Below are 55,863 nucleotides of genomic sequence, written 5' to 3'. Positions count from 1 at the left end.
CAAGCACCCTGTTGAGTTCTCAAAGAACAACCGCACACCTTCGAACGATCCGCATTTCCGCGGCCCGTTCCCCGGGGCACTCGCTCTACTTTACTAGGTCTTCCTGGCGTTGTCAACCGGTTTCTCCCGGTTGGTGCCGATCTAACCCAGTACGCCCGCCACTGAGCGATCCCACAGCGATGCCATGGTCTCGTTATCAGAGGATTTAGCAGGACGGCCGGTGTGCGAATCTCTCCGCTTGCCTCGCCCGTTTCCCTGCTGGCTCGGAGAACATTACCCGCTGGTTTCCCGCTGCTCCAAATCGGGGCCTACTGTTGCGCGTTCTCGCAGCTCAGCGCCGTGATTGGGCCTGCGGCCGGTGCACCGCAGGCCCTCGAGCAGGCTCAGGCGAGCGCCTTGAGCGCGTCACCCAGACCGCGGTGGAACGTCGGGTACGCCCAGATGGTGCTGAGCAGCGTGCTGATCGGGACCTCGGCGTGGATCGCCACCGAGAGCGCGCCCAGCATCTCCCCACCGGACGGCCCCGCGGTGGTCCCGCCGACGAGCACCCCGCGATCCCGGTCGGCGATGAGCTTGATGTGGCCCTCGTTGCCGGGACCGTGCACGAATCCCCGGGACGTGTACGCCAGCGGTACCTGCCCGACCTGCACGGCGAGGCCGGCTTCCCGGGCCTGCCGCTCGGTCAGGCCGACCGCGCCGATCTCCGGGTCGAGGAAGGTGACCCGGGGACGCGCGCGGTAGTCGGCGCCCGGTCCGCCCTGCCCGAGGATGTCGCGTACCGCGATGTCGGCCTCGTACATCGCCATGTGGGTGAAGGCGCCGTTGCCGGTGACGTCACCGACCGCCCAGATGTTCTCGCCGGCGCGCATCCGGTCGTCGACGTCGAGGAAGCGGGCGCCGGAGTCGAGGCCGATCGTCTCCAGTCCCAGGTCCGTGAGGCGGGCCGCGCGGCCGGTGGCGACGAGGAGCCTCTCGCCGGCGAGCACCGAGCCGTCGGAGAGGGTCACCTGGAATCCGTCGGAGTACGAGACCCGGGAGGCGCGCACTCCCGTGCGGATCGTGACGCCGTCCGCGGTCAGCGCGGCCGCGGCCACCGCCGACGACTCCGGCTCCTCCATGGCGAGCAACCGGGCGGAGCCCTCGACGATCGTGACCCGGACACCGAAGCGGGCGTACACCTGGGCCAGCTCGCAGCCGATCGCGCCGCCGCCGAGCACCAGCATCGACGCGGGCAGGGTGGCGGCCTCGACCGCTTCCCGGTTGGTCCAGTACGGCGTACCGGCCAGACCCTCGATCGGCGGGATCACCGCGGCGGTCCCGGTGGCGATCACCAGACCGCGGGTGGCGGCGTACTCCTGATCGCCGACCCGGACCCGGCCCGGACCGGTGATGGTGGCCGTACCGCGGACGAAGGTGCCGCCCTTGCCGGTGAACCGGTCGACGGCGACCTTGTCGTTCCAGTCGTCGGTGGCCTCGTCGCGGATCCGTTTCGCGACCGGCGCCCAGTCCGGCTGCACGCTGGACGTTCCGGCGAGACCGGGGATCCGGCGCGCCTCGGCCAGCGCGTCACCGGCCCGGACCATGATCTTGGTGGGGATGCACCCCCAGTACGGGCACTCGCCGCCGACCAGGTTGTGCTCGACGCCGATCACCTGCAGCCCGGCCGCGGCCAGGCGCCCGGCGACCTCCTCGCCGCCGACACCGAGTCCGACGACCACCACGTCCACTTGCCGTGCTTCAGAAGCCATGAAAACCAGCTAAGCAGAACTTCTCAGGTACGGCCGGATGGCACCGATCCCTGACTGTCGCGGAAGCGGGAACACCGAGGAAAGGGCGGTCATGAGGGGGCGACGGCGGGCCATGGCTGGTGCTCGCCGTCCTCATGACCGCCCACTCGGACGGGTACCCCGGAGGGGCCTGCCGGCGAGAACGTTTTGACGGACGCGACCAACCGGCAGACCCCGGTCACGGCCGCAGCCAGACCGCCTCGTCCCGGTGTGACTCCAGCGGGCCGGGGTAGTCGAGACCGCGGCGTACCGCCTCGGGAAGGCGCCAGGGCTGGTGCACGGCGGCGCCGTCGATCGCCCGGAGTTCGGGTACGTAGCGACGAACGTACACGCCGTCCGGGTCGAAGCGCTGCGCCTGGCGAATCGGGTTGAAGCGGCGGTACGGGCGGGAGTCGTTCCCGGTTCCGGCCGTCCACTGCCAGTTGCCGGAGTTGTTCGGCACGTCGCCGTCGAGAAGCCAGCGGAAGAACCAGCGCAGCCCGAGCCGCCAGTCGACGCCGAGGTGCTTGGTGAGGAACGCGGCGGTGATCAGGCGCGCCCGGTTGTGCATGTACCCCTCGGCCCGGAGCTGGCGCATCCCGGCATCCACGACCGGCACCCCGGTGAGGCCGTCCTGCCAGTGCCGGAGCGCGTCCTCGTCGTGACGCCAGTCCTTGTCGCGGGCCGGCTGGATCGCGTCGGTCGAGATCCTCGGGAACTCGGCGACCACCTGGTAGTAGAAGTCGCGCCAGGCCAGCTGCCGGACGAACGCCTGCGCTCCGGCCGAACCCTCGCCGCGGGCCGCCTCGGCGAGTTCCAGCGGCGAGAGGCACCCGAACCTCAGGTACGCGCTGAGCCGGCTGGTCCCGTCGGCGGGCAGGTCGTCGTGCGCGTCGGCGTACCCGGAGAGGGAACGCGACCAGGAACGCAGCCGCCGGCGGGCCTCGGTCTCGCCGCCCGGCAGGAGGTCGGGCGACTCGCCGTCCGGGATCCGGGGCAGCCGGCCCACGGCGAGGCCGGACGGCAGCGTGATCGTGCGGGGCCGGTCGGCGAGCGGGCGGAGTCTCACGCCCTCCCAGGCCCGGTGGTACGGCGAGAACACCCGGTACGCCCGGCCCCCGGAGCTGGGCCGCACCTCACCGGGCGGCACCACGGTGACCCCCGGGGTGACCCGCAGCTCCAGGCGGTGTCGCTCGCACTCCTCGCGAAGCCGCTCCTCGCGCCGCCGGGCATAGGCGGTGACGTCGTGCGCCACGCTCACCGCGTCCGCACCGGTCTCCCGGGCCAGCCGGATGGTCTCCGCCACCGGGTCACCCTCGCGGATCACCAGGTCCCCGCCGAGGTCGCGAAGCGCGGAACGCAGATCGTCCAGTGACTCGTACAGGAAACGCAGGCGGTTTGAAGAGAGACCGGCGAGATGCGGATCGAGGACGAAGAGCGGGACGGCATCCTCCGTCAAAAGCGGATTATCCCGTACGCGCAGATCCCGGGTGAACAGCGCGATCCTCATGTCACGCCGCCAGTTGGACCGGTGTTCCCGGCCGGGTGAGCAGGCTGCGCACCGCGACCGCGGCACGGCGGTGGTGGGGAACCGTGGCACGGCGGGCGAAGACGTCGTGGTCGGCGGCCTCGATCTCGTCCAGGATGCCTCCGTAGAGCTGGAACGCCGTACGCATGCAGGCCTGCGACGCCGGCTCGAGCAGCGGGATGCCGGGCGCGGCCAGGGCGTAGTGCTCGCGTGCCCGGGCCACCTCGTCCCGGATCAGCGCCTTCACCTCGGGCGTGGCCACCCGGCGCTCCAGTGTCTCGCGGGTCACACCGAAGGCGGCCAGGTGCTCCTCGGGGAGGTAGACGCGGCCGCGGTCGAGGTCCTCGGCGACGTCCCGGACGAAGTTGGTCAGCTGGAACGCGAGGCCGAGCTGACGGGCCGGCTCCCGGGCGGCGACCGGATCGCTGGAGCCGAGGATCGGCAGCATCATCGTGCCGATCACCGCGGCCGAGCCGTCCATGTAATCCAGCAGGTCGGGGTAGGTCGCGTACCGGGTGACCGTGAGGTCCATCGCCATGCTGCGCAGGAACTTCTCGAAGTCGGCGACGTCCAGGTCGAAGACCGCGATGGTGTGCAGCACCGCGGGGAGCAGCGGGTCGTCGGCCTCGGCGCCGCGCAGCCCGGCGAGGAAACGGTCGGACCAGTCCCGCAACCGGGCGGCCCGCTCGGCGGGCGGCAACGACTCGGTGCGGTCGACGATCTCGTCAGCGAATCGGGTGAATCCGTACAGAGCATGCACATGGCGGCGCTTCCAGGCCGGTAGCAACCGGGTCGCCAGGTAATACGTTCGCCCGTGTTCCCGATGCAGCTCCCGGCATCGCGCATAGGCAGCTGCCAGATCGGTAGTCATCCCCGGGCCTCCCGGCTGAGTCTTTTGAATCGACGCACGAATCGACGCAACTTCACGAGTTAGGGTACGGTACCGATCGTGGCCCATGACACCCTCGACGGGAATCGCCTCGCGATACCCCGGCAACCGGCCTCGGACAGCGGGCTGATCGGCGCGGTCGAGGGGACTCTCGCCGGGTTCCTCTCCGCGCAGATCGGAATGCTCGACACCATCGACCCGGAGCTCGGCGGCTTCGCGCGAACGGCCCGGGACCTGGTCCTGGCGGGGGGCAAGCGACTGCGCCCCACATTCGCGTACTGGGGGTGGCGCGGGGTCGCCGGACCGGCCGAGCCCGCCGAGCCACTGCTGCCGGCGCTCGGCGCGCTGGAGCTCATGCACACGTTCGCCCTGGTCCACGACGACCTGATGGACGACTCGGCCACCCGCCGCGGCCGGCCCACCGCACACCGGATCTTCGCGGGCCGGCACGGGGAGCGCTTCGGCAACTCGGCCGCTGTGCTGATCGGGGACCTCTGCCTGGTCTGGGCCGACCAGCTGCTCGCCCGGACACCCGTCCCGCCGGCCACCCTGCTCGAGGTCCGTGCCCGCTACGACCGGATGCGCGTCGAGGCCGTCGCCGGGCAGTACCTGGACGTCCTCGGCGAGACCGCGCCCGGCGACTGGTCGCTGGAGCGCGCGCTGCTGGTGGCCCGGCACAAGACCGCGAGCTACACCGTGCAGTGGCCGCTCTCCTTCGGCCTGGCCCTCGCCGGCGGCTGCCACCCCTCGGTGGGCGAGGCGTACCGGGTCTACGGGCTCGCGGTCGGCGAGGCGTTCCAGCTCCGCGACGACCTGCTCGGCGTCTACGGCGACCCGGCGGTCACCGGGAAGCCGGCCGGGGACGATCTGCGTACCGGAAAGCCGACCGCGCTGCTCATGCTGGCCCGGCAGATGGCCCGCCCCGCGCAGCTCGACGAGCTGGCCACCGCCGGGCCCGAGCGGCAGGCGCAGATCATCGCCGAGACCGGCGCACCGGCCCGGGTCGAGGAGCTGATCCGGGCCCGGGTCGCCGAGGGGCTCACCGCACTGGCCGGGGCGCCGATCGAGCCGGAGGCCCGCGCGACGCTGATCGAGCTGGCCACCGTGGCGACACACCGACCGGCATGATGGCCCCGGCTTGACTCCCCCCTCCTTGGAGCTGTGACGTAGTGCGTACCGTTTCCGGGCCAACCGACCGGGTCATCGTGGTCGGCGCCGGGCTGGCCGGGCTGGCCACCGCCCTTCACCTGGCCGCCGCCGGCCGCCAGGTCACCGTCGTCGAACGCGAGCTGGTGCCGGGCGGCCGCGCCGGGCGCCTCGCGGTCGGCGGCTACGAATTCGACACCGGTCCGACCGTGCTGACCATGCCGGAGCTGATCGCCGAGCCGCTCGCCGCGGTCGGCGAGAACCTGAGCGACTGGCTGGAGCTGACCCCGCTGCACCCGGCGTACCGGGCGTACTACCCGGACGGCTCCACCCTGGACGTGAAGACCGACACCACCCGGATGGCCGCCGAGATCGCCCGGGTCTGCGGGCCCCGGGAGGCCGACGGCTACCTGCGGTTCGTCGACTTCGCCCGGCGGCTCTGGCAGCTGGAACGGCACCACTTCATCGACCGGAACCTGGACACCCCGGTCGATCTGGTCAACCTCAACCTGCTGCGGCTACTCGGGATGGGCGCGTTCCGCCGTCTCCAGCCGAAGATCAACGAATACTTCCGCGACCCGCGTACGCAGCGGATCTTCTCGTTCCAGGCGATGTACGCCGGTCTCGCACCGCACGACGCGCTCGCGGTCTACGCGGTGATCGCCTACCTCGACTCGGTGGCCGGCGTCTACTACCCGGCCGGCGGCATGCACGCGGTGCCGAAGGCGCTGGCCGGGGCGGCGGAGAAGCACGGCGTGGTCTTCCGGTACGACACCACGGTCGAGCGGGTCACCACCGCGCACGGGCGGGCGACCGGCGTGGTCACGGCGGGCGGGGAGCATCTCGCGGCGGACGTGGTCGTACTCAATCCGGATCTGCCGATCGCCTACCGCGACCTGCTCCCGGCTCGGCGCCGCACCCGCCGCCTGAGCTACTCCCCCTCCTGCGTGGTCCTGCACATCGGATCCCGCCAGGCATATTCCAAGATCGCACACCACAACATCCATTTCGGTACGGCCTGGCGCGGCACGTTCGACGAGGTGATCCGGAAGGGACTGCTGATGAGCGACCCCTCCCTGCTCGTCACCAACCCCACGCACACCGACCCGTCGGCGGCGCCCGAGGGACGGCAGGCGTACTACGTGCTCGCCCCGACGCCGAACCTGGAGGCCGGGCCGATGAACTGGCGCGGCGGGCTCGACCGGCGCTACGCCGACGAGATCATGCGGGTGCTGGAGCGGCGCGGCTACATCGGCTTCCGGGACGGCGTCGAGGTGGAGCGGATCATCACGCCGGCGGACTGGGCGGACGAGGGGATGGCGGCGGGTACGCCGTTCGCGGCCTCGCACACGTTCCGGCAGACCGGGCCGTTCCGACCGGGGAACCTGCACCCGACCCTGCCGAACGTGGTGTTCACCGGGTCGGGGACGCAGCCGGGCGTGGGCGTGCCGATGGTCCTGATCTCCGGGAAGCTGGCCGCCCAGCGGATCACCAAGGCCGTCTCGTGATCCATCCCGGTGCGTTCGCCACCCCGCTCGCCGCCTCGCTTGCCGCCTCGCTTGCCGCCTCGCTTGCCGCCTCGCTTGCCGCCTCGCTTGCCGCCTGGAGCGTCGCCTCGTTCGTCGCCTGTCGCGTCGTCTTTTCGGAGCGGCCGGGTGGGCGATGAGGCGCTGACCGCCGGGGCCGCCGCGCGGCGGCTCGGCGTCGCGGTGACCACCCTGCGGACCTGGCATCAGCGGTACGGGCTCGGCCCGAGCCGCCACGAGCCGGGACATCACCGGCGGTACACCCGCGAGGACATGGACCGGCTGCAGGTCATGCAGCGGCTCACCGCCCAGGGTGTGGCGCCGGCGGAGGCCGCGGCGTGGGCCCGGGGCGCTCCGTCGGGGCGGGTCTCCTCCCCGGACCCGGCACCCGGCCAGGGCGGCGGCCAGGTGATCGCTCTCGGTCAGGCCGACGCCTCGGCACGCGGGCTGGCCCGGGCCGCGATGCGGCTGGACGCACCGGCGATGCGCGGGCTCCTCGGCACCGCCGTCGCCGACCGTGGCGTGGTCGGGGCCTGGACCGAAGTGATCATGCCGGTGCTGATCGGCATCGGCGAGCGCTACGCGGCGACGGGGCGCTTCATCGAGGTGGAGCACCTGCTGTCCCGGACGGTGACCGAGGCGCTCGCCGCGGTGCCGGTGGCCGGCAGCGACTGGAACGGCCCGTCCTCCGGGGTCTTCGGCGGTCTCGGCTCATCGCCGCTGGTGCTCCTGGCCGCCGCCGACGAGGAGCAGCACACGCTGCCGCTGGAGGCGCTCGGCGCGGCCCTGGCCGAGGCCGGGGTGCCGAGCCGTCTCTTCGGGGCCCGCCTGCCACCGGAGGCCCTTCTGGACGCCGTGGACCGTACCGGCCCGGCCGTCGTGGTGGTCTGGTCCCAACTGCCCGCGACCGGTGCGGTGGATCAGCTGACCCGCCTGCGCGCCGTACCGCGCCCGCCCGTCGTGGTCGCCGCAGCCGGACCGGGCTGGCCGCCCGATGATCTGCCCCCCGGAGTCACCCGCCTGAGCTCCCTCCCGGAGGCCGCCCGGCTCGTCACCACGGCCGCCACCAGCCGATCGACCTGACGTTTCCCCTGGTCAGAGAGGAACGGAAGAAAAGAGGGATACCGATTTGGAGACCGCTCGGTGGATCACATATGCTTTGCAGGCCTCAACGGGGCGCGGTTGGGGCTAAGGCCACCAAACGTTGCTGATCGCGAAGCCAACGCGATGTGCAATGATGGCGGAGTTGCCCTCATCGTCTAGTGGCCTAGGACGCCGCCCTTTCAAGGCGGTAGCACGGGTTCGAATCCCGTTGGGGGTACTGGTAAGTTAGCAACGCGAGTTGCCGACAAGCCAAGCAAGGTAGTAAAAAGTACCACGGTAAGATCGCAGTACAGCAAGATGCAGCACAGCAAGGTCCTGTGGAGCAGTTGGAGTGCTCGCCGCCCTGTCAAGGCGGAGGTCGCGGGTTCAAGTCCCGTCAGGACCGCAAGTATCAGTCACGGCCAGGTAGCTCAGTTGGTACGAGCGTCCGACTGAAAATCGGAAGGTCGGCGGTTCGACCCCGCCCCTGGCCACTCTCGCGCGAAGACCCTCACTGCGGAAACGCATGTGGGGGTTTTTCTTTTTCCGATCAAACCGCTCCGCGTCCCCGAAAAATGAGCCCGAGTCCGGTGGACTCGGGCTCATGATCGACGTCACAGGAGGCGATCAGTTATCCCAGGGGTAGATCGGGATGAACGCCTCGCAGTTCGTCGCCGTGCTGGTGCCGAAGATGCCGCAGCGGTCCGATCCGGTGCCGCCGTCCAGCCGGTCGACCGCGGCGGGGTCACCCCACACGTACCCGTTGTCCTCGACGAGCCATTCGCCGACGATGACGTCGGCGCCGGCACCACCGGAGACCGTGTCGTCGCCGTCCCCGCCGTAGGCGGTGTCGTCGCCGTCATCGCCGTAGAGCACGTCCTTGCCGGCCCGACCGTAGAGGTCGTCCGCACCGCCACGGCCGTGGATGACGTCGTCGCCGTCGTCACCGATGATCTGGTCGCCGCCGGAACCACCGTCGAGCACGTCGTTGCCGGCGCCGCCCGCGAGCGAGTCCCGGCCATCGCGGCCCTTGATCGTGTCCGCTCCGGTGCCGCCCTTGAGCTGGTCCCTGCCGGAGCCGCCGATCAGCGTGTCGTCGCCCGACCCACCGTCGGCGTACAGGGGAACGGAGGTCTTGTCGGTGACCTTGTCCTTCCTGTCGCCGAGGGTCGCCTGAATCTTCGTGGTCTTCTTCGCGGTCGTGCACGTGACCCTGGTCTTGTCGACCCGCTTGCAGCCCTTGCCGGCCTTCAGCGCGACCCGGTCATCCAGCGTGACAGTGCGGCCCTTGATCGTGATGACCACGGAGTTCTGCCTACCGCTCGCGGCGGTGAACACGACCGTTCCGCTCCCGGTCACCTTCGCCACCCCGGTGGTGGCGGCCTGCGCGGGCGCAGCGGCGAGCACGACCAGCGCGGAAGCGGTCACCCCGATGGCGGCCAGTACCTTACGGCGAGATTTGTCCATCTGACGTTCCCCGTCTGCTCAAGTGGACTGAGCGACATCATCCCAGTCGATTCCGCAAATGAGCGAGGGCCCGGCAGAAGCCGGGCCCTCGCGGTGAAGACCAAGGATCACTTGACCAGAGCGGCCAGTTCCTTCTGAGCCGCGATGATCGACGCGAGAACGTCGTCGACGTGCGCGAGAGCACTCTTCGCCCCGGTCACAGCCGCGGCGCTGGAGACGCCGGACTGCACGATCTCCTCACAGTTGGAGATCTGTGCCGCGGCGTTCGCGATGCAGTAGTCGCCGGCCGTGTGGGTGCCACCGTCGAGGAGGTCGAGGGCGGTGTCGCTGCCCAGCGGCACGAAGGTCCCGTCCTCCTCGAGAGCGTCCTCGTCGAGGTACTCACCGATCAGGATGTCATCGCCGGTGCCGCCGGTGATGGTGTCGTCGCCCGCGTAGCCGGCCAGGAAGTCGTCGCCGTCGCCGCCGGAGATCTTGTCATTGCCGCCCGCACCGAAGATGTAGTCCGTGCCGGCGTCACCGGTGATGGTGTCGGCGCCGGTGTCGGTCTCCTCGTCGTCGCCCGCGATGATGTCGAAGCCGGCGTTGCCGGAGATCTTGTCGTTGCCGGTGCCACCGAACAGCACGTCGTCGCCGTTGCCACCGGTGATGGTGTCGTTGCCGGAACCGCCCCAGACCTCGGGGTCGCTGCCGTCGCCCGCGGAGATGGTGTCGTTGCCCCCGTCACCGTGGATCGTGTCGGCACCGGCCTCGCCGGAAAGGGTGTCGTTGCCGGAACCGCCGTACAGCTTGTCGTTGCCGGAGCCGCCGACGAGCTTGTCCGTGCCGTCCTGGCCGTACAGCCTGTCGTTGCCGGTGGAGCCGTAGACGGTGTCGTTGCCCGCGTCGCCCTGGACGTAGTCGTTGCCGGAGCCGGCCGAGATGTAGTCGTTGCCGGAACCGCCGTACAGCTTGTCGGCGCCGTTGTTGCCGTACAGCTTGTCGTTGCCGGAGCCGCCCTGGAGCTGGTCGGCGCCGGAGCCGCCCTTGAGGGTGTCGTTGCCGGAGCCGCCGTCGATCAGGGTGGCGACGGAGGTCTTGTTCGTGAAGGTGTCGTTCTTGTCGCCGAGCGCGACGTTGATCTTGGTCGTCTTCTTCGAGGTCGTGCACTTCACCTTGGTCTTGTCGACCTTCTTGCAGCCCTTGCCCGGCTTGATCGCAACCTTGTCGTCGAGGGTCACGACGCGACCCTTGATCGTGACGACCAGCGTGTTCGTCTTGCCCATCAGTGCGTTGAACTGAACGGTGCCCGAGCCGGTCACCTTCGCCAGGCCGGCCGAGGCCGCCTGCGCCGGCGAGCTGAACATCGTGGTCGTGGTGGCCACCGCGGCGGCGGTGACACCGATCGCGGCCAGCGCCTTGCGATTGAACAGGAACATGCGTTTCCCCCGGTGAGAACGGATCGGCGAGGATGATCATCGCCGAACACCGATGTTAGAACGGTACCGTTCCGACGCACCTCATCCGTTCGACCAACTTCACTGGAACAACAAGCCGACAACGCGATCCTCCAGAGTGGAGGTACGTGAACAACGGCAGGCCCGGCACTTGAACGCGGGGCTACTGTCGGTGAAAGTGTCTGGATCGGTCACCAGTGGTGAGGAGGCACGACACCGTGCAGAGCTTCACGAACGACGACGAGCAGGGCGCCTACAACCTGGCTGAGGCCTTCACCGAGAAGGCTCTCGCCTGCATGAAGAACGCCGAGGAGGCGAGCGAGGCCTTCCGCAAGGGCAGAATCGCGATGCACCGGCAGTTCAAGGCGCGTGGCCTGTCCGAGGTGGAGGCCGACATCCGCTGGTCCGGGTCGGCACCGGCCGCTCGCGCCATCGCCGACAACCAGTTCTTCATGACCCAGGCGTCCATGTACAACGTCGCCGCCGCGACCCAGTATGCGAAGGCCCTGTACCTCAAGAAGCAGTGACCTCGGAGTCGCCGCCGAGGTGGGCCGTCTGACCGGCCCGGTACCCCCGCAGACGGCCACTGCCCTGTAGCCGGCGAGGTGGCAGCTTCGCCAGTCGTGGGTACACCTCGTCCCGTTTCCGCTCGACCAGGTCGGTCCGGTCCACCAGCACGAGCTCCGCGCCGGGCGTCTCGGCCACGGCGGAACGCTCGGCCTCCCAGAGTCGCGCCCGGATCGCCTCGGTGTACCCGACCAGCCAGGACCGCCGGTAGGCCGCCGGGTGCTCGCCCCACGGCACCGGCGAGGTGGCGAGCGCGTGCGCGGCCTGCACCAGCAGTGAGGTGAAGAGCAGCTCGGCCCGGGCCAGGTCGGCCTCGTGACCGAAGAGGTGACTGCGCGCCGTCCCGCCGCGCTCCAGGTGCACCACGCGACAGCGCAGTGGTGCGGCCACCGCCGCGAGCAGCCCGGCCTTATCCCTCGCGTAGGGCGGCACGACGACGACGATCCGATCGCCCACCGGGTCCGCCGCCGGGTCCTCGGCGGCGAGCATCGCCTGGTCGACACCGTACTTGGCGATCAGCTCGGCGGCCTTGATAGTGAACGCCTCGGCTTCGCCCGGCGTACAGGCCGGATCCTCGGCCATGGCGAGCAGCTTGCGCACGCGGGCCAGCAGGCCGTCGGTTTTCATGTACGAGCTACGTGCTCTCAGGCTGCCCTGTGACGCAGGGTCGCGACGGTGGAACCCGCCAGCGCCAGGAGGCAGCTCGGCAGCTGACCGTCGGCGATGGCGGCACCGAAGAGGGCCTCGCCCGTCGGGAAGTCGCCGTTCACATAGGCACTGACGAAACGGGCGACCCAGCGCTTGTCGTATCGCGCCTCGTCGATGCCGGGGAACTCCAGCGTCCAGGCGCCGCGCCCGGGCACCTGCCCCACCATGGTGGCGGCGAGGCACCAGGCGACGTCCCAGGCGCCGATGACGCCCTCCCGGTCGACCAGGGCGTCGAAGGTGTCGGCCACAGCATCGCTGTCACCGCTGAGCGCGCACGTGAGGATCTGCGCCGCGTCGTCGAATGCGTGCTGTGGTACGTCGGTCACGGAGAAAACCGTACGCGGAAGCGTCAAGGAAAGCTCACCTACACGGCGATTTCAGGCACCACGCAGCAGACAGGTGATACGCGCCGTGCAGACCCGGTCACCGGACTCGTCCTCGATGACCACCTCGTATGTGGCGACCGCGCGCCCCCGGTGCACCGGCACCGCGATCCCGGTCACAAGCCCGGAGCGGGCCGCCTTGTGGTGGGTGGCGTTGATGTCCACGCCGACCGCGAACGGCCGGTCCACGGTCTGCCCGTGCAGCACCGCACCGACCGAGCCGAGCGTCTCGGCCAGAACGCAGGACGCGCCACCGTGCAGAAGACCGTACGGCTGGGTGTTGCCCTCGACCGGCATCGTGCCGACCACCCGCTCGGCCGTGGCCTCAGTGATCTTGATGCCCATCCGCTCGGCCGCCGCACCGCCGCCGTTCGAGGTGAACAGGTGCTGCGTGCCGTCTTCCGCTATATCCACGACGGCGTACGTTACCCCTGGCCGGAGGCACGACCAGCGATACCCGTCACAGCCCGCAGGACTGGCGCTTGCGCGGATCGGGTATGCATGTGGCCGTTGCGCCGGAAGATCCGGCTGAGGCAGCAAGGGGAGGAAACCCATGAGCGAGCCGCAGGAGAACGTGGAGACCCGGGGCGACGGCCGGGTCGACCTGATCACCAGCGACGCCAACGGCGATGGAAAGACCGACGTCTGGGTCTCCGACACCGACGGCGACGGCAAGCCCGACCTGTACCAGTTCGACACCGACGGCGACGGCAAGGTCGACATCACCATGGTCGACCTCGACGAGGACGGCACCCCGGACACCGTGGTCGACGGCGACGGTGGTCTGCCCCCGCAGGTCTGACCCGCGCTCAGCCTCCGCCGAGAGCGGAGAGAGCGACCCAGAGCACCGCGATCGCCACGGCGGTCGTCCCGACCGTGGAGGCGGTGTGCCGCCAGGAGTGGACACCCTCCACGGCCTCGGGGTGCCCGAGTGCCACCAGCGCCGCACGTTGCTCCCGGACGTCGTCGTGGTGCCGGCCGTCGGGCCGTTCGGTGGAGCCGGCGGACGCGCGGCTGAGCTCGACGGCGAGCCGGGCCTGGGCACGCTGGAGCCGCCGTACCCGAACCCGGGCCTGACGACCCGCCGAGGCCGCGGCATGCCGCCGGGCCGCCGCACGACGGGAGCCGGAGCCGAGCGCACGCAGCTCCCCGACGGTGATCAGCTCGGGATCGCGCAGCGATGCCAGTTGCGCGACGTAGTAGGCCGCCTCCCGGTCGTGCGCACGGCGCACCAGGTAGAGGATGAGCAGCAGCGGTGGCAGGCCCTTGAAGACCAGCACGGCCAGCAGCGCCACCGCGCCGTTGCCGAGGCCCTCGCGGAAGAGCGGCGAGTTCCAGAGCACGTGCGAGGCCCAGGCACCGAAGAGCGCCAGCCCGGCCATGATGATCCGGTGGGCGCGGCCGCGGTCGGTGGTGACCACCAGGTAGCCGATGCCGGCGCCGGCCAGCGCACCGAAGAGGGTGTGGCTCCAGACCCCGGCGAGGAAGCCGCGCACCAGGAACGTGGTGACCACCGGCTGAATCTGATCGCCCTGCCCGGCCAGCGCGACGGCGCCGATCGCGAAGACGACGTCCTCGACGATCTGGAAGCCGAGGCCGACCAGGGCGCCGTAGACGACACCGTCCAGCACGCTGTTCACCTGCGAGCGGGCGATCAGCACGATCGCCACCACGCCGAGGGTCTTGGCGATCTCCTCGACGCTGGGACCGGCGAGCGCGGCACCCCACTCGGCGGCCAGGCTGGGTGAGCCGATCTTGGCGATCAGGTTCTCCAGCGCGGTGCTGGCCGGAATGGAGACGCTGGTGGCAACCAGGCCGCCCCAGGCGAACGCGACCGACATCAGCCCGGCCGGCTCGCGCTCCAGGAAGTCGAGCTCGGAGACGAAGAGCCAGAACGGGATGGCGAGCAGCCCGAAGAGGCCGATGGCGGCGACCGTGGCGATCGGGAACGCCTCCAGGAACCGCGCGAGGATCTGCGACATCCGGACCGCACCGACCGCCAGCAGCAGGATCACCACCCAGAACGCGGGGTTGCGCGCGAAGGCCGCCGCCCGGGAGGCCCCGGGACGCACCGGATCACTCATCGGGTCCCCTCGTAGCGCAGGGTCTTGGTGCTGGCGTCGATGGTCGGGAGGCTGCGGCCCAGGTCGAGGTCGCCGCCGCTGACGGTGACCTCGATGGTCAGGCCGTGCGCGACGAAAACGGCGTACCGGCCACCGCGGTCGCCGGCGGTGTATCCACCCTGCAGGCCGGCCAGCCCGCCGGCGGTGGAGACGGCCAGCTGGGTGCCGGTCACCTGATACCCGGAGGTGCCGGTGATGCGCTGACGGAGCCGGACGGCGGCCGCGGTCAGGTCGCCGTCGAAGGGCTGGACGGCGATGGCGTACCGCACCGCGCCGATCCGGAAGAGAGCGGTGCCGCGATCGTCGCCCGGCCGCGTGCCGGTGACGTCCAGCGTGGCGCCGGGTGGTGGCACCACGGACACCCCGGCACCGACCCGGTACGGCTCGCCGGCGCGCACCGGTCGCTGGGCCGAGACAGCCCGGTCCACCGCCGGCAGGCCGAAGGAGAGCGCCGCGAGGATCGCGACGAGAACGAGCGCGATGATCAGTCCGGGTGTGCTGGGGAGATCGGTGAGTTGACGCCGCGTGACCGTCCCCATTCGTCCACGCTAACGAGGCATCGCGGGTGCCGTCCGGCGATCGAGGGGTAAGGCCACTGTGGATGGACGATCAACCTGGCAGATTACGGATTTGTCCGTTTTACCGAAAGACGCGCGGAGGGCACGACTGAGGTAAGCCAAACCCCATTCTCGCTCCGGTGGAAGACGTGGCCCTCGGCCGCCAGGGCTCCGGCCGCGACCGCGAGGACCACGACGTCGGCCGATCGCCGCCGGCCCACCCGGATCGCGGTGGGCACGTCGGCGGAGAGGTGTACGTGGTGCCGGCTGCGCGGTCGCAGTCCGTCGCGCAGGATCGACTCCAGGTTCTGCCGCGGGGTGCCGTGGTAGAGCTCCTCGGGCGGGGTGGCCGGCGGCAGATCCAGGTCGACCGCGACCCGCCGGGAGTGCCCCTGGCTGGCCCGGATCCGCTCCACGCCGTCCGGCCCGGCGGTGATCGCGAACCGGGACTTGTCGTTCTCCGCCACCACCACGTCAAGCTCGGCCCGGCCGATGCCGAGCGCCGCGAGGAGATCCGCGACCGGCACCCAGCCGTTCGCGTCGAGGGTCAGCCCGGCGGTCTCCGGGCGGTGCCGCAGCACCAGGGACATCCGGCGGCTGAGCCGGACCTGCCGTGAGGTGAGGGTCATCGCATCAACTCCATGACCGCAAGGTAGTAGGGGCGGTCCCGGTCGTCGATCGACGTGAGGCGCCAGGGCGTGCCCGCCACCAGCGTCTCCAACTCCTCGGCCGAGCAGTTCAGGTAGTCGAACCACTCGCTGGCGACCATCCGGTAGCGCAGCCGCAGCCGCAGCTGACCGCCGAAGCGCCCCCGGGCCCGGTTCCGCTCGTGATAGCCGACGTGCACCGGGTCGCTCGTCCCGTACGGGTCCGCGCCCTGGGCCAGGATCCGGGCGCCCGGGTTGGCCAGCCGGGCCAGCGCGTCCAGCATCACCGGCGCCCGCTCCCGGCTCTCCAGCAGGCCGAGGTTGTTGCCGAGCAGCAGGAACGTGTCGTACCGCGCGGCGGCCCGGGCGTACTCGTCCACGGTGGCGAGCACGGTGTCCCGCAGGCCGCGCCGGCGGGACACCTCGATGGCGCCCCGCGAGGTGTCCAGGCCGGTCACCGCCATCCCGCGGCTCTGCAGTTCGATCGCGATCCGGCCGGCGCCCACCCCGATGTCGAGCACGTGGCCCCGGCAGAGGCGCAGCGCGCGGTGGTCGTGCGGCTGCCAGGCGTCCGGCTCGTCCAGGTAGTGGTCCGCCGGGGCGCCGTTGATCAGCCCGTCGTCCCGCTCGATCACCTCGATCACCGGGCGGGGTAGTCGTCCTCCCGCCAGGGGCCGGGGACCGATGCCGGTCCGTACCGCGTACGCGTCTGTGATCATGTCGCCGAAGGCGTCGCCGATCGTCGGCTGTTCCATGGTCATTACTCTTGAGGCATGACCGCGCTGGAGCAACTGGGCTCGCAAAAGTATGTCCTGCTCACCACGTTCCGCCGGGACGGGCGCGCGGTCGCGACCCCGCTCTGGGTGGTGCCGGACGGCGACGGCCTGGCGTTCTGGACCGTGGCGGACAGCGGCAAGGTGAAGCGGATCCGCAACAGCGGCCGGGTCACCGTCGCCCCCTGCGACGTGCGCGGCACTCCCGCCGGCGAGGCGATGGAGGCCACCGCCCGGCTCGGCGACGCGGCCGATCTGCACCGGGTGGGCGCGACGCTCAAGCGGAAGTACGGCCTGATGGGCCGCCTGACCATGCTCGGCAGCCGGCTACGCCGGGGTGCCGACGGCACGGTCGCCGTACTCGTCAGCTGATGTGCGAACCGGCCGTGTCCCACCGGCCGGCCCGTCGTTGATCTAGGAAAAGAACGGGAAACGAAGAAGGGGCGATCGCCTTCCCCAGCGCTCGCCCCTTGCAACGATCTCAGTCGACTGTTCAGTCACCCTGACGCTGCGTGGGAATCTGCCCCTGCAGCAGGGCACGAACTTCCGACTCCCGGTAGCGACGGTGGCCACCCAACGTGCGGATAGCGCTGAGCTTGCCCGCCTTGGCCCACCGGGTGACGGTCTTCGGGTCGACACGGAACATCGACGCCACCTCGGCCGGCGTTAGTAGCGGCTCAGGATCGTGCGTACGCGATGCCATCGGTCACTCCTCCACAGGTACCTAAAAACATCGGCCGGGGTCCCGCCGGCCGGTGCGTCTCTCATGGTCCGGCTAGTCCCCGATGTCCGACATGGGCCGAACGGACGAACGTCCCCAGATAGACGGATGAAGCATGCCCGATTTTTGCGTGTTTTCTACGCCAGATAGTGCCGCGTTTAGTCCGATTATCACGCTTCGCGGATTGGCGATTACGAAGAGTATTCGCCTCGGGAGCGCTCTCATGTGAGTGTTCGTCGATGAATTACGTACGCGTCTGTCCTATTTTCGCAGCTCAGTTGCTTCGTTCGAGAAGAGCCACCGCGCGCCAGCGGGCGGTCAACTTCTCATAGGCCTCGCTCGCTGACTCAGCGTCACCGCGAGAAAGTGCCGAAAGTCCGGCAGCCACCAGTCCGGGGGAATCATCCGAAGTGAGGGTGTCCTCCGGAAGGAGGTTTACCAGGCCGCCGTAGTCGAGCTCGACCACCGACCGCGGATGGAACTCCTCCAGCCATCGGGTGCCCTCCTCGACCGCCTCGGTGATCGGCGCGTCGCCCAGCGCCTTGCGGAGCACCGACACCGCACGGTGCGCCCGGCGGCGGGCCTTGGAGATCTCGGTGCGGTACCGCAGCATCCGGCGGCGGCCGGTCAGCGCGATCTCCCGCTCGTCCAGGTCCACGAAGGCGAACCAGCGCAGCGGCACACCCCACGTGGCGATCTGCTCGTGCACCCGCGGCACGCCCTGCTCCAGCACCTTCGCGCCGCTGCGCCAGTCCTCCACCACGGCCTTCGCCTGGCCGGCCAGCACCGGCGGGACGAAGGCGTCGGCGAGCACGGCGGGCACGCCGTCCCGCGCGTTCAGAGCCGCCTCGGCCACCCGCAGGCGCAGGTTCCACGGGCAGATCAGCAGCGCGTTCTCCCACTCCAGGACGTACGCCTCATCGGGCAGGTCGGGCAGGCGGGTCCAGCCCGCGCCGAGCGCCTCCAGCACGGCGGTGCGCTGACGGACCGGCCCCTCGACCGGACCGAGATCGCGGCCCTCCTTCGCATACCGGCGCCAGAAGACCTGCCGGTCCCGGTCGAAGGCGGTCAGCGGCTCGTAAACCCGTAGGTACGACGCGAACAGTGACGGCACGGCGCGATCCTTTCACGAAATCGGCCGAGTGGAACTTCCCGCGCGGGCGTAATCGCCGTGCCATTCGCCCACCCGGACCGGGGCGGGGCCGGGCATAAGCTCGCATTGTCCGGCGTATCCCACCGGGGACGGGCCCCACGAAGGCCCACACAGGAGAATCAGGAGAACAGCGATGGGTGTGTTCGACACCGACGGCAACGAGGCCAGCGGACACGAACAGGTCGTCTTCTGCCAGGACCGGGTGACCGGCCTCAAGGCGATCATCGGCATCTACTCGACCGCGCTCGGGCCCGCGCTCGGCGGCACGCGCTTCTACCCGTACGAGAACGAGGAAGCCGCTCTCGCGGACGTGCTGAAGCTGTCCCGGGGGATGGCGTACAAGAACGCCCTCGCCGGGCTGGACCTGGGCGGCGGCAAGGCTGTCATCTGGGGCGACCCGGCCACCACCAAGTCCGAGGCCCTGCTGCGCGCCTACGGCCGCTTCGTGGAGTCGCTGAAGGGCCGCTACTACACCGCCTGCGACGTCGGCACCTACGTACCGGACATGGACGTGGTCGCCCGGGAGACCCGGTATGTGACCGGCCGCAGCATCGAGCACGGCGGCGCCGGCGACTCGTCGGTGCTCACCGCCTGGGGCGTCTTCCAGGGCATGCGGGCCGCGGCCGAGCACACCTGGGGCAGTCCCACCCTGAAGGGCCGCACGGTCGGCATCGCGGGCCTCGGCAAGGTCGGCAAGTACCTCGCCGGCCACCTGCTCGACGACGGCGCCACGGTGGTCGCCACCGACGTCAGCGCGACGGCGCTGGACTGGGCCCGCACCACCCACCCCGGTATCCACCTGGTCGCCGACACCAGCGCGCTGATCTCCGCCGACATCGACGTGTACGCGCCCTGCGCCCTCGGCGGCGCCCTGAACGACGAGACCGTCCCGGCGCTGCGGGCCAGGGTGGTGACCGGCGGCGCCAACAACCAGCTGGCCCACCCCGGCATCGGCAAGCTCCTCGACGACCGCGGCATCCTCTACACCCCGGACTACGTGGTGAACGCCGGCGGCGTCATCCAGGTGGCCGACGAGATCCAGGGCTTCAACTTCGAACGGGCCAAGCTCCGCGCCACCGGGATCCTGGAGACCACCCGGCGCATCCTCCAGCTCGCCGGCGACGAGGGGGTGCCGCCCGCCGTGGCCGCCGATCGGCTGGCCGAACGGAGGATGGCGGAGGTCGGCCGTTTGCGGGCGATCTACCTCGGCTGAGACCGATCAGTGACTGCCGCGCGACCCGTGGAGCAAGAGAACCGCGACGCGCGGCAGTGTCACACGCAACCCGAGGTGCCGAACACGGCGTCGTCCATGTACCGTAAGACCCACGAGAGATGCCTGACGTCATCGGGGCCCGCCTTCGGGCTGCCCCGAATTCTGTGCGAGGGGGTCGAGCCATGGGGCGCGGCCGTGCTAAGGCCAAGCAGACGAAGGTGGCCCGGGAGTTGAAGTATCACTCCCCGAACACCGACCTCACCGCCTTGCAGCGCGAACTGGCGGGTACACGCCAGTCCGACCGTCATTTCGACGACGACAACGAAGAGTTCGTCGACGATGACGAGGATGACGCTGACGACGACCAGGATTCCTGGTCGCCTCCAAGGCGGCTTTGACCCGTACTGCACAGGGCACGCGGACTGACCCCGCGTGCTCCCGTGTGTCGTGGTCACCAACTCCTAACGGTTACAACCGAAGCCCACGCGGGCCTCTGTCCGCGTGGGCTGGGACCAACCACCTCTCCGCCTCCGCTTCTCAGCGAGGCCGGTTGTTCCAGTTGTAGAACGTTGGGATGTTCTCGAAGTGGTTCCAGGCGCAGACCGCCGAGCCGCCGTTCTGCGGTGTCTCCTCGGCGCGCTGCCCACGGGCCGCTTCCGCCTCCGCGATGAGTGCGGCCAGGCCGTCCCGAGTGTCGTGCACGCGTGCCGTCACCGGGTCCGTCCCCACGTTCTCAGACGGCCGTGGCCTGGTGATCTCGGGCATGGTCCAACACTCCCTCCAGTAGGCGAATCTTGCTGTTGCGGCAGTGATCCGTCTCGGTGACGTCGAACCTGCCGTGCTCGAAGTAGCGGTTGGCCGCGTGCGCCCCGCCGCAGAAGCCGAAGTACGGGCACGAACGGCGGCAGCCCTCTATCCCGCGCAGGAACTCCCCTATCCACGGCGTCTCCGCGGCCGTGGAGAGGATTTCCCGCAGCGGCGCGGTCAGCACGTTGCCACTGGTGAAATCGCCGTACCGGGGGTCGTGGAAGCCGGCCAGTTCGGGCGAGAGCAGGACCACCGAGCCGTCCTGCGCGATGGTCGGGATCGGATCCAGCCGCCGGGGCAGCAGCCCGTCCGCCGTGCCGTCCAGGACGGCCGCGGCGTACCGCAGGGACCACTCGATCTCGCGCAGGTGGATCCGGGGGTCACGGCGCCAGGCGCCGACCAGCTCGGCCCAGAAGGCGGTCACCGCGGCCGGGTCGTGCCGGTTGGTCCGCAGGTTCACGCCCTCGAGCTCCTCCACGTTGATGCCGAGCACCTCGCAGCCGAGGCCGAGGAAGAACTCGTACAGCTCGGTGGCGACGCCGGGGCGGGGGTCGCTCACCACGCAGAGGGTGGAGAACGGGATGCCGTGCCGGCGCAGCGCCCCGATCCCCTTCATGATCAGGTCGTAGGCCGGCTTGTCGCCCCGGTCCACCCGATCGCCGTTGCGCTCGCGCGGGCCGTCCACGCTGACGCTGACCCGGACGTCGTGGGCGAGGAAGAACTCGCACCACGCGTCGTCGATCAGCGTCGCGTTGGTCTGCACGTGGTGCTCCACTCCGGTGCCGAACGGCGCGAAGAGGGCACCCAGGTGAGCCGTACCGGCGGCGAGCGGCTCACCGCCGTGCCAGACCACGGAGAAGCGGTCATCGCGGGCGAAGTCGGCGACCTCGGCCGCGACCGCCTCGGCGACCGCGACCGGCATCTTCCGGTTCTCCCGGCGAAACGGTAGGTAGCAGTACCCGCAGGCCAGATTGCACAGAGTAGTCGGCTGCATGACGACGTATCCGGGCACCGCCGAGATGCCCCGCATCCCGCTCCACGCCTCCGCCATCGCGCACCTCCCGTTGCGGCACCCGTGACTGACTCAGGCTAGGCCCAGCTGTCTACCCACTATGCGAAAAGATCCGTATGTGCCGGACATCAGCACACACGGATCATTTCACGTTCGAGCTACCGCGAACCAGGCTCGCGGACCAGCACTGATTGATCTCTTACCTGGCACACAGGTGATTCCACAGGTTCAGCCGCGGGTGTACGAACCCATCATCTGCACCTGGCCGGTGCCCTCCAGCACCTCGCCGACCTGCCACGCCTCGACGCCGCGGCCGGTGAGGTAGGCCATCGCCCGGTCGGCGTCGTCGGACGAGACGATCGCGAACATGCCGACGCCCATGTTGAAGGTGGCCTCCATCTCGGAGTCCTCGATCCGACCCTTCGCCTGGATCAGGTCGAAGATCGGCTGCGGGCGCCAGGTGGAGCGGTCCACCACGGCGTCCATCGTCTCGGGCAGGACCCGGACCAGGTTGCCGGGGATGCCGCCGCCGGTGACGTGCGAGAACGCCCGGACGTCGGTCTCCTCGATCAGGCCGAGGCAGTCCTTGGCGTAGATCTTGGTGGGGGTGAGCAGCTCCTCGCCGAGGGTGCGCTGGTTGCCGAAGTCGTCGACCACGGTGTCCAGCCGCATCCGGCCGGCGCCGAGCAGCACGTGCCGGACCAGGGAGTAGCCGTTGGAGTGCAGGCCCGAGGAGCGCATCGCGATCACCGCGTCGCCGACCTCGACCTTCTGCGGGCCGAGGATCTCGCTCTCCTCCACCACGCCGACGCCGGTCGCGGAGACGTCGTACTCGTCCGGGCGCAACACGCCGGGGTGCTCGGCGGTCTCGCCACCGAGCAGGGCGCAGCCGGCGTACCGGCAGCCGTCGGCGATGCCGGCGCCGATCTCGGCGACCTTGTCCGGGACGACCTCGCCGCAGGCGATGTAGTCGAGCAGGAAGAGCGGCTCGGCACCGCAGGCGACCAGGTCGTCGACGACCATGGCGACCAGGTCGATGCCGATGGTGTCGTGGATGTCGAGCTGCTGGGCGATCACCAGCTTGGTGCCGACGCCGTCGGTGGAGGACGCCAGGATCGGGCTCTTGTACTTCTGGGCGTTGAGCCGGAACAGGCCGGAGAAGCCGCCCAGGTCACCGATCACCTCGGGCCGGGTGGTCTTCTTCACCTTGGACTTCAGCAGCTCGACCGCGCGGTCCCCCGCGTGGATGGAGACACCCGCGTCCGCGTACGTGGCCGAGCGCTTACGCGCTCCAGGGCGGGCGCCGGCCGTCCACAGCTGGCGGTCGCCGCCGCCCTCGGCACCGTTGGATCCGGCACTGCTGCGCTCGGACACGTGCGTCACGGTTCTCCCCTTAGTGGTTCTGCGTTAAGTGGCAGAGAGTCTGAAGTTGATCAGGTCACGGGTGGTGCAGCGCGGTCGCGCCGCCGGGACTGGCCACCAGCGGCACCGGTGCCGAGTGGCCGTCCGCGTACTCCCGGGTCTCGTAGCCGGTCTCGAGCTCGGCGACCGCCGCCTCGGTGGCCGCGGAAGGTCTCGCCGCGCGCTTGCCGACGCCCTCGAGCACGTGCTTGCCGATCAGGTCACCGGTCGGCAGCTCGATCGGGTACTCACCGTCGAAGCAGGCCATGCAGAGCCGGGACTTCGGCTGTTCGGTCGCCTGGACGAGGTTGTCCAGCGAGACGTAGCCGAGGCTGTCGGCGCCGATCGAGCGGCGGATGCCGTCGATCTCCAGACCGTTCGCGATCAGCTCGGCCCGGGTCGCGAAGTCGATGCCGTAGAAGCACGGCCACTTCACCGGCGGCGAGGAGATGCGAACGTGCACCTCGAGCGCCCCGGCCTCGCGCAGCATCCGGATCTGGGCCCGCTGGGTGTTGCCCCGGACGATCGAGTCGTCGATGACCACGATCCGCTTGCCGCGGACCACCTCGCGCAGCGGGTTCAGCTTGAGCCGGATACCGAGCTGACGGATGGTCTGCGAGGGCTGGATGAAGGTCCGGCCGACGTACGCGTTCTTCATGAAGCCGGCGCTGTACGGAATACCGGAGGCCTCCGCGTAGCCGATCGCGGCCGGGATACCCGACTCCGGCACGCCGATCACCAGGTCCGCCTCGACCGGGTGCTCCTTGGCGAGACGGCGGCCCACCTCGACCCGGGCCGAGTAGATGTTCCGGCCGGCGATCGTGGTGTCCGGGCGGGCGAGGTACACGTACTCGAAGAGGCAGCCCTTGGGTTCCGGGGCCGCGAACCGCGAGGAACGCAGGCCGTGCTCGTCGATCGCGATGATCTCGCCCGGCTCGACCTCGCGGACGAAGCTGGCGCCGGTGATGTCCAGCGCCGCGGTCTCGCTCGCGACCACCCAGCCGCGCTCCATCCGGCCCAGCACCAGCGGGCGGACGCCCTGCGGGTCACGGGCGGCGTAGAGGGTGTGCTCGTCCATGAAGACGAAGCTGAAGGCACCGCGCAGGGTCGGCAGCAGCTCGATCGCGGCGGCCTCGACCGAGAGGTCCGGGCGGCCGGCGAGCAGCGTGGTGACCAGAGCGGTGTCGGATGTGGCGTCGCCCACCTCGAGGCCGCGGTCGGCGACCTCCTTGGCGAGCTCGGCGGTGTTCACCAGGTTGCCGTTGTGCGCCAGCGCGATCGTCGTACCGGCCGGGGTCGCGCGGATCGTGGGCTGCGCGTTCTCCCAGTTGGATCCGCCGGTGGTGGAGTAGCGCGCGTGGCCGATCGCCAGGTGGCCGCGGAGGCTCGCCAGGGTCGGCTCGTCGAAGACCTGGGAGACCAGGCCGATGTCCTTGTAGACCACCACGCCGGAGCCGTCGCTCACCGCGATGCCGGCTGCTTCCTGACCTCGGTGTTGTAGTGCGTAGAGCCCGAAGTAGGTGAGTTTGGCGACCTCTTCCTCGGGCGCCCAGACACCGAAGACGCCACAGGCGTCCTGGGGGCCGCGCTCCTGGGGGTCGAGATCGTCGGTCAAACGGCCGTCGCCTCGGGGCACCTGCTCGCTCCCTCATGTCGGATCTGCTCGAACTGCTCGAAGCGCTGTGCTCGTCATAGAGCTGTGCTCGATAGAGCTGATCTGCTCGAACTCCGTCCGCTCCGACCGCCTAGTGTACGCGAGCCCACGGGCACACAACCTGGCGTCATTCTCCGCCCAGGGGCAGGTACCCACTGAGATCGGTACGGATTCCGCTGGCCCGGAGGCGCCCGTCGGCGACCGCGTCGGCCCACGCCAGACGCCCGGTGGCCACGAGCAGCCATGTCACAGGATCCGTTTCGACCACATTGGGCGGTGTGCCACGGGTGTGCCGTGGACCGGGGACGCACTGAATCGCACCGAAAGGTGGAATCCGCACCTCCACCGAACGGCCAGGTGCGCGTTGGGACAACTCGGTCAGCAGTGCTCGGACGGCGTCTCGGAGCACCGGACGGTCAGGTTGGACACCGTGGTCCAGCGCGTCCAACGCCTCGGCCACCGACTCGGATTTATTGTGCTCAGGCGACATAGCGGGACGATACGACCCGTGCCGTTCACAACGGTACGCGCCCCTGGGTCGCGCAAAAGACGTGTGACAAGGCATAGTTGCCGACGGCGTACAAGTCGCGGGATCTCACCGGCACCCGAAACCGGGGACCGCGCGACACGGAAGGTGGTGGACGTGACAACGCACCTGCGAGGCCGGACTGTTCAGGCCGGTGCGTTCTTGGCGCTGGTCGCAGGCTTGGTGGCCGGCGTACAGACAGCAGCTCTGGCGGACCCACCCTCCGTGCAGATCGATTCGCTCTCGTCGACCGAGGTCGACTCTGCGAGTACTGTAACCATGCAGTACACCGTAAGTAACCCGGGGTCCATCGATGGGGCTACCGACACCGACAACACCATCAGCATCAAGGTGAGCGGTCTGACGTGCAGCGGTGACTGCAGCCCCTCGAAGCGCATCGAGCCGAACGGAAGCTCCTCGTTCAACGCGACCCTCACGGCTCCGACCGTCAGCGCCGGTGCCACGAAGAGCGTGACGGTCACCGTCACCGCGACGAACGCCGACGGCGAGAGCTCCTCCGACACCCAGACGATCACCGTCAACGGACCGGCCAAGCCGACCACCGTGCGGCAGGTATCCGGCAAGGTGAAGGACGGCGACGGCAACCGGCTCTCCGGTGCCGCGGTCGCGATGAAGGACAGCGGCGGCCACACGTACTCCACCACCACGAACTCCGACGGCGGGTTCTCCTTCACCTCGTCGGACAGCTCCCCGATCTCGGCGGGCTCGATCACGGTCGGTGCGACGCTGGACGGTTACAAGTCCGCGACGACCACGGTGAGCGGCACGGCGGGCAAGAGCGTCACCGCCTCGATCACGCTGAAGGCGATCGCCGCGGCGACCACCTCGGCGACCGCGTCGGCCAGCGCCTCGGCGAGTGCCACCGCGACCGACGACGGTGAGAGCGGTCTGGTCGAGGAGACCACCGAGGAGGACACCACCGACGCGGCCACCGACCCCGACACCGAGAACACCTCGGGCGACGGCGAGGGCGGCTCCTCGTGGCTCCTGATCGTGATGGGCGGTCTGCTCGTCGCGGCCGGTGTCGGCGCGATGGTCCTGGTCTGGATGCGACGTAAGAACGCCGAGAACGAGAACGACGACGAGGACGGCGCGGGTGTCGGCGCCGGTGCGGGCGGCATGACCCCGCGTCCGGCCGGTGGCTTCAACGACGCCACCCGGGTCGCCGCGCCGGTGGGTGCGGGCCGCGGCGCGGACGCCACCATGGTCGCCGGTGCCGGTGGCCTCGGTGACGCCCCCACCATGATCCACCGCTCGGGCCCGGCCGCCCCGATGGACGACGAGTTCCCGGACCCGTACGGTGCGCCCGCCCCGGCACCCGGTGCCTTCGCCGGTGCCGGCAACCAGTGGGACAACCAGGGCGGCGGTCAGTACGGCGCGCAGGGCGGCCAGTACGGCCAGCAGCAGGGTGGGTACCAGACCAGCGCGTACGGTGCGACCCAGGCCGGCGGCTACGACCAGGGCCAGCAGGGCTACGACGAGCACACCAGCATGTACCAGCCCGAGCAGCAGCAGCGGTACGACGAGCACACCAGCATGTACCAGCCGGACAACGGTGGCTACGGCGACCAGAACGGCCAGTACGGCGGCGGGTACGAGCAGGGTGGCTACGGCCAGCAGGGCTACGACCAGCAGCAGGGCGGCGGCCAGTACGGCGGCGGCAACTACGGCGGTCAGCAGCAGGGTGGCTACGACCAGGGCGGGTACGACCAGGGTGGCTACGGCCAGCAGGGCGGCTACGACCAGGGCGGCTACGGCAACCAGGGCTACGACCAGCAGCAGGGCGGCGGCCAGTACGGCGGCCAGCAGCAGGCCGGGTACGAGCAGAACAACGGTGGCTACGGCCAGCAGGGCGCGTACGGCCAGCAGCAGCAGGGTGGGACGTACGGTCAGAATGGCCAGAACGGTCAGAACGGCCAGCAGCGTCACAACAACTGGGACGACTGACCACCGGTAGGACGAGAAAGGCCCCGCGCATCGCGCGGGGCCTTTTCAGTTCCATGAAGGGCATGAAAAAGGGGAGACCGGCGGGCCGGTCTCCCCTGTCGCTTACTTGATCTCCAGCTCGACCGAGATCGGTGCCGAGCCCGGGCCGCTCTCCGCCGGGCCGCCGAAGAGCTCGCGCAGCGTCCCGGAGAACGCGGTGCGCAGCTCCTCCAGCGGGATGGCGAACTGGTCGGTCACCCGCAGCTCCGCCTCCTCGGAGGTGACGCCGATCTGGGCACAGGGCACGCCGTGCTCGGCGGCCAGCGCGACGAACGCCTTCTCCCGGCCGAGCGGAACCGCCACCAGGGCACGACCCGCCGACTCACTGAAGAGGTGGACGAAGGGCGAGTTGCCGTCCTCCGGCAGGGTCACCGTCGCGCCGACCGTGTACCGCAGGCAGCTCTCCACCAGAACCTGGGAGAGGCCACCGTCGGAGAGGTCGTGCGCCGCGGAGACCAGACCGGCCTTGGACGCCTTCGCCATCACCACACCGAGCGCCTGCTCCGCCGCGAGGTCGACCTTGGGCGGCTTGCCACCGAGGTGGTTGTGGGTCACCCAGGCCCACTCCGAGCCGGAGAGCTCGTTGCGGGTCTCGCCGAGGAGGAAGAGCAGGTCGCCGCCGGCCTTCGCGGGCTTCGGGAAGCCCATCGGGATCCGCCGGGCGACGTCGTCGAAGACGCCGAGCACGCCGACCACCGGGGTCGGGTGGATCGCCGCGGCACCGGTCTGGTTGTAGAAGCTGACGTTGCCGCCGGTCACCGGGGTGCCCAGCTGCAGGCAGCCGTCCGCGAGACCACGGGTGGCCTCGGAGAACTGCCACATCACGGTCGGGTCCTCGGGGGAGCCGAAGTTCAGGCAGTCGGTCACCGCCACCGGCTCGGCGCCGGTCACGGCGACGTTCCGGTACGCCTCCGCGAGCGCGAGCCGGGCGCCCTCGTACGGGTCCAGCCGGGCGAACCGCCCGTTGCCGTCCACCGAGAGCGCCACCCCGAGGCCGGTCTCCTCGTCGAGCCGGATCACGCCGGAGTCCTCGGGCTGGGCCAGCACGGTGTTGCCGAGCACGTAGCGGTCGTACTGCTCGGTCACCCAGGTCTTGTCGCACAGGTTCGGCGAGGCGATCATCCGCAGCACGGTGGCCCGGATCTCGTCACCGGTCGACGGCCGCGGCAGCGTCTCGGCACGGTCGGCCTGGAGCAGCATCACGTCGTTCGGCTCGCGGAACGGCCGGTGGTAGACCGGACCGTCGTCGGCGAGCGAGCCCGGGGGCACGTCCACCACGACGTGGTCGTTCCAGGTGATCAGCAGGCGGCCCGGGGTGCCGTCCTCGGCGGGCGCGGTGACCTCGCCGATCGCGGTGGCCCAGACACCCCACTTCTCGGCGACCTTGAGCACCGCGGCGAGGTTCTCCGGCGTGACGATCAGGAGCATCCGCTCCTGCGACTCGCTGGCCAGGATCTCGGTCGGCGACATCGACGCCTCGCGCAGCGGCACCCGCTCCAGCCAGACCCGCATGCCGGTGCCGGCCGCGGCGGCGGTCTCGGTGAGCGCGCAGGTCAGGCCGGCGCCACCGAGGTCCTGAATGCCGGAGACCAGGCCGGCGTCGTACAGCTCCAGGCAGCTCTCGATCAGGAGCTTCTCCATGAACGGGTCGCCGACCTGCACCGACGGGCGGCGCTGCTCGGCCTCCTCGTCGAAGGTGGCGGACGCCAGCACGGAGACCCCGCCGATGCCGTCCCGGCCGGTCCGCGCCCCGAGCAGGACGACGATGTTGCCGGTGCCGGTGGCTTCCTTCTTCTGCAGCCGGGATACCGGCAGGATGCCGATGCTCAGCGCGTTGACCAGCGGGTTGCCCTGGTAACACGGGTCGAAGACGATCTCGCCACCGATGTTCGGCAGGCCCAGGCAGTTACCGTAGCCGCCGATGCCGGCGACCACGCCGGGCAGCACGCGGGCGGTGTCCGGGTGGTCGGCCGCGCCGAAGCGCAGCGGGTCCATCACCGCGATCGGGCGGGCGCCCATCGCGAGGATGTCCCGGACGATGCCGCCGACGCCGGTCGCGGCGCCCTGGTACGGCTCCACGTAGCTCGGGTGGTTGTGCGACTCGACCTTGAACGTGACGGCGATCTCGTCGGAGATCTGCACCACGCCCGCGTTCTCCCCGATGCCGGCCAGCATCCGGGTGTTCTGCGGGGCCTTCTCGCTGAACTGCTTGAGGTGCACCTTGCTCGACTTGTACGAGCAGTGCTCACTCCACATGATCGAGTACATCGCGAGCTCGGAGGCGGTGGGCCGCCGGCCGAGGATCTCGCGGATCTTCGCGTACTCGTCGTCCTTCAGGCCCAGCTCGGCGTGCGGCTGCAGCTCGTCCGGCGACTGCTCGGCGTCCTGCACAGTGTCCGGGCCGTCGTGGAACTCGTTGACCAGGACGTCGGTCGCGGCGAAGCCGGTGGACCCGCCCTTCTGCGGCTCGGTCTGCTGCGTCGTCACTGCTGTCCCCCTGCGAGCTGACCGCCTGCGGCCGACCCCGCCAGGGCCCGCAGAACGGAGGTGAAGAAGCCGAGGCCGTCGAGCGACGGGCCGGTCAGCGCCTCCACGGCGTGTTCCGGGTGCGGCATGATGCCGACGACGTTGCCCGCCTCGTTGGTGATGCCGGCGATGTCCCGCTGCGAACCGTTCGGGTTGCCGCGGATGTAGCGCGCGATCACCCGGCCCTCGGCTTCGAGCTTGTCCAGCGTCGGCTGATCGGCCACGAAGCAGCCCTCGCCGTTCTTGACCGGGATGAGGATCTCCTGGCCGGGCGCGAACGCGCTGGTCCAGGCGGTGTTGGTCGCCTCGACCTTGAGCCACTGGTCCCGGTTACGGAAGTGCAGATGCTGGTTCCGGGTCAGCGCGCCGGGCAGCAGGTGCGCCTCGCAGAGGACCTGGAAGCCGTTGCAGATGCCCAGAACGGGCAGACCGCCGCGCGCCGCGTCGATGATCGACTCCATCACCGGGGCGAACCGGGCGATGGCACCACAGCGGAGGTAGTCGCCGTACGAGAAACCGCCGGGCAGGACCACGGCGTCGACCCCGTGCAGATCCGGGTCACCGTGCCAGAGGCGGACGGCCTCGGCACCGGCGATCCGGGCGGCGCGGGCGGCGTCCCCGTCGTCCAGCGAGCCGGGGAAGGTCACCACACCGATCCGCATGGTCAGGCGACCTCCGCCGCGACGGTGCCCTCGACGACCCGGATGTCGAAGTCCTCGATCACCGGGTTGGCGAGCAGCTTGTCGGCGATCTCGCGAGCCCGATCCAGATCGGGTTCGCCAGCGAAATCGATCTCGATCCGTCGGCCGATACGAACAGAGGAGACATCGGTGACGCCGAGCCGGGGCAGCGCATTCGCCACCGCCTGACCCTGCGGATCCAGGATCTCCGGCTTGAGCATGACGTCGACCACGACGCGAGCCACGGGCACTCCTGACTGATAGGTGTAAGCACGCGAAGCCTACCTGGTCAACCATCCACCCGGGTCGGCGGCCGCTGTCGGGCGGCCGACTCCGGACGGCGTTGAGCAGGCAAACTAGGCCTTAGAGGATCGGTGCGGGGGCGTATCCGGCGGCCTCCGGGTGCCGGGCGGCGATCTCCGCGACCCGGTCGGCGATCGCACGCACCTGGGCGGGCGCCGCGCCGACGAAGGCCGCCCGGTCGGCCACGAGCGTGTCGATCTCGGCCCGGGTGAGCAGCAGCCGGCCGTCGTCGGCGAGGCGGTCGAAGAGGTCGTTCACCGCGACGCCCTTCTCCCGCATGGCCAGGGCCACGGCGACCGCGTGTTCCTTGATCACCTCGTGCGCCACCTCGCGGCCGACGCCCTTGCGCACCGCCGCGACCAGGATCTTGGTGGTGGCCAGGAACGGCAGGAACCGGTCCAGCTCGCGGGCGATCACCGCCGGGTACGCCCCGAACTCGTCCAGCACGGTGAGGAAGGTCTGGAACAGCCCGTCGGCGGCGAAGAACGCGTCCGGCAGCGCGACCCGGCGGACCACCGAGCAGGAGACGTCGCCCTCGTTCCACTGGTCGCCGGCGAGCTCGCCGACCATGGAGAGGTAACCCCGGACGATCACGGCGAGGCCGTTGACCCGCTCCGACGACCGGGTGTTCATCTTGTGCGGCATCGCCGACGAGCCGACCTGGCCCGGCTTGAAACCCTCGGTGACCAGCTCCTGGCCGACCATCAGGCGGATCGTGGTGGCCAGCGAGGACGGGCCGGCGACGATCTGGGCCAGCGCCGAGACCACGTCGAAGTCGATCGAGCGTGGGTAGACCTGGCCGACGCTGTTCAGCACCCGGGCGAAGCCGAGGTGCTCGGCGACCTTCGCCTCCAGCCGCGCCAGCTTCTCCTCGTCGCCGTCGAGCAGGTCGAGCTGGTCGGCCGCGGTGCCGACCGGGCCCTTGACGCCGCGCAGCGGGTAGCGGCCGATCAGGTCGTCCAGCCGCTCGTACGCGATCAGCAGCTCCTCGGCCGCCGAGGCGAACCGCTTGCCGAGCGTGGTGGCCTGCGCCGCCACGTTGTGCGACCGGCCGGTCAGCACCAGGTCGGAGTGCTCCACCGCGAGCGCGGAGAGCCGGGTCAGCGTGGCGATCACGCGGCCGCGGATCAGCTCCAGCGACGCGCGGACCTGCAGCTGCTCCACGTTCTCGGTGAGGTCGCGGGAGGTCATTCCCTTGTGGATCTGCTCGAAGCCGGCGAGCTCGGAGAACTCCTCGATGCGCGCCTTCACGTCGTGGCGGGTGACCCGCTCACGGGCCGCGATGGAGGCGAGGTCGACCTGGTCGAGCACCGACTCGTACGCCTCGACGGCGCCCTCGGGGACGGCCACGCCGAGGTCACGCTGGGCCCTCAGGACGGCCAGCCAGAGCCGGCGCTCCATCCGGATCTTCTCCTCCGGGGACCAGAGCGTGACGAGTTCGGCGGAGGCATAGCGGGCGGCAAGCACGTTCGGGATGGTCACGGCACTGATTCTTCCACGGGCCGTGGATGCGCCTCCGGCAGCTGGTGACGCAGGGTACGGACCGCGGGACTCGCCAGCATGCCAAGCACCGCGAGGGCGATCAGCACCGCCGCACCGATCAGGGTCGCCTCGGTGCCGGTGATCTCGGCCATCGCTCCGGCCGCCGTCACCCCGAGCGGAACGGCGAGCAGCGATCCCAGCATGTCGTAGGAGTAGACCCGGGCCAGCACGTCCTGCGGCACGTGCTCCTGCATCGTGGTCTCCCACGCCACACCGAACTGCTCCAGCATCAGCCCGGCCAGGAACATCGTCGCCAGCAGCACGGGCAGGGCCGGCCGAAGGGCGAGAACGAGCACCGGGAACATCAGGAAGCCCGTGGCGACCACCCCGACCAACAGCATCCGCCGCAACCGGAGACGCAGCGCCACCACTCCGCCGGCCATCATCCCCGCCGTCATCGCGGCCAGGATCAGTCCCCACGCCCGACGGCCGACGGTCTGGTCGGCGACGACCGGACCGAGCACCTGGATCGCGCCGCCCCAGGACGCGTTGATCACGCAGAACCCGGCCACCACCGCCCAGAGCCAGCTCCGCGACCAGAACGCCGACCACCCCGCCCGCAGATCGGCCAGCACACCGGACCGCTCTCCTCCCTCAGAGGACCGAGCGGGCAGGCGCAGGGCGGCGAAGAAGATCGCGGAGATCGCGAAGGTGGCCGCATCGGCCGCGATCGCCCAGCCGGCGCCGGCCCCGGCGACCACCACGCCGCCGAGCGGCGACCCGACGATCGCGGCGGAGCTGCCGACCAGCCGGTTCAGCGCGATCGCCTGCTGCCGGATCGCACCCGGCACGGTCTGCGGCACCAGCGCCGCGGTCGCCGGCCACGCCATCGCCGCCGCGGCGCCGTTGATCACCGAGAAGACGATCAGCGCCGGAACGGTGGCCGTCCCGGTGAGCACCATCGCCGCCACGGCCCCCTGGCTCAGCGTCGCGACGATCCCCTCGCCGACCAGCATCCGCCCGCGCGGGAACCGGTCGGCCAGCACGCCGCCGAAGAGCACCGCGAGCACGTTGGCCAGCGTCCGCGCGCCGACCACCAGGCTCAGATCGCGCGCCGACCCGGTCAGGTCGAGCACCGCGAAGGCCAGCGCGATCGTGGCGAACGAGTTGCCCAGCGTGGTGACCGCCCGCCCGGCCAGCAGCATCCGGAACGGCGCGTGCCGGAAGGGCGCGAGCGCGCCGCTCACGCCGGCCCCGATTCCATCTCGAAGAGGGCCACCGTCGTGCTGGTCCGCACCGTGCCCGGGGTGCGAGCGGGCCGGGCCACGGCGTGCAGATCGTGGACCGCCTCGCTGATCCGCTCGCGGAACGTGTGCCAGGCCTCCGGGTCGATCCACAGCTCCGCATCGCTCAGCAGACCGACACCCGGCCAACGCCCGTCGGCGGACCGGCGGGACAGCTCAGCCGCGACGGCGGGGAAGAAGGCTCTGTTCTGCTCGGCGGTGAAGGGACCGGAGTCCGTGGATGGGTCGTAGCGGTAACGCTTGGCGACGCCGCCGCGAATTCTCTCCTCGCCGGCATGTGTGATCAGGCCGGCGGTGCAGAGGTTGCGCAGGTGGTAGCTCGCGTTGGCATGCGTGATGTCCAGCTGCCGCGACACGTCGGCGGCCGTCATCTCGGCCCCCGTCAGCAGGGACATGATCTGAAGGCGTACAGGATGGGCAAGCGCACGAAGCGCGGCCTGCTCCCCTGGCGCGACCCCTCCCAAAGACATGTTGGGGAGTCTAGGTGCCGCCCGAGTCCACCGTCCAACAGTTGTTGGAGAGTGGCACACTGCACGAAGAAGCGGCATTCTCGCTAAGGTTACTGACGAGTAGGCACGACGTCCTTTCCGAAAGGTCCACTGATGACTGAATTCAACCCCGAGGCGCTCTCCGCGATCGGCCCGAAGGAGTTCGCTCAGCTCGTCAAGTCCACGCCGGACTCCAAGATCTCCGAGGTCATGGCGTCGGATGCTCGGGGCAAGATCCTCGACGAGGTCTTCAGCCGGATGCCGTCGCTGTTCCGCGCCGAGAAGGCGGGTTCCACCCAGGCCGTGATCCACTGGATCATCACCGGGCCGAACGGCGCGAGCAACACCTACGAGACCGTGATCGAGAACGGCGCCTGCACCGTCACCAGCGAGCCGGTCCGCGAGCCGAAGCTCGCCATGACCATGGAGGCGCTCACGTTCCTCAAGGTCGTCGCCGGCGACGGAAACCCGATGATGCTGTTCATGACCGGCAAGATCAAGGCGAAGGGCGACCTGAGCCTGGCGGCCAGCATCGCCAAGCTCTTCGACATCCCCAAGGCGTAAATGGATCAGGGGTGTGCGGCCAAGATCAAGATCAAGGGCGGCACACCCCTCCTCCGGTACGCCCTACAGCACGATCTCTCCCCGCACCGCCTTCAGCGCGATGTCCCCGCGGTACTGAGCGCCGTCCAGCGTGACGCCGTCGACCAGCGCGTACGCCGCCTCCCGCGCCCCCGCCAGATCCGCGCCGATCGCGGTCACGCTGAGCACCCGCCCACCGGCCGAGACCAGGACGCCCCCGGCATCGCGCGCGGTACCCGCGTGGATCACCCCGGGACGCTCGGCCCCCTCGATCACATCACCGGTCCGCGGCGTACCCGGGTAGTTGTGGCTCGCCACGACCACGGTGATCGCCGCACCGTCCTTCCAGGCCAGCGGAGGGTGCGCGGCCAGCGTGCCGGTCGCCGCGGCGTGCAGCAGCCCGGCCAGCGGCGTGTCCAGCAGCGCCAGCACGACCTGGGTCTCCGGGTCGCCGAAGCGGGCGTTGAACTCGATCACCTTCGGGCCGTCCGGGGTGAGCGCGAGACCCACGTAGAGCAGCCCGGCGAACGGCGTACCGCGCTCGCGCATCTCGGCGAGCGTCGGCTCGACGGTCTCCCGCAGCACCCGCTCGACCAGGTCGGCCGGCGCCCAGTCCAGTGGCGCGTACGCACCCATCCCGCCGGTGTTCGGCCCCTCGTCGCCGTCCCGCAGCCGCTTGAAGTCCTGCGCCGGCATCAGCGGGGCGACCGCGGTGCCGTCGGTGACCACGAAGAGCGAGACCTCGGGACCGGGCAGGAACTCCTCGATCACCACCTGGCCGCACTCCTCGGCGTGCCGCTGCGCCGCCTCGAGTGAATCGGTGACGACGACGCCCTTGCCCGCGGCGAGACCGTCGTTCTTCACCACGTAGGGAGCGCCGAACTCGGCCAGCGCGGCCCGCACCTCGTCCGTGGTGGAGCAGGCGAACGAGCGGGCGGTCGGCACCCCGGCGGCGGCCATCACCTCGTTGGCGAACGCCTTCGAGCCCTCCAGCCGGGCGGCCGCGGCGCTCGGGCCGAAGCAGGCGATCCCCTTGGCCCGGACGGCATCGGCGACACCCGCCACCAGCGGGGCCTCCGGGCCGATGATGACCAGGTCGGCGCCGAGCTCGACGGCGAGCGCGGCGACGGCCGCGGGGTCGGTGGCCGTCACCGGGTGGAGCTCGGCGACCGAGGCTATCCCGGGGTTGCCCGGCGCGGCGGCCAGGAATTCGACGGACGGGTCGGCGGCTAGCCCGACGGCGAGCGCGTGCTCGCGCCCACCGGAGCCGATCAGAAGTACGCGCACGACGCCCCATCCTACCTGCGCGACCGTCGCGTAAACTTCGGCAGTACCCGGGCTCCCCCAGGTACGACCTTGGGACAACTCCCGCTCGGGAAAGGCAACACTCCAGTGCCGGTGATCGTGTTGGTCGGCGCCCAGTGGGGCGACGAGGGCAAGGGCAAAGCCACGGACCTGCTGGGCGACCGGCTCGACTACGTGGTCAAGTTCAACGGTGGCAACAACGCGGGCCACACCGTCGTCATCGACGGCGAGAAGTACGCACTCCACCTACTGCCCAGCGGCATCCTCTCGCCGAACGTCGTACCGGTGATCGGCAACGGGGTCGTCGTCGACCTGAACGTGCTCTTCCAGGAGATCGACGGCCTGGAGGCCCGCGGCATCGACACCTCCCGGCTGCGGATCAGCGCGAACGCGCACGTCATCGCCGCGTACAACCGCTCGATGGACAAGGTCAGCGAGCGCTTCCTCGGCGCACGCCGGATCGGCACCACCGGGCGCGGCATCGGCCCGACGTACGCCGACAAGATGAACCGGATCGGGATCCGGGTCCAGGACCTCTTCGACGAGTCGATCCTGCGGCAGAAGGTCACCGCGGCGCTGGCCTTCAAGAACCAGGTGCTCTCGAAGATCTACAACCGGAGCGCGGTCAAGGGCGAGGAGGTCGTCCAGGAGCTGCTGTCCTACGTCGACCGGCTCCGGCCGTACGTGGCGGACACCGCGCTGGAGCTCTCCCAGGCGCTGGACCGGGACAAGGTCGTGCTCTGCGAGGCCGGCCAGGCCACCCTGCTCGACGTCGACCACGGCACCTACCCCTTCGTGACCAGCTCGAACGCGACCGCCGGCGGCGCCTGCACCGGCTCCGGCATCCCGCCGACCCGGATCGACCGGGTGGTCGCGGTGCTGAAGGCGTTCACCTCCCGGGTCGGCGAGGGGCCGTTCCCGACCGAGCTGCACGACAAGTACGGCGACTACCTGCGCGAGGTCGGCCACGAGTACGGCACCACCACCGGCCGCCCGCGCCGGATCGGCTGGCTCGACCTGGTCATCGGCCGGTACGCCCAGCGCATCAACGGCGTCACCGACTTCGCGCTGACCAAGCTGGACAACTACGACGGCCTGGACGAGATCCCGGTCTGCGTGGCGTACGACGTGAACGGCGTCCGCCACGAGGAGATGCCGATCAACCAGACCGATTTCCACCACGCGAAGCCGATCTACGAGACGCTTCCCGGCTGGAAGCAGGACATCTCCGGCTGCCGCAAGTTCGAGGAGCTGCCGCAGCAGGCGCAGGACTTCGTCCACTTCGTCGAGCAGCGGATCGGCGCGCGCATCTCGATCGTCGGTGTCGGCCCCGGCCGCGAGGCGGTCATCGAGCGGCACTCGGTGCTCGGCGGGGTCTGACCATGGTCGAGGTCGTCCTGCTCAGCCTGGCCGAGGGGTCCGGCGGTGACTCGTGTGGTTCCGGGTGCGGTGGCTGCAACGCGGTCTGTGCCACCCCTCGGACCCCGGTGCTGGCCTGCGCCGACGTACTGCGCGAGGCCGGTGCTCGGGTGGAGACCGTGTTGGCCGGTTCGGACCAGGAGATCGACGCGGTCCTGGCCCGCTTCGACGGCCCGGCCCGGCCCGACGGCCTGACCTGGCCCGCCGCGCGGGACGACCTGCGGCTGGTGGTGGCGAGCGCCACCGACGGTCAGTTGCGCGCCGTCGTGCGCCGACTGGTCCGGCGGTACGCTCCACCGCCCAGCAAGCGGCCGGACGACCTGGACCGGAGCCGTACCGTGCCGGACCTCCCGCCGCTGGCCATCCTGCCGCTCGACCAGGGCAACACCGAGGACCTGGCCGCCCAGCTCGGGTTGCCGCGTACGCCGACCGACGTGGCGAAGGCGGTGCTCGCCGGTGACGTGCGCCGCCTCGACCTGCTGCGCAACGACGGCGGCTCGGTGACCCTGGACGGCGCGCTGCTCGGCGGCGCCGACGACAACGGCGCCGCGGTGCCCTGGCGTGGCCGGGTCGAGGTGGACGACGCCCTGCTCACCGACGGTGAGGAGCCGGTGCTCGCCTGCGCGATCGGCAACGGCGGCGGGTATGCCGAGTTCGACGGCCTGCGGCTGCTCGCCGACGGCGATCCGACCGACGGGCGGGTGGAGGTCGCGGTGGCGGTCCCGGTCGTCGTCAAACAGCGTTTCAAGGGCGTTCGGGTACGCGTGGAGGTGCGCCGGGCGCGCGGACGGGCGGTGTCCGTGCTGCCCCGCGAGGGTGAGCTGCAGTTCCTCGACGACGGGGTGGCCGGGACGACCAGCCGCAAACGCTCCTGGTGGACCGAGGCCGGCGCCTGGGCGGTCTACTCCGGTTGACGCTGATGCCTCCCTGACGGACGCTTGGCGTCTGACGGGGAGGATCCCATCAATGGAGGACGAACAGCACAGCATGACGTGGGATGTCGAGCCGTTCTGGCCGGACGAGGACGAGCAGACCACGCCGGAGGAGAGCGCGCTGCCGCTCGGCCACTCCAGCGCGAACTCACCCTGGGCTCAGCCGTTGCGGCCGCCGTCCTCCGCCGCTCCCGAACCGCCCTCCCACTCGGCTCCCGCTCAGCCCTCCCCCACCCGGCCCTCCCCTGACCAGCCATCCCCGGTTCGGTCTTCGCCAGGGGAGACGGCGCAGCCTCCGGCGGTGCCGACGCAGCCTCCGGCGGTGCCGGCGCAGCCTCCGGCGGTGCCGGCGCAGCGGAACTCGCGGAGCTCCTGGGCCTCGCCGCCCGCCCGGCTCTCGACCTCACCGGAGAACGGGAGCGGGAACGGGCACACCGACGCGATCAAGCCGGTTCCGCCGCCGCACATCGTGGACGCCACACCGGCCGATGAGCCGCACGATCCGGGGATCTACCGGCCGGGCGGTCCCGCCCCACGACCACCGGCTGCCGAGCCGGAGCCGCATCCCGGGCCGATCTACCGGCCCTCGGCCGCCGCCCCCTCCTCCGTCGCACCCTCGTCGCCGGCGCCCCTGGTCCTGCCGCCGTCCCCACCGTTCTCCCTGCCGTTCGCGACACCCCCGTCGCCGCCCTTCGCCGCGCCGCCCGCTTCCCCCACCTCCCCGACCGCACGCTCCACTTTCCCGCCGCTGACGCCCCCGCCCACGCTGATTCCCCCCGGATCGGAGCCGGGCGCGTCCCGGTCGAAGCCGGGCACGTCCCGGTCGGAGCCGGGCACGTCCCGGTCGGAGCCGGACCCGCTCGCGCCCGGTTCGCGGCCCCGGCCCGCGCGGCAGCTGGCCAGTTGGCCCCGGCTCACTCCGGACGCACCCGAGCTGCCCGAATCCGCGCCGGCGCCGGCCGTACCGGAAGAGTCCCTGCAGGCGCAACCACCCCGCGAGCCGGACCCGTTCGCCGATCTGACAACGCTGACCGAGAGCACGCCCACGGCCGACGAGTTCGCCCGCCGCCGGATGGTCAAGCCGCCTCCACCGGCCGCCACCATGGGCGCCCGGGGTGCCCTGCGGAAGGGCAGCCTCGGCCTGATCAAGGTATCCCCCGGCAAACGGGAGATGGAGTACAAACAGGACGTCGACACGGTTCGCCGCAACTTCGGTGGGCTGCGTCAGGTGACCGTGGTCAACCCGAAGGGCGGCGCCGGCAAGACCATCTGCGTCCTGCTGCTCGCCATGACTTTCGGACAGAAGCGCGGCGGGTACGTCCTGGCCTGGGACAACAACGAGACCCAGGGCACGCTGGGGATGCGGGCCCAGCAGGACTTCCACACGCACACGGTCCGGGACATGCTCCGCGATCTGCGGCTCTTCCAGGGTGCACAGGGCCGGGTCGGCGATCTCTCCCAGTACGTCCGGGCGCAGGGCGAGGGAATGTTCGACGTACTCGCCTCGGACGAGTCGGCCACCGCCGGCGAGATGCTCACCGCCGGGGCGTTCGCCGAGATCCGGGACGTGGTCAGCCGCTTCTACAAGCTGATCGTGGTGGACACCGGCAACAACGTCCGCGCGGCGAACTGGCAGGCCGCCATCGACGCCACCGACCAGCTGGTGATCACCATGTCGGCCCGCAACGACTCGGCCGAGACCGCCGCCCGGATGCTCGACCACCTGGAGCAGAGCGGCCGCCAGCGCCTGGTCCGCGAGGCGGTCAGCGTGGTGACCATGCCACCCACCCGCAAGGACATCGACCTGCCCGGCATCCGGCGGCACTTCCAGGCCCGGACTCGCGCGGTGCTGCTGGCCCCGTACGAGAAGCCGATCGACTCGGGTGAGCCGCTCCGCTACAACCAGCTCTCCAGCGCCACCGAACACGCCTGGCTGAAGATCGCCGCCTCCGTCGCCGAGGGACTCTGACCCCTCTCCGTGTGAAGCCACCGCACGGAGAACACCCGGCGGCGCCGCGGTCGATCGTGAGCCCGGACCGGTCCACTCCGAGACCGTCCCGCAGATCACTCAAGGAACACACCCAACTTCACACGCGGACAACGCACGAGCACGGGGTGTGAGATCGCAGGGCGGAGAGCGCCCGAACTTCACACGCAAGGCGGGGCAACGGCATGGCCGGGCGGCGGCGGGGCGGGGCGGGGCCGCCGCGGGACGGCCGGGCCGCAGGGCGAGGCGGCGGGGCGAGGCAGCGGGGCGAGGCAGCGGGGCGAGGCAGCGGGGCGAGGCAGCGGGGCGAGGCAGCCAGGCGAGACGCGACGGCGGCAGGCGAGACGGCGGCAGGCGAGACGGCGGCGGGAACGGGGAGTGCCCGCCGCCGGGCAGAGCGTCAGGAGAGGGCGTCGGCGGCGGCGGGGTCGCTGTCGCGGAGGAACTGGGCGCAGCGGGCCGCCTCGTCCGCCTCGCCGATCGCCGCGGCGGCCTGGGAGAGGGCGTGCAGGCAGCGGAGGAAGCCCCGGTTCGCCTCGTGCGCCCACGGGACCGGGCCGTGGCCCTTCCAGCCGTTGCGGCGCAGGGCGTCCAGACCGCGGTGGTAGCCCGTACGGGCATAGGCGTAAGCGGTCACCGGTTCACCGGCGGCCAGCGCGCCGGCGGCCAGCGGAGCCCACGCCGCACTGTAGGACGGGTACTTGGCCGCCACCGCCTTGAACGCCTCGTCGGTGCCGGCGGTCGCGGCGGCCGCGAGGGCCTGGTCGGCTTCGGCGTCGGCCGGGAGTCGGGTCGCCGGCGGCTCGGGAAGGAGGTTCTGCATGCCCTCATTCAACCCGTCCGGGCCGCCGTTAATCCCAGGAGGTGCCGAGACGCATCAGGCGGTCGGCGTACTCGATCTGCGTCTGCCACTCGGCCGGCCACGCGCCCAGGCCGAGGGAGGCCCCGGCGAACGCGCCCGCCAGGCAGGCGATGGAGTCGCTGTCGCCGGAGGAGGCGGCCGCGCGGCCGAGCACGACGACCGGCTCGTCCGGGCAGATCAGGTAGCAGTAGAGCGCCGTCGCCAGCGCCTCCTCGGCCACCCAGCCGGCACCGGTGCGCAGACAGGGGTCGCCGGAGTGATCGATCTCGGTCAGCGCGTCGCGAACCCGGTCGAGCGCGACGGCGCACTCGTCCCAGCCACGGGCGATGAAGTCCTCCGGGGAGTCGATCATCGGACGCTGCCAGAGGTCGCCGAGCCAGTCGCCGCGGTAGACCTTGCGCTGCTCGTCGCAGCGCTGCCGGAGGGCCGCCAGCAGGTCGGCCGGGGGCAGGCCGGCACGGAGCAGGTGGACCGCCCACGCGGTGAGCTCGCTGGCCGCCAGGCCGGTCGGATGCCCGTGGGTGAGCCCGGCCTGCAACTGGGCGATCCCGGCCCGCTGCTCCTCGCTCAGACCGGGGAGCAGGCCCACCGGGGTGACCCGCATGTTCGCCCCGCAGCCCTTCGAGTCCGCCACCGTGGCGTAGATCCAGGGCCGGCCGTCGGCGAGCGCGCCGATCGCCCGCAGACACGTCATCCCGGGGGCTCGGTCGTTCTCCGGGCTGGCCGCCCACTCCAGGAAGCGGCGGCGCAGCACCGGTTCGAGACGCGCCGGGGTGTGGTCGCCGCCCACCTCGATCAGCGCCTCGCCGACCGCCAGGGCCATCTGCGTGTCGTCGGTGACCAGGGCCGGCTCACCGACCAGCCGCCGTGGTCCGCCGGGGCCGTACCGCGCCACGATCTCCGGGTACCTCATGAACTCGGTGGGCTTGCCGAGCGCATCCCCGTACGCCAACCCGAACATCGACCCCGACGCAGCACGCATGCGATTACTTTAGGCTCCGGTGGCCTCCTGGCGCCCCCAGCGCAATATGGACATGTGCCTGACCCACTGCAACCCGTGCTCGGCGGCGACGCGCCGTTCGACGCCACCGCCTTCGAGATCGAGTCCCGTGCCGAGCTCGACGTCCACCTGGCCAGGCGGAGTCTCGCCGATCTGATCGTTCTCGGTCTTCGATTGGATCACGAGCCGCCCGATCTGTCCGATGTCGACGTGCGTCGCACACTCTTCGTCGGATGCCGGTTTCCGGCGCCCGAGGTGGAGACCGACCTGATCCGCCGGGGCGCGCACGTGGTGCCGCCGTTCCACACGCTGCCGTATCCGACACATCCGGCCCTGCTCTACACCCCGGAGGACCTCGCCACAGGATTCACCGAGGGCGGCTTCGCCGGGATGTACGACACCCTGGTCTACCAGCACTTCCTCGACCAGGGTGGCGCGGTTCCGGACGTCCGCGAGGCGATCGCACAGCGACTGCACGACGCCGGGATCGACAACGCGCTGGGCAAGGCGCTCGCGGCCTGGGCGGCGGAGCACGGCACCTCGGGCGCGGTCGGGATCATGGGCGGGCACGCGGAGCCACGCGGGTCGCGGGCGTACCGGATGGCGGCGACGCTGGCCCAGCGCCTGGCCTCGAGCGGGCGACTGATCGTGACCGGCGGCGGGCCGGGCGTGATGGAGGCGGCCAACCTCGGCGCGTACTTCGCGTCCCGGCCCGGGTCGGAGCTCTCCGCGGCGATCGACCGGCTCGCGGCCGCGCCGCACTTCGCGGATCACGATCCGTACACCGCGGCGGCTCTCGCCGTACGGGAGGAGTATCCGCTGGCGGAAGCGGGTCCGGCGGCGCAACTGAAGCATGGTGGTCTGGCGCTGCCGACCTGGCTCTACGGGCACGAGCCGGCCAACCTCTTCGCCGGGCTGATCGGAAAGTACTTCTCGAACGCGGTCCGCGAGGACACCATCCTGCGGCTCTCCCGGGGCGGCATCGTCTTCGCGCCGGGATGGGCCGGAACGGTTCAGGAGGTCTTCCAGGCCGCGACGAAGACGTTCTACCGGACCGACGGGCCGTCCGGGGCGTTCGTCTTCCTCGGTGTCGAGCACTGGGCCAAGCTGCCGGTGGTCGACCTGCTCGGACCGCTACTGGCCAGGTCACCGCAGGGCGACCAGTCCGGGTTGATCCTGGTCACCGACTCCCTCGACGAGGCCATGATCGCGTTGCACGGGTAGCCCTTGGCAGGGTGTCGCACACTGCGCACATGGAATACGTCGTCCTGGTCATCGTGGCTCTCGTGATCCTGGCGGCGGCGACTCGCGCTCGTCGCCGCTCCGCACAGCGTCACGGGGGCCGCCGTCACGCTACCGATTCCTACGTCACCGACACGGGCTCCTCGTGGAACGACTCCGGCCACCACCATCACCACGGTCATCACAGCCACGACTCGGGCTCGTCCTGGAGCGACGGCGGGGGCGGCGACTTCGGCGGGGGCGACTCCGGGGGCGGTGGGGGCGGCGACTGACGGCCGCACGTCCGGGCAGCTCAGGCCACGTGCACACGACGCCAATGAGCAGCAGGAAGATCATTCTCCGGTACGTCGGTGAGCCCGTTCTCGTCCATCGCGTTGAAGATCGCGAGCCGGGCGCCGTCGAAGAGGAACTCGACCGCGTGCAGTACCCGGGGACGCCAGTCCGCCGCGGTGGTCCGCTCGATGATGTTGACGGCACGGAGCGGGCGGCCCCGGGCCCTGCGCAGCGCCGCGTGCGGGTCGGACCGCCAGTCGAAGTGCTCGTACCAGTCCACCGGGTTCGCCATGTCGATCTGATCCCAGGTGATCGCACACTCGTCGAACTTACGGTGGGTAACCTCCACTTTGGTGAGTCCGAAGTCGAGGATGACCGGGCCGTCGGCGAACCAGCCGCGCTGTGCCATATCCCACATCAGCCAGCTTGACCGCAGTTTCCGCCCGATGAGCCGCACGAACATGTGTCGATGAGTGGCGGCGAGGGCCTCGGCATCGTGATGCCACTCGGGTTTCCAACCCTCGATAGCGAGCACGACCACCGTCCTTGGATCAAGATCGAACGATCGTACCCATGCCGGTGCGTAACCCTGCAAGACGACAGCGGCCGATCCCCGCGTACGGGGACCGGCCGTCTTACTCCGTCAGGGTGATGCGGGTCTTACTTCGCCAGCGTCGTGCCGGTCGAGCGCAGGTGCTCGCAGGCCTCGACGACGCGCTTGGCGAGACCGTTCTCGGCCAGCTTGCCCCAGGCGCGCGGGTCGTACGCCTTCTTGTTGCCGACCTCGCCGTCGATCTTCAGCACGCCGTCGTAGTTCTTCATGACGTGGTCGACGACCGGGCGGGTGAACGCGTACTGCGTGTCGGTGTCGATGTTCATCTTCACCACGCCGTAGTCCAGGGCGCCGTGGATCTCGGAGAGCAGCGAGCCCGAACCACCGTGGAAGACCAGGTCGAGCGGCTTCTCCTTGCCGTACTTCGCGCCGATCGCCTCCTGGATCTCCTTGAGGATCTCCGGGCGGAGCTTGACGTTGCCCGGCTTGTAGACGCCGTGCACGTTGCCGAAGGTCAGCGCGGTCAGGTAGCGACCCCGCTCGCCCAGGCCCAGCTTGGCGGCGGTGGCCAGGCCGTCCTCGACGGTCGAGTACAGCTTGTCGTCGATCGCGGCGGAGACGCCGTCCTCCTCGCCACCGACGACGCCGACCTCGATCTCCAGGATGATCTTCGCGGCGGCGGACGCGACGAGCAGCTCCTCGGCGATCTGCAGGTTCTCGTCCAGCGGCACGGCCGAGCCGTCCCACATGTGCGACTGGAAGAGCGGGGCCAGGCCCTTGTTGACCCGCTCCTGCGAGATCGCGATCAGCGGACGGACGTACTTGTCCAGCTTGTCCTTGGGGCAGTGGTCGGTGTGCAGCGCGATGTTGACCGGGTAGTGCTTGGCCACCTCGGTGGCGTACTCGGCCAGCGCGACGGCGCCGGTGATCATGTTCTTGATCGTCGGGCCGGAGGCGTACTCGGCACCACCGGTGGAGATCTGGACGATGCCGTCGCTGCCGGCCTCGGCGAAGCCCTGCAGGGCCGCATTGAGGGTCTGCGAGGACGTCACGTTGATCGCCGGGTACGCGAACGCGCCAGCCTTGGCGCGATCGATCATCTCGGCGTAGACCTCGGGAGAAGCGATAGGCATCGGTGCGCTCCTTGCTCTTGGAACGGGAAGCAGAGGGCAGGACCGCGCTGTCCTCCAGCAGGAAGTATTCCGCAGTCGCCGTACGTAGCTGAAATCGCCCCGTAATCCGGGCGCCGATTCCGGCACCGGGAACGTAAGGGGTAAATGTCCGTGACTGCCGGTGACGCGGCGCGACCTGCCACTCCTCCGCTCAGCGGTAGTCGTCGTCCCAGGCGACGACCCGGCGCTGCTCCTCCGCGTCCCACTCGCTGACCTCGATGTCGTCCGGCTCGCGGCCGGACGGCTGGTCGCCCGCGTCCTCGTCGGGCCAGTCGGGCGAGGTGGTCGTCCAGCCCGGGGCCGCGGTCACCGCCTGCTCAGCCGCGTCGAACTCGGGTGTCTCCAGGTCGACGTCATCCATCGTGCGTGTCATCCTCGGCCCCCTTCTCACGTCGCCGCATCCTTCCTCTCATGGTGCGGCTTCCCCCGGTCCGGTGCGGTGCAAACCGGACCTCACTCCGATGGATCACCGAACCCGCCGGGGACGCGCCGGACAGAGGTCAATCGAGGACGTAATCCGGGTGGGCGCTGCTCCAGCCGGCGAGGGTGTCGTCCCGGATCGCCTCGTAGAGGCCCTCGCTGACCTCGGGGTAGATATCGGTGCCCGGCGTGGGGTCGCTGATGCCGGTGAGCGTCGGCAGACCGGTCGCCCGGAGGCTCGTGACCAGCGCCGCCCCCTCCCCCTCGGTGAACTCGATGTCCTTGCCGGCGGCGAGCGCCAGGGCTTTCAGGGCCTCCCCGTCGACACCGGTGCCGTCGCTCGGCACCTTGGCCAGCAGCGCCCGGACCAGGGCCTGCGTGTTCCGGTCCCGGCCGTAGGAGACGTCGGCCACCCCGGGGCGGGACTTCAGGAACGCGGTCACCTCGGTGGCGTCGATCTGCTGGCAGCCGCTGTGGAAGCCCTCGGCACCGGTCGTGGCCGGAATCTCGTGGCCGAGGCAGACCCGGACGCCGCCGAGGGCCTTCGCCGCGGTGCCGATCACGGCGTAGTCGACCATGACGACCTCGTCCAGGTCGACGCCGGTGATCTCCTCGACCAGGTCACGGGTCATCGAGGGGCCGCCGACGCGGAGTGACTCGCCGAGCGTGGTCGGTCCCCTGTCGGGAGTGTCGACCTCACCCTCGCGGGGCAGGCTCACCATCCACGCGCCGGTCCCGCCGGCGGCGACGTGCACCAGCATCAGGGTGTCGGCCCGCTGGTCATCGGCATCGATCTCGGCGCCGCCGATGACCAGCAGGTCGACCGGGCCGCCGGCGGCCGGCCCGGCCGTGGCCGTACCGAGGAGGAGGTCCGCCGTCGCCGGTTGTCCCCCGTGTCGCCATCCGGCGATCACGACCGGCAGCGCGGCCCCCACCAGCAGCACGGCCACGGCCGCACCGGCGACCCGCAACCGGGCCCGCCGCCGCTTGGCCCGTAGCCAGGCGAAATCGATCTTTTCCCGGACCGGCCCCGCATCCGGGGCCAGCCCCTCGTGCCGTTCGAAGGCGGCCCGCAGCTCCTGCTCGGCTCGGTCGTCGTCGGTACTTCTCATCGGGACTCCACCAACTCGGCGCGAAGCGCGTCGAGGCCTCGCGAGATGGACGAGCGGACCGTGCCGACCGCGCAGCCGAGCACGTCGGCGATCTCCTGGTCGGGGAGGTCCTCGTAGTAACGCAGGACGAGGGCCGCACGCTGGCGGCGCGGCAGACTCGCGAGCAGGCTCCAGACGCGGTCCCGCTCGGCGTTCTCCTGGGCGTGGTCGGAGGGGCCCGCGATCACCGGATCGGGGTCGGCCCGCAGCAGCACCCGCCGCCACCAGGACGTCCGCCGCATCTCGATGAACTGGTTGGTGAGGATCCGGCGCACGTAGCCGTCCGGCGCGTCGCTCTGCGCGACCCGGCGCCAGTTCAGCTGGACCCGGACCATGGTCTCCTGCACCAGGTCCTGGGCGCTGTCGGCGTCACCGGTCAGCATGACGGCATAGCGCAGCAGCGCGCTGAGCCGGCTGTCGGCGAATTCCTCGTAGGTCACGAGCACCTCCGCTCCTACGACGGGATCGGACCCGTGAATCATTGCGGCCCCGGGCAAGAAATCCATTCGCGGCCACAATTCGATCGCCCGAGATGACACACGCTGAGACGATCGACGCGTGCTACTCACCATGACGACCACCCACCGGCCCGCGACCGATCTTGGATACCTGCTGGTCAAACACCCCGGCAAGGTCCACTCGTTCGACATGCCCACCGGTACGGCGTACGTCATGTATCCACAGGCCGACGACGACCGGTGCACCGCCGCGCTGCTGCTGGACGTGGATCCGCAGCGGCTCCGCGCCCGGTCCGACGCCTTCGAGCTGGGCCAGTACGTCAACGACCGGCCGTACGCCGCCTCCAGCCTGCTCGCCAGCGCCCTCGCCAAGGTGTTCCGGACCGCCCTGCGCGGCGCCTCCAGGGACCGCCCGGAGCTGGCCGGGACGGCGATCCCGCTGGAGATCCACGTACCGGTGCTGCGCGGCACCCCCGACCTGGTCACCCGCCTCTTCGGACCGCTCGGCTGGCAGGTCGCGGCCACCCCGATCCCGCTCGACCCGGCGCTCGGCGGCGACAGCCGGTACGTCGATCTCCACCTCACCGGCGAGCTGCGGCTGGCCGACGCGCTCAACCACCTCTACGTGCTGCTCCCGGTGCTGGACGACGGCAAGCACTACTGGGTCGCCCCGGACGAGATCGAGAAACTGCTCCGCTCCGGGGCCGGCTGGCTCGCCGGGCACCCGGAGAAGGTGCTGATCGCCCGCCGCTACCTGGCACACCGCAAGTCGCTGGCGACCACCGCGCTGGAGTTGCTGGAGGCGGATCTGCCGGCGCCCACCGAGGAGGAGGCCGAGCTGCCGGTGGCCCGCAAGGCGCCGCTCGCCGGGCAGCGCCGGGACGCGGTGCTCGCCGCGCTGGCCGAGGCCGGCGCGTCCCGGGTGCTCGACCTGGGCTGCGGTGGTGGAGCCCTGCTGACCGCGCTGCTGAAGGAGGGCCGGTTCACCGAGATCGTCGGGGCCGACGTCTCGTCCCACGCGCTCGACATCGCCGCCCGCAAACTGCGGCTGGACCGGATGCCGCAGCGACAGCGAGACCGGATCCGGCTGATCCAGACCGCGCTGACGTACCGCGACGACCGGCTGCGCGGCTTCGACGCGGCGGTGCTGATGGAGGTGATCGAGCACGTCGACCTGCCGCGGCTGCCGGCCCTGGAGGCGAGCGTCTTCGGGTACGCCCAGCCCTCCGCGGTCGTGGTGACCACGCCGAACGTCGAGTACAACGTGCACTACGAGGGCCTGACCGGGATGCGTCACTCGGACCACCGCTTCGAGTGGACCCGCGCCGAGTTCACCGCGTGGGCGGCCGCCGTGGCCGAGCGCTACGACTACACGGTCACCGTCCGCGGCGTCGGCGAACCCGACGAGACGACCGGCTCCCCGACCCAGCTCGCCCTCTTCCGAAAGATCTGAAAAGTGATCGACATCCCTGAGCTCAGCCTGGTCGCGCTGGTCGGCATCTCCGGATCCGGCAAGTCCACCTTCGCCCGGAAGCACTGGAAGCCCACCCAGGTGCTCTCCTCGGACTTCTTCCGGGGCCTGGTCGCCGACGACGAGAACGACCAGTCCGCGTCGGGCGACGCCTTCGAGGTGCTGCACTACGTGGCCGGCAAGCGCCTCGCCGCCGGCCGCCTCACCGTGATCGACGCCACCAACCTGCAGTCGCACGCCCGGGCCGGGCTGATCACGGTGGCCCGGGAGCACGACGTGCTGCCGGTCGCCGTGGTGCTCGACGTGCCCGAGACGCTGGCCTGGGAGCGTACGCAGGCGCGCCCGGACCGGACCTTCGGCCGTCAGGTGATCACCCGGATGCACCGGGATCTGCGCCGCACGCTGGGCCAGCTGGCTCGCGAGGGCTTCCGCAAGGTGCACGTGCTGCGCGGCGTCGAGGAGATCGAGGCCGCGGAGATCCGCTACGAGAAGCTCTTCAACGATCGGCGGGACGAGCACGGCCCGTTCGACATCGTCGGCGACGTGCACGGCTGCCGTGCCGAGCTGGAGACGCTGCTGGAGAAGCTGGGCTGGACCCTGGTCCGCGACGAGGCGGGCCGTCCGGTGGACGCGCTGCACCCGGAGGGGCGCACCGCCGTCTTCGTCGGCGACCTGGTCGACCGTGGTCCGGACTCGCCGGGCGTGCTGCGCCTGGTGATGGGCATGGTCGCGGCCGGGCACGCGATCTGCGTACCGGGTAACCACGAGCAGAAGCTGGCGCGGAAGCTGAACGGGCGCAACGTCCAGCTCACCCACGGCCTGCCGGAGACCCTGGAGCAGCTGGCGGCCGAGCCCGAGGAGTTCGTCCGCGAGGTCCGGACGTTCATCGAGGGCCTGGTCAGCCACTACGTGCTGGACGACGGCAGGCTGGTGGTCGCGCACGCCGGGCTGAAGGAGGCGTACCAGGGGCGCGCGTCCGGGCGGGTGCGCAGCTTCGCGCTCTACGGCGAGACGACCGGGGAGACCGACGAGTACGGCCTGCCGGTCCGCTACCCGTGGGCGCAGGACTACCGGGGTTCCGCCGCGGTCGTCTACGGCCATGTGCCCACCCCGAAGGCGGAGTGGCTGAACAACACCATCTGCCTGGACACCGGCTGCGTCTTCGGCGGCGCGCTCACCTCGCTCCGCTGGCCGGAGCGCGAGCTGGTCGCCACCCCGGCCGCGAAGGAGTACTACGCGCCGGTCCGGCCCCTGATCACCGCCGAGTCCCGGCCCGATCAGGGCCTGGACATCCGCGACGTGACCGGGCGCAGACACCTTGATTTCGGGTACGGCCAGGTCACCGTCCCCGCCGAGAACGCCGCCGCGGCGCTCGAGGTGATGGGCCGCTTCGCGCTGGACCCCGACACGCTGATCTGGCTGCCGCCGACCATGGCGCCGTGCACCAGCTCGACCGTGGAGGGCTTCCTGGAGCACCCCTCCTCCGCCTTCGCCGACCTGCGGGCCGCCGGGGTGGACCGGGTGGTCTGCGAGGAGAAGCACATGGGCTCCCGGGCCGTGGTGCGGGTCTCGGCGTCCGGCGAGGGCGACGCGCTCTGGACCCGGACCGGCCGGCCGTTCTTCGGCCCGGAGCTCGCCGGACCGCTGCTCGACCGGGTCCGCGAGGCCGCCCGGCCGCTCTTCGCCGAGCTGGGCACCGGGTGGCTGCTCTTCGACGCCGAGCTGCTGCCCTGGTCGGCCAAGGCGGGCGGCCTGATCCGCGACCACTACGCGAGTGTGGGCGCCGCCGGGCGGGCCGCGCTGCCGGTGGCCCGGGACGTGCTCGCCCGGGTGGCGGCGCGCGGGCTGGACGTGGCCGGACTCCGGGAACGGGTCGAGCTGCGGTCCGCGGAGATCGCCGGGTACACGTCGGCCTACCTCTCCTACGTGCGCCCCACGGAGGGTCTCGCCGGAGTCACTCTGGCACCTTTTGCGCTGCTGGCCGGGGCCGACGTGTCGTACATGAGGAAGGACCATGACTGGCACCTGGCGATCGCGGACCGCCTGGCCGCCGCCGACCCGGAGCTGTTCACGACCACCCGGCGCAAGATCGTCGACCTGAGCGACCCGGTCTCGGAGGCCGAGGCCACCGCATGGTGGCTGGATCTGACCAGCGCGGGCGGCGAGGGCATGGTGGTGAAGCCGCACGCCGGCCTCGGCGTGACCGACGCTCGCGGACGGCTCGTGCAGCCGGGCGTGAAGTGCCGTGGCCGGGAGTACCTGCGGATCATCTACGGACCGGAGTACACCCGTCCGGAGCAGCTGGACCGGCTGCGGCAGCGCAACCTGGGCCGCAAGCGGAGCCTGGCGCTGCGCGAGCACGGGCTGGGCCTGGCCGCGCTGGACCGGCTGGCCGAGGGCGCGCCGGCCTGGCGGGTGCACGAGCTCGTCTTCGCCATCCTGGCGGCGGAGTCGGAACCGGTCGACCCGCGCCTCTGAAACGCCGCGGGGTTCGGTGACCTCGGTTGCCGAACCCCGCGGATCTCCTGTCCGGACGCACAACGCATCTACAGCAGTCGTACAGGAGGCCGCTGCTCGCGGGCCGGTACCCTGGCTTGTCGTGGACATCCGTGCGCTCACCGAGCAGCTCGCCCTGAATCCGATGGATCCGAAGGACCTGCTCCACACCTTCGGCCTCTACGGAGTCTGGGCCATCCTCTTCGCGGAGACCGGCCTGCTGGTCGGCTTCTTATTCCCCGGCGACTCGCTGCTCTTCCTCGCGGGCATCGCGGCCTCCCCGGTGGCCGACGCCCTCTTCGGCGACGGCACCAGGATCTCGCTGGCCGGGCTGCTGATCGGCGCGCCGCTCTGCGCGATCGCCGGCGCCCAGTTCGGCCACTGGCTCGGCGCCAAGTACGGCACCCGGATGTTCGAGCGCCCCGACTCCAAGCTCTTCAAAAGGGAGCACGTGGAGAAGGCCGAGTACTACTTCCAGAAGTTCGGCCCGGCGAAGGCCGTGGTGCTGGCGCGCTTCATCCCGATCGTCCGGACGTTCCTGAACCCGGTCGCCGGCACCCTGGGCATGTCCGCCCGCCAGTTCCTGCTCTGGAACGTGGTCGGCGCCGTCCTCTGGACCGACGGCGTGCTGCTGGTCGGTTACCTGCTGGCGCAGAAGATCTACGACACCATCGGCGACAAGATCGACCACTACATCCTGCCGGTCGTGGTGATCATCGTGCTGATCTCGGCGCTGCCGATCTTCATCGAGATGATCCGCGAACGGAAGGCGAAGAAGAACGGCACCGCGCACGGGCCGCAGGCCTCCGCGGCGGTCGGCGTGGTCGCGGCGGCCAGCGTCGCCGGTCTCGCCGAGGCGATCCACGACGACGAGGACGACGAGCCCCGCCGGCCGCGGTCGCACCGCGCCTGAACCACCCCGTCTCGAAGGCACAGATCGCGCCACGAACAACCCCGGCCGGCCCTGGATCTCCAGGGCCGGCCGCCGTTTTTCCAGGCTTCCGGGTGGTTGGCAAAAGTCCCCCGAACGAGTCCAGCCGGCTCGCTGGGCGCGACCGGCTGGAACGTGAGGGGTGTTCTTCAGACGGCGACGGCCGCGGAACCGGAGAGCCGGTCCAGGAACTCGTCCGGGCAGTCCCGGAGGTTCTCCAGCCGGCCGGCGGTGAGCGCTCGGTAGGTGAGCGACGCCGCCTCCTCCAGATTGCGGGCCCGTTGGTGAGCCAGCTCAACGGAGTCGCCCATCACCACGCAACCGTGGTGGCTGAGCACCAGACAGTCGGTGCCGTCCGCGGCCATCGCCGCGGTGAGCGCGGCCAGCTCGGTGCTGCCCGGCAACCGGAACGGCACCGTGGACACACGCCGGAGGTAGTAGGCGTGGTCGGAGGTGACGATCCGGACGTGCTCGCCGAGCGCGTCCAGCAGCAGCGCTGTCTGGGGGTGCAGGTGGACCACCGCGTTGACGTCCGGCCGCGCCCGGTAGAGCGCGAGGTGCAACGCGAGCTCGCTGGTCGGTGCGATCCGCGGCGGTGGCATCGTGCCCACCGTCGCCGGCGCACCGTCCGAGACACGGACCGGCACGAAGGTGTTCCGGCTGAGCCGGTCGAGCCAGGACCCGCTCGCGGTGACCCAGATCGCGTCCTCGTCGGGGATGCGAGCGGAGAGGTTTCCGCCCGATCCGCAGACGAGACCGGCCTGGACCACGTCGTAACCCACGTGTGCGAGCTGATCACGCAGGTCACCGGGGACGTAGTTCACCGTTCCTCCTCGAATAGGCCAGGGGTGGCTTGTTGAAGAGGTCCTCGGCCTGGCGTCACGCCCCCATGGTCCGGTGACGCCAGGCAGTTCCCAACGGTCAGCGCGCCTTCTTGGTCGCCCGCTTGCGGGGCGGCGTCAGCAGGTCCGCAATCGTCGCGATAGCGGTCGGCACGAGGCGGTAGTACGCCCACACGCCGCGCTTCTCCCGCTCCAGCAGACCCGCCTCGGTCAGAATCCGCAGGTGGTGACTCACCGTCGGCTGCGAGAGCCCGAGCGGGGCCGTCAGGTCACAGACACAGGCCTCACCATCCGTCGCGGACTGGATAAGGCTCAGCAGCCGCAGCCGGGCCGGGTCGGCGAGCGCCTTCAGCACTCCCGCCAGGCGCTCGGCGTCGGCGCGTTCAATAGGCTCGCCGGCAAGCGGCGAGATCTGAGGCATCGTCATTTCCGCCAACGCAGTTCCCACGATCTCCATCCTTCCACCCAACTGCATCGATTCTCCTGCATGTTCGCAGGAACGAACCGGCTAACTTTCAGGCCGTAAGGCCGACATCGATCGCCGTGTCGGTCGACCACCGGGCAGTGCCGGCACCTCGCGCCACCACACCCCTCCGGTCCACCTTCACCGCGACACCGACTTCGGTCTCTGCCTCCTGCAACGCCTCAGCCGCCATCTGGTCGCTACCCATCCGTGTCGGGCTCTCGGTCCCCGTCTCCGGAGTGAGCCAACCCACATTGTCAATTCATCGATTGAATCGGAATACCGATCCCATCGATGACCCGACACGGAACGCGTCAAGTCCATCACGCCGCGCTGCGTGATCACCGGATCGCTACGCGCCTCACGACCCGATGAAAGCACGACGCCACGCTGTGCGACGGGCAATTCAGTGATGAATTTACCCAGGTCGTGCCGTGCTCTTCATGACATCGAGCGTACTGGCTGGAAGGAAACCGGAATCTTTCGCCCCGCCGGGGCGGAACGGAACTATTGACCCACGACCCCGCCAGCCTCTGTAAACAAGGTTTACTGATCGACCAACTGATCTGAACCTTTCGCACGACCATAGACGCAGCTCAAAGCGGCTTACGTCTGCACCGTACCCGCGCGGCCCTCAAGATGACCTGGTAGCTGCGCTGTGAAGGTGCTGTGAACCCCCAAAATCACCTTTGTCCGTCCAGCGGAAAACACGCACCGTCTGGCCGATCTAGTGCTATCCGGACAGCCGATCGAGTGACGCCCGAGGAAACCGTCTGTACCCATTCGAGTGACCCACCGTCGTCGATACGGAACCGGATCTAGGCGGGCACCGAGATGGTCACTCGGAGGGGCGGCGCCAATAGTCGTCGTCGGACCCGTGGGTGGGGCGATCGACGGTGGATGATTCGGAGCCCTGCGGGGCAGTGGTGGGCGTCGAAGTACCCGGAACCGGAGGCTGACTAACCCCACCGATGGACGGGTATCCGGCAGACGGCAGGAAAGGGGCGGGCGGCTGATAGCCCGACATGTCCCCCGACGGCGGTACACGCGACGGCGGAAAACCCGGGTGCGCGTACGGCGACGCGCCGGGCTGGGCGGGCGGGGCGTACCCCGCAGAGAAGGGGAGAGAGACCCCCAAGCTCGACCCGGACGGGTGATACGGCGCGCCGGGCACTGCGGGGGATATCCCGAAGAAGACTCGCGGTGCGGCCAGCAGAAGGGCCCCGGCGAGCAGATAGCCGGCCACCTGGGCCACCGATGCGATAACCGTCACACCGATCCAGCCCTCGGGGTAGGAGGCACCCAGGACCTCGCCGACCGAGCCGGGCGACGGATCACCCGAGCGCTGGAGGGCGATCACGCCGAGCGACCCCAGGCCGGCGAACGTGCCGAACGCACAGACCACCAGCGTGGCGATCCGGGCCACGCCACTGCCCCGCCGGACGCCCACGCCGAGCACCACCAGCAGAGCGAAGGCCAGGATCGCGACCACCGCGGCGAGGGCGGCGTCCAGCCAGACCACGGAGACGAAGTTCTCCGCGGTGTCGCCGATCGCCGCGGCGCGGAACCGGCTGACCGTGCCGGGTGCGACCGCGACGGCGGCGATGGCGTAACAGAGGCCCGCCGCGCCCATGCCCCAGAGGAGCCCGGAGGTGGCGCTCACGGCCGGGGGCCGGGTGGCGACGGGCGGCGACGGCTGGGCGACGGCGTACGACATCGATGGCTCCCGCGGAGTTCGGCTGGGGAGAACCTATCGCGCGCCGACACCCGGGGATGGTCCGACCGGGTGGATCAGGACTTCGGCTGGTCGCCCCCCTCGGGAGAGGACGGCGGCGGGGGCGCCTGCCAGGGGTCGGCCGGCGGGGCGGGCGGGTTCTCCGGGGCCGGCGGCGGGGACCAGGCCGGCGGCGGGGTGGGGCTCTCCGGTTGCTGGGGGTACGCCTGACCCGGGTACGGCGGCAGCCCCGGCGCCGGCTGACCCGGCTCGCCGTAGCCGGGGGTGGCCGGCTGCCCATAACCGGGCGCACCCGGCTGCCCCGGTGACCCGTAAGCGGGCGTGCCCGGCTGTCCGTAATCCGGAACGCCCGACTGCCCGTAAGCCGGAGTCCCCGGCTGGCCGTAAGCCGGAGCGCCCGGCTGGCCGGGCTGACCCGGCGGATACCCCGGCTGGCCGTAGCCCGGTTGGCCATAACCCTGCTGGCCGTACGCCGGATAATGCGGATATGTGGGGTAGCCCGGACCGTACGGCCCCCAGCCGCCCGCGGCCTGACCACGGAAGAACGCGTTCGACTGCGGCACCGCAAGCAGCACGATCACCGCGATCAGCGCCAGGAACGTCACCGACCCGAGCCCCAGCCCGAGCTCCTGGTACCAGGTCGGCATCACCCCGGAGAGCTGCGCGTTCAGCTCCTCCTCGGTCGGCACCGTG

Annotated in this window: 55 protein-coding genes and 3 tRNA genes (1 of these 58 cut by a window edge); 21 read left to right on the top strand and 37 right to left on the bottom strand. The window is 70.6% G+C overall.

Annotated features, from left to right (window positions below; translation table 11 throughout):
- Positions 1-383: 383 nt before the first annotated feature.
- The 3 genes from AB0M08_RS02505 to AB0M08_RS02495 all read right to left on the bottom strand — a co-directional run bounded on the left by AB0M08_RS02505 (position 384) and on the right by AB0M08_RS02495 (position 4,165).
- Positions 384-1,748 carry an NAD(P)/FAD-dependent oxidoreductase gene (locus AB0M08_RS02505; protein ID WP_364487073.1) on the bottom strand — a complete coding sequence of 455 codons (1,365 nt, stop codon included), beginning with the start codon at positions 1,746-1,748 and terminating at the stop codon, positions 384-386.
- Positions 1,749-1,965: 217 nt separating this feature from the next.
- Positions 1,966-3,276 carry a deoxyribodipyrimidine photo-lyase gene (locus AB0M08_RS02500; protein WP_364487070.1) on the bottom strand — a complete coding sequence of 437 codons (1,311 nt, stop codon included), beginning with the start codon at positions 3,274-3,276 and terminating at the stop codon, positions 1,966-1,968.
- Position 3,277: 1 nt separating this feature from the next.
- On the bottom strand, positions 3,278-4,165 hold the full coding sequence (locus tag AB0M08_RS02495; protein ID WP_364487067.1) for a phytoene/squalene synthase family protein: 888 nt from the start codon (positions 4,163-4,165) through the stop codon (positions 3,278-3,280).
- A 198-nt stretch (positions 4,166-4,363) separates the two neighbouring features.
- Between AB0M08_RS02495 and AB0M08_RS02490 the strand changes: the two genes are divergently transcribed.
- The 6 genes from AB0M08_RS02490 to AB0M08_RS02465 all read left to right on the top strand — a co-directional run bounded on the left by AB0M08_RS02490 (position 4,364) and on the right by AB0M08_RS02465 (position 8,432).
- On the top strand, positions 4,364-5,311 hold the full coding sequence (locus tag AB0M08_RS02490) for a polyprenyl synthetase family protein (RefSeq protein ID WP_364487171.1): 948 nt from the start codon (positions 4,364-4,366) through the stop codon (positions 5,309-5,311).
- A 41-nt stretch (positions 5,312-5,352) separates the two neighbouring features.
- Entirely contained in the window at positions 5,353-6,837 is a 1,485-nt protein-coding gene (crtI, locus tag AB0M08_RS02485) for a phytoene desaturase family protein (RefSeq protein ID WP_364487064.1), read from the top strand.
- A gap of 147 nt (positions 6,838-6,984) precedes the next feature.
- On the top strand, positions 6,985-7,938 hold the full coding sequence (locus AB0M08_RS02480; RefSeq protein ID WP_364487061.1) for a MerR family transcriptional regulator: 954 nt from the start codon (positions 6,985-6,987) through the stop codon (positions 7,936-7,938).
- 165 nt (positions 7,939-8,103) lie between these two features.
- Positions 8,104-8,176 (top strand) — tRNA-Glu (locus tag AB0M08_RS02475).
- Between the two features lie 94 nt (positions 8,177-8,270).
- A tRNA-Asp gene (locus AB0M08_RS02470) sits at positions 8,271-8,344 on the top strand.
- 14 nt (positions 8,345-8,358) lie between these two features.
- Positions 8,359-8,432: transfer RNA gene (locus AB0M08_RS02465), tRNA-Phe, on the top strand.
- Between the two features lie 133 nt (positions 8,433-8,565).
- Here the strand turns inward: AB0M08_RS02465 and AB0M08_RS02460 are convergent.
- Together AB0M08_RS02460 and AB0M08_RS02455 are read right to left on the bottom strand one after the other, a co-directional pair.
- Entirely contained in the window at positions 8,566-9,405 is an 840-nt protein-coding gene (locus AB0M08_RS02460) for a calcium-binding protein (RefSeq protein ID WP_364487058.1), read from the bottom strand.
- A 107-nt stretch (positions 9,406-9,512) separates the two neighbouring features.
- Positions 9,513-10,823, bottom strand: coding sequence for a calcium-binding protein (locus AB0M08_RS02455; protein WP_364487055.1), 1,311 nt, complete (start codon positions 10,821-10,823; stop codon positions 9,513-9,515).
- 236 nt (positions 10,824-11,059) lie between these two features.
- On the opposite strand from AB0M08_RS02455, the gene AB0M08_RS02450 reads away from it, so the two are divergent.
- Positions 11,060-11,368 carry a hypothetical protein gene (locus AB0M08_RS02450; protein ID WP_364487052.1) on the top strand — a complete coding sequence of 103 codons (309 nt, stop codon included), beginning with the start codon at positions 11,060-11,062 and terminating at the stop codon, positions 11,366-11,368.
- Here AB0M08_RS02450 and AB0M08_RS02445 read toward each other — a convergent pair.
- From AB0M08_RS02445 to AB0M08_RS02435, 3 genes are read right to left on the bottom strand one after another with little or no spacing between them, the layout of a single operon-like run.
- Entirely contained in the window at positions 11,355-12,035 is a 681-nt protein-coding gene (locus AB0M08_RS02445) for a DUF2786 domain-containing protein (RefSeq protein WP_364487049.1), read from the bottom strand. The genes AB0M08_RS02450 and AB0M08_RS02445 overlap by 14 nt on opposite strands.
- Positions 12,036-12,052: 17 nt before the next feature.
- Entirely contained in the window at positions 12,053-12,442 is a 390-nt protein-coding gene (locus tag AB0M08_RS02440) for a hypothetical protein (protein ID WP_364487046.1), read from the bottom strand.
- Positions 12,443-12,493: 51 nt separating this feature from the next.
- Positions 12,494-12,844 carry a hotdog fold thioesterase gene (locus AB0M08_RS02435; RefSeq protein WP_364487168.1) on the bottom strand — a complete coding sequence of 117 codons (351 nt, stop codon included), beginning with the start codon at positions 12,842-12,844 and terminating at the stop codon, positions 12,494-12,496.
- 208 nt (positions 12,845-13,052) lie between these two features.
- On the opposite strand from AB0M08_RS02435, the gene AB0M08_RS02430 reads away from it, so the two are divergent.
- Positions 13,053-13,301, top strand: coding sequence for a hypothetical protein (locus tag AB0M08_RS02430; protein ID WP_364487043.1), 249 nt, complete (start codon positions 13,053-13,055; stop codon positions 13,299-13,301).
- A 7-nt stretch (positions 13,302-13,308) separates the two neighbouring features.
- Here AB0M08_RS02430 and AB0M08_RS02425 read toward each other — a convergent pair whose 3' ends face one another.
- The 4 genes from AB0M08_RS02425 to AB0M08_RS02410 form a co-directional block, all read right to left on the bottom strand.
- Positions 13,309-14,583, bottom strand: coding sequence for a PrsW family intramembrane metalloprotease (locus tag AB0M08_RS02425; protein ID WP_364487040.1), 1,275 nt, complete (start codon positions 14,581-14,583; stop codon positions 13,309-13,311).
- On the bottom strand, positions 14,580-15,161 hold the full coding sequence (locus AB0M08_RS02420) for a hypothetical protein (protein ID WP_364487037.1): 582 nt from the start codon (positions 15,159-15,161) through the stop codon (positions 14,580-14,582). Before AB0M08_RS02420 ends, AB0M08_RS02425 begins: the two co-directional genes overlap by 4 nt.
- 83 nt (positions 15,162-15,244) lie before the next feature.
- Positions 15,245-15,808, bottom strand: a complete 564-nt coding sequence (locus AB0M08_RS02415) for an RNA 2'-phosphotransferase (protein ID WP_364487034.1) — start codon at positions 15,806-15,808, stop codon at positions 15,245-15,247.
- Positions 15,805-16,587: a methyltransferase domain-containing protein gene (locus tag AB0M08_RS02410; protein ID WP_364487031.1), complete on the bottom strand. Its 783-nt coding sequence runs from the start codon at positions 16,585-16,587 to the stop codon at positions 15,805-15,807. Before AB0M08_RS02410 ends, AB0M08_RS02415 begins: the two co-directional genes overlap by 4 nt.
- Before the next feature lie 12 nt (positions 16,588-16,599).
- Between AB0M08_RS02410 and AB0M08_RS02405 the strand changes: the two genes are divergently transcribed.
- Entirely contained in the window at positions 16,600-16,971 is a 372-nt protein-coding gene (locus AB0M08_RS02405) for a PPOX class F420-dependent oxidoreductase (RefSeq protein WP_364487028.1), read from the top strand.
- Positions 16,972-17,092: 121 nt separating this feature from the next.
- On the opposite strand, the gene AB0M08_RS02400 is transcribed toward AB0M08_RS02405, so the two are convergent.
- Together AB0M08_RS02400 and AB0M08_RS02395 are read right to left on the bottom strand one after the other, a co-directional pair.
- Positions 17,093-17,302 (bottom strand): BldC family transcriptional regulator, encoded by a 210-nt coding sequence (locus AB0M08_RS02400; RefSeq protein WP_014687221.1) that lies wholly within the window; start codon positions 17,300-17,302, stop codon positions 17,093-17,095.
- A 292-nt stretch (positions 17,303-17,594) separates the two neighbouring features.
- On the bottom strand, positions 17,595-18,434 hold the full coding sequence (locus AB0M08_RS02395) for a hypothetical protein (protein ID WP_364487025.1): 840 nt from the start codon (positions 18,432-18,434) through the stop codon (positions 17,595-17,597).
- A gap of 172 nt (positions 18,435-18,606) precedes the next feature.
- Here AB0M08_RS02395 and AB0M08_RS02390 point away from each other — a divergent pair, with 172 nt between their 5' ends.
- Both AB0M08_RS02390 and AB0M08_RS02385 read left to right on the top strand, forming a co-directional pair.
- Positions 18,607-19,686, top strand: a complete 1,080-nt coding sequence (locus AB0M08_RS02390) for a Glu/Leu/Phe/Val dehydrogenase (protein WP_364487022.1) — start codon at positions 18,607-18,609, stop codon at positions 19,684-19,686.
- Positions 19,687-19,868: 182 nt separating this feature from the next.
- The gene (locus AB0M08_RS02385) at positions 19,869-20,084 is read left to right on the top strand and encodes a DUF3073 domain-containing protein (protein WP_284917959.1); all 216 of its coding nucleotides are present in this window, start codon (positions 19,869-19,871) and stop codon (positions 20,082-20,084) included.
- Positions 20,085-20,223: 139 nt separating this feature from the next.
- On the opposite strand, the gene amcA is transcribed toward AB0M08_RS02385, so the two are convergent.
- From amcA to AB0M08_RS02360, 5 genes are all read right to left on the bottom strand, one after another.
- Positions 20,224-20,451 (bottom strand): multiple cyclophane-containing RiPP AmcA, encoded by a 228-nt coding sequence (amcA, locus tag AB0M08_RS02380; protein WP_364487018.1) that lies wholly within the window; start codon positions 20,449-20,451, stop codon positions 20,224-20,226.
- Positions 20,420-21,523, bottom strand: a complete 1,104-nt coding sequence (amcB, locus tag AB0M08_RS02375; protein WP_364487165.1) for a cyclophane-forming radical SAM peptide maturase AmcB — start codon at positions 21,521-21,523, stop codon at positions 20,420-20,422. Before amcB ends, amcA begins: the two co-directional genes overlap by 32 nt.
- Before the next feature lie 210 nt (positions 21,524-21,733).
- A complete protein-coding gene (purM, locus tag AB0M08_RS02370; protein ID WP_364487015.1) occupies positions 21,734-22,888 on the bottom strand; it encodes a phosphoribosylformylglycinamidine cyclo-ligase in 1,155 nt (384 codons plus the stop codon).
- A gap of 55 nt (positions 22,889-22,943) precedes the next feature.
- Positions 22,944-24,542 (bottom strand): amidophosphoribosyltransferase, encoded by a 1,599-nt coding sequence (gene purF / locus AB0M08_RS02365; protein WP_364487012.1) that lies wholly within the window; start codon positions 24,540-24,542, stop codon positions 22,944-22,946.
- Positions 24,543-24,687: 145 nt separating this feature from the next.
- Positions 24,688-25,050 (bottom strand): sterol carrier family protein, encoded by a 363-nt coding sequence (locus AB0M08_RS02360; protein ID WP_364487009.1) that lies wholly within the window; start codon positions 25,048-25,050, stop codon positions 24,688-24,690.
- A gap of 315 nt (positions 25,051-25,365) precedes the next feature.
- On the opposite strand from AB0M08_RS02360, the gene AB0M08_RS02355 reads away from it, so the two are divergent.
- Positions 25,366-27,054: a carboxypeptidase-like regulatory domain-containing protein gene (locus AB0M08_RS02355; RefSeq protein WP_364487007.1), complete on the top strand. Its 1,689-nt coding sequence runs from the start codon at positions 25,366-25,368 to the stop codon at positions 27,052-27,054.
- Between the two features lie 102 nt (positions 27,055-27,156).
- On the opposite strand, the gene purL is transcribed toward AB0M08_RS02355, so the two are convergent.
- The 6 genes from purL to AB0M08_RS02325 all read right to left on the bottom strand — a co-directional run bounded on the left by purL (position 27,157) and on the right by AB0M08_RS02325 (position 33,858).
- Complete coding sequence (gene purL, locus AB0M08_RS02350; protein WP_364487162.1) at positions 27,157-29,517, bottom strand: phosphoribosylformylglycinamidine synthase subunit PurL; 2,361 nt, start codon at positions 29,515-29,517, stop codon at positions 27,157-27,159.
- A 59-nt stretch (positions 29,518-29,576) separates the two neighbouring features.
- On the bottom strand, positions 29,577-30,287 hold the full coding sequence (gene purQ / locus AB0M08_RS02345) for a phosphoribosylformylglycinamidine synthase subunit PurQ (RefSeq protein ID WP_364487159.1): 711 nt from the start codon (positions 30,285-30,287) through the stop codon (positions 29,577-29,579).
- On the bottom strand, positions 30,284-30,544 hold the full coding sequence (purS, locus tag AB0M08_RS02340) for a phosphoribosylformylglycinamidine synthase subunit PurS (protein WP_364487004.1): 261 nt from the start codon (positions 30,542-30,544) through the stop codon (positions 30,284-30,286). The genes purQ and purS overlap by 4 nt, the downstream gene beginning before the upstream one ends.
- 118 nt (positions 30,545-30,662) lie before the next feature.
- Positions 30,663-32,093, bottom strand: coding sequence for an adenylosuccinate lyase (purB, locus tag AB0M08_RS02335; protein ID WP_364487156.1), 1,431 nt, complete (start codon positions 32,091-32,093; stop codon positions 30,663-30,665).
- The gene (locus AB0M08_RS02330) at positions 32,081-33,331 is read right to left on the bottom strand and encodes an MFS transporter (RefSeq protein WP_364487002.1); all 1,251 of its coding nucleotides are present in this window, start codon (positions 33,329-33,331) and stop codon (positions 32,081-32,083) included. Before AB0M08_RS02330 ends, purB begins: the two co-directional genes overlap by 13 nt.
- Positions 33,328-33,858 (bottom strand): helix-turn-helix domain-containing protein, encoded by a 531-nt coding sequence (locus tag AB0M08_RS02325; RefSeq protein ID WP_364487000.1) that lies wholly within the window; start codon positions 33,856-33,858, stop codon positions 33,328-33,330. The genes AB0M08_RS02330 and AB0M08_RS02325 overlap by 4 nt, the downstream gene beginning before the upstream one ends.
- A 132-nt stretch (positions 33,859-33,990) precedes the next feature.
- Here AB0M08_RS02325 and AB0M08_RS02320 point away from each other — a divergent pair, with 132 nt between their 5' ends.
- Positions 33,991-34,440 (top strand): SCP2 sterol-binding domain-containing protein, encoded by a 450-nt coding sequence (locus tag AB0M08_RS02320; protein ID WP_364486997.1) that lies wholly within the window; start codon positions 33,991-33,993, stop codon positions 34,438-34,440.
- A gap of 63 nt (positions 34,441-34,503) precedes the next feature.
- Here the strand turns inward: AB0M08_RS02320 and purD are convergent, their stop codons facing one another.
- The gene (gene purD / locus AB0M08_RS02315) at positions 34,504-35,745 is read right to left on the bottom strand and encodes a phosphoribosylamine--glycine ligase (RefSeq protein WP_364486994.1); all 1,242 of its coding nucleotides are present in this window, start codon (positions 35,743-35,745) and stop codon (positions 34,504-34,506) included.
- A 105-nt stretch (positions 35,746-35,850) separates the two neighbouring features.
- Here purD and AB0M08_RS02310 point away from each other — a divergent pair, with 105 nt between their 5' ends.
- From AB0M08_RS02310 to AB0M08_RS02300, 3 genes are read left to right on the top strand one after another with little or no spacing between them, the layout of a single operon-like run.
- Complete coding sequence (locus tag AB0M08_RS02310) at positions 35,851-37,143, top strand: adenylosuccinate synthase (RefSeq protein WP_364486991.1); 1,293 nt, start codon at positions 35,851-35,853, stop codon at positions 37,141-37,143.
- A 2-nt stretch (positions 37,144-37,145) separates the two neighbouring features.
- On the top strand, positions 37,146-38,096 hold the full coding sequence (locus AB0M08_RS02305; RefSeq protein ID WP_364486988.1) for a diacylglycerol kinase family protein: 951 nt from the start codon (positions 37,146-37,148) through the stop codon (positions 38,094-38,096).
- 52 nt (positions 38,097-38,148) lie between these two features.
- Positions 38,149-40,083, top strand: coding sequence for a chromosome partitioning protein (locus AB0M08_RS02300; RefSeq protein ID WP_364486985.1), 1,935 nt, complete (start codon positions 38,149-38,151; stop codon positions 40,081-40,083).
- A gap of 418 nt (positions 40,084-40,501) precedes the next feature.
- Here the strand turns inward: AB0M08_RS02300 and AB0M08_RS02295 are convergent, their stop codons facing one another.
- Positions 40,502-40,924 (bottom strand): DUF3151 domain-containing protein, encoded by a 423-nt coding sequence (locus tag AB0M08_RS02295; protein ID WP_364486982.1) that lies wholly within the window; start codon positions 40,922-40,924, stop codon positions 40,502-40,504.
- A gap of 28 nt (positions 40,925-40,952) precedes the next feature.
- On the bottom strand, positions 40,953-41,945 hold the full coding sequence (locus tag AB0M08_RS02290; protein ID WP_364486979.1) for an ADP-ribosylglycohydrolase family protein: 993 nt from the start codon (positions 41,943-41,945) through the stop codon (positions 40,953-40,955).
- A 54-nt stretch (positions 41,946-41,999) separates the two neighbouring features.
- Between AB0M08_RS02290 and AB0M08_RS02285 the strand changes: the two genes are divergently transcribed.
- Both AB0M08_RS02285 and AB0M08_RS02280 read left to right on the top strand, forming a co-directional pair.
- Positions 42,000-43,187, top strand: coding sequence for a hypothetical protein (locus AB0M08_RS02285; RefSeq protein WP_364486976.1), 1,188 nt, complete (start codon positions 42,000-42,002; stop codon positions 43,185-43,187).
- 29 nt (positions 43,188-43,216) lie between these two features.
- Positions 43,217-43,477 carry a hypothetical protein gene (locus AB0M08_RS02280; protein WP_364486973.1) on the top strand — a complete coding sequence of 87 codons (261 nt, stop codon included), beginning with the start codon at positions 43,217-43,219 and terminating at the stop codon, positions 43,475-43,477.
- A 20-nt stretch (positions 43,478-43,497) separates the two neighbouring features.
- Here the strand turns inward: AB0M08_RS02280 and AB0M08_RS02275 are convergent, their stop codons facing one another.
- The 5 genes from AB0M08_RS02275 to AB0M08_RS02255 form a co-directional block, all read right to left on the bottom strand.
- The gene (locus AB0M08_RS02275) at positions 43,498-43,896 is read right to left on the bottom strand and encodes a hypothetical protein (RefSeq protein WP_364486970.1); all 399 of its coding nucleotides are present in this window, start codon (positions 43,894-43,896) and stop codon (positions 43,498-43,500) included.
- Positions 43,897-44,138: 242 nt separating this feature from the next.
- Entirely contained in the window at positions 44,139-45,164 is a 1,026-nt protein-coding gene (fbaA, locus tag AB0M08_RS02270; RefSeq protein WP_364486967.1) for a class II fructose-bisphosphate aldolase, read from the bottom strand.
- A gap of 190 nt (positions 45,165-45,354) precedes the next feature.
- A complete protein-coding gene (locus tag AB0M08_RS02265) occupies positions 45,355-45,576 on the bottom strand; it encodes a hypothetical protein (RefSeq protein ID WP_364486964.1) in 222 nt (73 codons plus the stop codon).
- Between the two features lie 127 nt (positions 45,577-45,703).
- Complete coding sequence (locus AB0M08_RS02260) at positions 45,704-46,735, bottom strand: LCP family protein (RefSeq protein ID WP_364486961.1); 1,032 nt, start codon at positions 46,733-46,735, stop codon at positions 45,704-45,706.
- Entirely contained in the window at positions 46,732-47,214 is a 483-nt protein-coding gene (locus AB0M08_RS02255) for a SigE family RNA polymerase sigma factor (protein ID WP_364486958.1), read from the bottom strand. Before AB0M08_RS02255 ends, AB0M08_RS02260 begins: the two co-directional genes overlap by 4 nt.
- Before the next feature lie 118 nt (positions 47,215-47,332).
- On the opposite strand from AB0M08_RS02255, the gene AB0M08_RS02250 reads away from it, so the two are divergent.
- The 3 genes from AB0M08_RS02250 (at position 47,333) to AB0M08_RS02240 (ending at position 52,112) form a co-directional block, all read left to right on the top strand.
- A complete protein-coding gene (locus AB0M08_RS02250) occupies positions 47,333-48,685 on the top strand; it encodes a 3' terminal RNA ribose 2'-O-methyltransferase Hen1 (RefSeq protein WP_364486955.1) in 1,353 nt (450 codons plus the stop codon).
- Between the two features lie 3 nt (positions 48,686-48,688).
- Positions 48,689-51,181, top strand: coding sequence for a polynucleotide kinase-phosphatase (locus AB0M08_RS02245; RefSeq protein ID WP_364486952.1), 2,493 nt, complete (start codon positions 48,689-48,691; stop codon positions 51,179-51,181).
- 163 nt (positions 51,182-51,344) lie between these two features.
- Positions 51,345-52,112, top strand: coding sequence for a DedA family protein (locus AB0M08_RS02240; protein WP_364487153.1), 768 nt, complete (start codon positions 51,345-51,347; stop codon positions 52,110-52,112).
- A 167-nt stretch (positions 52,113-52,279) separates the two neighbouring features.
- Here AB0M08_RS02240 and AB0M08_RS02235 read toward each other — a convergent pair whose 3' ends face one another.
- The 4 genes from AB0M08_RS02235 to AB0M08_RS02220 form a co-directional block, all read right to left on the bottom strand.
- The gene (locus tag AB0M08_RS02235) at positions 52,280-52,954 is read right to left on the bottom strand and encodes a class II aldolase/adducin family protein (protein WP_364486949.1); all 675 of its coding nucleotides are present in this window, start codon (positions 52,952-52,954) and stop codon (positions 52,280-52,282) included.
- A gap of 97 nt (positions 52,955-53,051) precedes the next feature.
- Positions 53,052-53,429 (bottom strand): metalloregulator ArsR/SmtB family transcription factor, encoded by a 378-nt coding sequence (locus AB0M08_RS02230; RefSeq protein ID WP_014440216.1) that lies wholly within the window; start codon positions 53,427-53,429, stop codon positions 53,052-53,054.
- An 844-nt stretch (positions 53,430-54,273) separates the two neighbouring features.
- Positions 54,274-55,152, bottom strand: coding sequence for a hypothetical protein (locus tag AB0M08_RS02225; protein ID WP_364486946.1), 879 nt, complete (start codon positions 55,150-55,152; stop codon positions 54,274-54,276).
- Positions 55,153-55,226: 74 nt separating this feature from the next.
- Positions 55,227-55,863, bottom strand: partial view of a hypothetical protein gene (locus AB0M08_RS02220; protein ID WP_364486943.1) — the 3' portion only. The gene runs 413 nt beyond the window's last position; 637 of the gene's 1,050 nt are visible here — the last part of the coding sequence; the start codon falls outside the window, past its right edge — the gene reads right to left on this strand; the stop codon is at positions 55,227-55,229.

Origin of the sequence: Actinoplanes sp. NPDC051851, assembly GCF_040681165.1 — a bacterium.
Lineage (GTDB): Bacteria > Actinomycetota > Actinomycetes > Mycobacteriales > Micromonosporaceae > Actinoplanes.
The sequence above is the reverse complement of the archived record's forward strand: the minus strand, read 5'-3'. Positions and strand labels throughout refer to the sequence as shown.

Bases quoted from the DNA above. Each gene is read 5' to 3' on its own strand.
- AB0M08_RS02455 (WP_364487055.1), bottom strand. From the start codon at position 10,823: ATGTTCCTGTTCAATCGCAAGGCGCTGGCCGCGATCGGTGTCACCGCC.
- AB0M08_RS02445 (WP_364487049.1), bottom strand. From the start codon at position 12,035: ATGAAAACCGACGGCCTGCTGGCCCGCGTGCGCAAGCTGCTCGCCATG.
- AB0M08_RS02295 (WP_364486982.1), bottom strand. From the start codon at position 40,924: ATGCAGAACCTCCTTCCCGAGCCGCCGGCGACCCGACTCCCGGCCGAC.
- AB0M08_RS02360 (WP_364487009.1), bottom strand. From the start codon at position 25,050: ATGTCGCCTGAGCACAATAAATCCGAGTCGGTGGCCGAGGCGTTGGAC.
- AB0M08_RS02290 (WP_364486979.1), bottom strand. From the start codon at position 41,945: ATGCGTGCTGCGTCGGGGTCGATGTTCGGGTTGGCGTACGGGGATGCG.
- AB0M08_RS02420 (WP_364487037.1), bottom strand. From the start codon at position 15,161: ATGGGGACGGTCACGCGGCGTCAACTCACCGATCTCCCCAGCACACCC.
- amcB (WP_364487165.1), bottom strand. From the start codon at position 21,523: ATGCGGGGCATCTCGGCGGTGCCCGGATACGTCGTCATGCAGCCGACT.
- AB0M08_RS02430 (WP_364487043.1), top strand. From the start codon at position 13,053: ATGAGCGAGCCGCAGGAGAACGTGGAGACCCGGGGCGACGGCCGGGTC.
- AB0M08_RS02460 (WP_364487058.1), bottom strand. From the start codon at position 9,405: ATGGACAAATCTCGCCGTAAGGTACTGGCCGCCATCGGGGTGACCGCT.
- AB0M08_RS02495 (WP_364487067.1), bottom strand. From the start codon at position 4,165: ATGACTACCGATCTGGCAGCTGCCTATGCGCGATGCCGGGAGCTGCAT.
- AB0M08_RS02390 (WP_364487022.1), top strand. From the start codon at position 18,607: ATGGGTGTGTTCGACACCGACGGCAACGAGGCCAGCGGACACGAACAG.
- AB0M08_RS02500 (WP_364487070.1), bottom strand. From the start codon at position 3,276: ATGAGGATCGCGCTGTTCACCCGGGATCTGCGCGTACGGGATAATCCG.
- fbaA (WP_364486967.1), bottom strand. From the start codon at position 45,164: ATGCCTATCGCTTCTCCCGAGGTCTACGCCGAGATGATCGATCGCGCC.
- AB0M08_RS02225 (WP_364486946.1), bottom strand. From the start codon at position 55,152: ATGTCGTACGCCGTCGCCCAGCCGTCGCCGCCCGTCGCCACCCGGCCC.
- AB0M08_RS02305 (WP_364486988.1), top strand. From the start codon at position 37,146: ATGGTCGAGGTCGTCCTGCTCAGCCTGGCCGAGGGGTCCGGCGGTGAC.
- AB0M08_RS02490 (WP_364487171.1), top strand. From the start codon at position 4,364: ATGCTCGACACCATCGACCCGGAGCTCGGCGGCTTCGCGCGAACGGCC.
- AB0M08_RS02435 (WP_364487168.1), bottom strand. From the start codon at position 12,844: ATGGGCATCAAGATCACTGAGGCCACGGCCGAGCGGGTGGTCGGCACG.
- AB0M08_RS02280 (WP_364486973.1), top strand. From the start codon at position 43,217: ATGGAATACGTCGTCCTGGTCATCGTGGCTCTCGTGATCCTGGCGGCG.
- amcA (WP_364487018.1), bottom strand. From the start codon at position 20,451: ATGCCCGAGATCACCAGGCCACGGCCGTCTGAGAACGTGGGGACGGAC.
- AB0M08_RS02230 (WP_014440216.1), bottom strand. From the start codon at position 53,429: ATGGAGATCGTGGGAACTGCGTTGGCGGAAATGACGATGCCTCAGATC.
- AB0M08_RS02385 (WP_284917959.1), top strand. From the start codon at position 19,869: ATGGGGCGCGGCCGTGCTAAGGCCAAGCAGACGAAGGTGGCCCGGGAG.
- AB0M08_RS02300 (WP_364486985.1), top strand. From the start codon at position 38,149: ATGGAGGACGAACAGCACAGCATGACGTGGGATGTCGAGCCGTTCTGG.
- AB0M08_RS02325 (WP_364487000.1), bottom strand. From the start codon at position 33,858: ATGTCTTTGGGAGGGGTCGCGCCAGGGGAGCAGGCCGCGCTTCGTGCG.
- AB0M08_RS02415 (WP_364487034.1), bottom strand. From the start codon at position 15,808: ATGACCCTCACCTCACGGCAGGTCCGGCTCAGCCGCCGGATGTCCCTG.
- AB0M08_RS02425 (WP_364487040.1), bottom strand. From the start codon at position 14,583: ATGAGTGATCCGGTGCGTCCCGGGGCCTCCCGGGCGGCGGCCTTCGCG.
- AB0M08_RS02240 (WP_364487153.1), top strand. From the start codon at position 51,345: ATGGATCCGAAGGACCTGCTCCACACCTTCGGCCTCTACGGAGTCTGG.
- AB0M08_RS02265 (WP_364486964.1), bottom strand. From the start codon at position 45,576: ATGACACGCACGATGGATGACGTCGACCTGGAGACACCCGAGTTCGAC.
- AB0M08_RS02320 (WP_364486997.1), top strand. From the start codon at position 33,991: ATGACTGAATTCAACCCCGAGGCGCTCTCCGCGATCGGCCCGAAGGAG.
- AB0M08_RS02505 (WP_364487073.1), bottom strand. From the start codon at position 1,748: ATGGCTTCTGAAGCACGGCAAGTGGACGTGGTGGTCGTCGGACTCGGT.
- AB0M08_RS02355 (WP_364487007.1), top strand. From the start codon at position 25,366: ATGCAGTACACCGTAAGTAACCCGGGGTCCATCGATGGGGCTACCGAC.
- AB0M08_RS02405 (WP_364487028.1), top strand. From the start codon at position 16,600: ATGACCGCGCTGGAGCAACTGGGCTCGCAAAAGTATGTCCTGCTCACC.
- AB0M08_RS02275 (WP_364486970.1), bottom strand. From the start codon at position 43,896: ATGTGGGATATGGCACAGCGCGGCTGGTTCGCCGACGGCCCGGTCATC.
- AB0M08_RS02410 (WP_364487031.1), bottom strand. From the start codon at position 16,587: ATGACCATGGAACAGCCGACGATCGGCGACGCCTTCGGCGACATGATC.
- AB0M08_RS02260 (WP_364486961.1), bottom strand. From the start codon at position 46,735: ATGAGAAGTACCGACGACGACCGAGCCGAGCAGGAGCTGCGGGCCGCC.
- AB0M08_RS02400 (WP_014687221.1), bottom strand. From the start codon at position 17,302: ATGGCATCGCGTACGCACGATCCTGAGCCGCTACTAACGCCGGCCGAG.